Source organism: Microcystis sp. M144S2 (assembly GCF_020246065.1).
GTDB lineage: Bacteria > Cyanobacteriota > Cyanobacteriia > Cyanobacteriales > Microcystaceae > Microcystis > Microcystis ichthyoblabe_A.
This window is the reverse complement of the sequence record NZ_JADBTR010000076.1, coordinates 1-57,671: the sequence shown is the minus strand read 5'-3', so window position 1 is coordinate 57,671 and position 57,671 is coordinate 1. Positions and strand designations below refer to the sequence as shown.

Here is a 57,671-nt window from a genome sequence, read left to right as displayed (position 1 = left end):
GTAAGCACGGAATAGATTTTACCGATGTTCCAGCCGTGTTTGATGGGGATATTGTAACGGTTGAGGACGATCGTTACGGTTATGGAGAGCAGCGTTTTGTCACATTCGGTTTGTTGCAAGGGCGAGTGATTGCCGTTGTCCATACAGAACGTGAGGATTGCACCCGGATTATTTCTGCAAGAAAAGCGACGAAATATGAACAACGAACCTACTTCGAGCAACTCTCAAACTGATTGGCAACGATTGGATGCAATGAGCGATGAAGATATTGATTTATCAGATTGTCCAGAGATTACGCCAGAAATGTTTGCTAAGGCGGTAGTGCGGCGGGGTTTACCTGCTACAAAAGCCAAGGCTCAAGTTATACTCCCCATTGATAGCGATGTATTGTAAAGTTTCAATAGAAATATAGTTAGATATAGTCAGGCATGGCAATATATGGACATGAAACTATCAGACTATTGTTCGTCACGGGATTTGCTTCGTGTAGGCTAGACTGTAAGCAGCTAACTAAATCACCCCTAATTCTTGTGATAGAGATTTCCCCATGCCCCAAGCCTTGAAAGCAATTTATCATAGTGGTACGTTCATCCTTCAAACAGCTTACGATTTACCTGAAGGCACTGAGGTGGAGCTTTTTGTCAAATCACCTCAAATTATTCCCCCAAAGATTACCGATATTGCGGCTAGGCAGAATTTTTTAAGGCTGCTTGTTGAGCGAATGCAACAAAACCCCATTCCCTCTGATGCTCCCCAGTTTACTAGAGATATGTTGCATGAACGCTGTTGACACAAATGTTTTAATTTACGTCAATGATTCGCGTTATCCTAGTAAGCAGGCAATCGCAGCTTCTCTAGTAGCTAATCTGACAGAGGGAGTTTTAATTTGGCAGGTTGCCTGCGAATATTTAGCGGCAAGCCGCAAACTTGAGCCATTTGGGTATTGCCTATCCTTTGCACACCCAACGAACTGATGGGAGATTAAGTCATGTGGACAGATGAAATTGTCGAGGAGATCCACCGAATCCGTGAAGAGTATGCCAAGTCCTTCAACTATGACTTGGATGCAATCTTTGCAGACCTACGCAAAAAGGAAGCAGCAAGCGGCAGAGAAGTCGTAAACTTATTGCGAAAGCCCAGTCTAACAAGTCGTTGGAGCGGCCAGGCTAGAGAGCTTGATGATGGGATCAAGGATGCTAACCGCCGCTCAACTTAGTTGTTCCCCACTTCCCACGAAAAACTTTTTCTCTATGTGGGGAAAGATTCGCCAATAGACTGGACAAGAACCTCTAGATGGGCGAGGCTATGGGTGGCCATGGCAGTAAACCGCAGACGACTGGTGGGAACGGTAGGAGGACGAATGGCGGGGGCAAAAATGCCTTTTTCTAGCAGTTTTTGCGATAATTCTAGGGCTTGACCCGGATTGGCTACCGGTAAACATAAAATCGCCGCTTCCGAAGGCAATATATTAAGATTATTTAATTTACTCTTGACAAAATTAATATTTTGGTGTAAGCGTTGGCGACGTTCCGGTTCCAGACGAATAATCTCTAAAGCCATTCTAGCGGCGGCGGTGTCGGCGGGGGATAAACCGGTAGTATAAATCCAGGTGGCGGCGCGATTGCGGATAAAATCGATAATTTTGGCGTTTCCAGTCACATAACCCCCTAAACTGCCTAAAGCTTTACTCAGGGTCCCCATCTGAATTAATTCCCGTCCTTGACAACCACAATATTCCACGCAACCTGTGCCATTTTCCCCCATAACCCCAGTAGCGTGGGCCTCATCCACCAAAACCATGCAATTATAAATCTCGGCTAGAGCGAGAATTCCCGCCAGGGGACAGATATCCCCATCCATACTAAACACTGTATCAGTGAGCAGTAAACAATGACGATAGTGATGACGGTGGGCTAATAACTGATTTTCTAAATCTTCGAGACTATTGTGCCGGTATTCTTTCACCGTGGCACCGCTTAACTTGGCTCCATTGTTGAGGCTAGAGTGATTGTACTGATCGCCTAAAATCAGGTCTTTCTGCCCCACTAAACAGGTAATTGTCCCCAAATTGGCTAAATATCCCGAACTAAAAACGATCGCGTCTTCGCTATTTTTAAAAGATGCGATCGCTAATTCTAAGTCTCGATGAATATCTCGGTGTCCACTTAATAGACGCGAGCCGGTGCTTCCAGTTCCATAGCGTTGTGTGGCTGCCATGGCTGCCGCGATCATTCTTTCATCGGCTGCTAATCCCAGATAATCATTACTGGCAAAATTAATCAGCGATCGACCCTCTAATTCTATAACGGCTCCGCCCCGGCCTTGAATGGTTTTAACCCTTCGATACCAATTGGCCCGATGGAGGGTTTTTAAGCTATCCTCGATCCAAGAATAAGGATGATTCATAGGCGATTGATCAATATAGCGGTTAGCTAGGGAAAAATAGCCAGATTGTTGGCTAAAAAAGCTCTTTTAAGGGTTAATAGATTCGTAAAAACGACAATCTTGACAGGGACCTGGGGGGTTAATCGCACAGCGTAACAGTTCGGATCTGGCGTTAAAACGACAACTAGCATCCCCCATCACCCAACGTCCTTCAATCAAACTTTTTTCGTTAGGAGTGGGAGCAGTTTGTACATAAAGGGATATTTTGCGTAAACAATAGCCACCAATCTTGTATTGATACTGGTGGTGACGTTCCAAAACCGCATAGGTTTGTCCTTTTAAGGCCAAATAATTACCCGGTTGTGGCATCCAATCCAACTGTATCTCTCCCAAACTTTGCCGCGGATGGGTTAGAATAACCTCCGTTGTTAATGAATCTTGCTCCATGATTATCCCTGTATTCTGGGCTACCTTTGCTCAATGGTAGCCTAGATCTCTGGCTCTCTTATTCTTTGTGTGATAAGTTTAACTTATATAATAGCGATCAATCTTTGTGTCCTTTGTGTCTCTGTGGTTCGTTCCACTCACTCTAGAATTGCCAATTTCCCGATTAGAGTAGAAGATAAACCGCAGGATTTTTCCGAGAATTGACTTTATGGTTTACCCCATCCCGCCTGAAGATAATCTACCGCAAAAATTTCCGAAAATTCCCTTAGATCGTCGGGCCTATGCTTTCCTGATCGACTTTGCCTCGATCTGGTTTTTAAGCTCCTTTGCTAATAGTGCGCCTGTACTGCAATTTTTCCTTTTTCTCCTGATTTGGTGGTGTTTGCGGGTGTTATTGGTGGCGCAGAATCAGGGTCAGAGTTTAGGACGTTGGGCCCTGGATATGAAGATCATCGATCTACGACTTCAGCGTTTACCCGGAATTTTGGAGTTAAGCAAAAGAGAGGCGATCGCTGGTGGCGGGGCAGCTTTAATGATGGTAGGGTTAAATACTTTTTTTGGCAATCCTTTAAGCTTGATTTTATTATCTTCGCCCCTTTTCGCCGATTGTGGTATGGCGATCGGTGATGAGCAATTGAACCGCGCTTTCCACGATCGCATCGGTGGCACGATTGTTATTCCCACCCGTCGGGGTTTTTCTCTCGATCTACGTTTAAGAAGGCTTTGGTATCAAGTTAAGGGCAGAATGAGAAGATAAATAGCAGTTATCAGTTATCAGTGATCAGTTTTAAGTTTTGAGTGATACTAAATCCGGTTATTAAAAACTGGTTATTTATTCCCCCTTTTGCCTTTTGCCGTTCGGCTGTCCTGATATATAGCCTATACTCAACGGATTTAGTATTATTCCGCCATCCGACGGGCATCGGTGGGGGACAAGAAATTAGTCTATTAGGAGTTTACCAAAATGTCAGAAGACAGATTAGAGCGGATCGAGAAAATAGTGGAATCGAACGCTCGCGCTATTCAAGCCCTAGCTGATGCCGTCGCTAGTGACCGCGAAGAACGGAAACAGGAGAAAAAAGGGCTTTACGATTACCTAGCTCGAATAGCAAGCGCACAATCAGATTTTTATGAGACTCAAGCCGATTTTTACCGGCATCTAGAGAGAATGGATGATCGACACGCTCAAATGATTGAAATCATCCGACAGATTAACGAGAACAGAAGCGATCAAGTCTAACCTCTAGAAGTTGCCCGTAGCCGTGCCTACGGGCTTAATTAAGCCCGTAGATATTTTGATAATGAACGCTATAGCAGTTTTCATCAGAATGAGACATGGGCAAGGAGCTTAAGTCCTTTGTTGGCAAAACTTGTCGATACCTCAATAACGTGAAAAGCGCTATAAATAGGGTCTGCTGAAAAAGTTTTTCGTGGGGACAGGGTGTGGGGTGTGGGCTTCGGCCGTGAGCTCAGCCGAACGGGTGTGGGGTTTTAGCGGTTTTGAGGTGGCCAATTACCTAATTTTCAGGGAAAAAGTGCCTCAATTTTCCCCCTCATCACTCCCATGCCTGGTACTTTTTGATTGATAAAAAGTCTAAAAGTCTTACCCAACAAGGTTTTTATAATTATTCAGCCAGCCCTAAATAGCAGTTTCCCAGCATCTTTTCACTGTTTACTGATCACTGATCACTGAAAAAGGCGGGATCGGCCGGGATCGAACCGGCGGCCTAGTGCTTAGGAGGCACTCGCTCTATCCAACTGAGCTACGACCCCAATTTTTTCCCTAACCATGATAAGACATCCACGGCTAAATTGCTGATTGCCATGGATTATTTAGGTTTTTTTTGGGGGGGGGTAATCTCGACTAATCCAGCAGAATAAGACCTCGATACTCACCCCCTTTTTTGTTTTATGGCCGCAACCTTGGCAGTATGTTAATTTTATTTGCCCTTGAGGGCTTTTTGAAAATTCTTGCGATAGGCGGGATTAACAGCCAACAGAAGCGGCCAGAACAGCGTTAGAGCCAAACGATTGGGTAAACTGGAACTAAAATTAGTGCTTCTGTACCCATTCCAGAATTTCCAACCACCGACACCATAAAAAATTATTAAGATAAAAACAACGAGTCTCATGCCATCTCATCCTTGAATTTAGACAATTCACACCTCCCATTTTAAGCTTGGGTTTTGCCGACTTGGGAAAAGAAAATATTGTCCTGAATCCGGGAGACAGTGTTAGAATGCCGGTTAGGAACTAGCTCGATCGAGATAGGAAAACTAAAGCCAGAATTTGAAAAAACTATTTAAAAACGGCGAAAAGATAGCCTTGGGAGGAAGTTATGCGAGCGGTACTAATGGCAGGTGGTTCGGGGACAAGATTACGTCCGCTTACTTGTGATCTTCCCAAACCGATGGTCCCGATTCTCAACCGTCCGATCGCCGAACATATTATCAATTTACTACGAAAGCATGACATTACCGAAATTATCACCACCCTGCACTATCTCCCCGATGTCATGCGCGACTACTTTCAAGACGGCAGCGACTTTGGGGTAAAAATCACCTACGCTGTGGAGGAGGATCAACCCCTAGGCACCGCAGGATGTGTGAAAAATATTGCCGAATGGTTAGATGATACCTTTCTGGTGATTAGTGGCGATAGTATCACCGATTTTGACCTGCAAAAAGCGATCGCATTCCATAAAAGTAAAAACTCGAAAGCAACCCTCGTCCTGACGCGGGTTGCCAATCCGATCGAATTTGGGGTAGTGATTACCGACAAAGAAGGCAGAATTCGCCGTTTTATCGAAAAACCATCCACCAGCGAGATTTTTTCCGATACCGTCAACACCGGAACCTATATTCTCGAACCAGAAGTCCTCGATTATCTCCCCTACAAAGAAGAAGCCGACTTTTCTAAAGATTTGTTTCCGCTGCTGCTGCAAAGGGGCGAACCTATGTATGGTTATGTGGCCGATGGTTATTGGTGCGATGTCGGTCATCTGGAGGCCTACCGAGAAGCGCAATACGACGCTTTATCCGGCAAAGTTAACCTAGAATTTCCCTATCGAGAAAAATCCCCCGGGGTGTGGGTCGGTACTAATACCTATATCGATCCTAGCGCCCACATTGAGGCCCCGGCCATGATCGGCAATCATTGCCGTATTGGTGCAAATGTTCTGATCGAGAGGGGTTCGGTTATCGGCGATAATGTCACCATCGGTGCTGGGTCCGATCTGAAACGTCCCATCCTCTGGAATGGTGTGGTGATCGGGGATGAGGTCAATTTAGCCGCTTGTACGATCGCTAGGGGAACCAGAATCGATCGACGGGCCCAGGTACACGAAGGTGCGGTGATCGGACAATTATCGATCGTCGGGGAAGAAGCGCAGATCAACTCTGGAGTAAGAGTCTGGCCGAGTAAACAGATCGAATCGGGAGCCATCCTCAATATTAACCTGATTTGGGGAAATACTGCCCATAAAAACCTCTTTGGTCAACGAGGAGTATCGGGCCTCGCTAACATCGATATCACGCCCGAATTCGCCGTTAAACTGGGGGCATCCTACGGTTCCATTCTGAAACCGGGGTCAACGGTAATCGTCTCCCGGGATCAACGTAGTGTCTCGCGCATGGTCAGTCGATCGCTGATTGCCGGTTTAATGTCCGTGGGAGTTAATATCCAAAACCTACAAGCGAATGCTTTACCGATTTCCAGGACTTTAGTGGCTAAATTAAACGTAGTCGGTGGCATTCACGTTCGTATTCATCCCGATCGCCCGGATTTTCTCTTAATCGAGTTTTTAGACGAAAAAGGGATTAATGTTTCCAAAGCGAGGGAAAAGAAAATCGAAGGGGCCTATTTCAAAGAAGATCTGCGACGGGTGGGAATGCAGGAAATCGGCAGTATGTCCTATCCGGCTGATATTCTCGATAATTACCGCAAAACCTTTGAAACTCAGCTAAATGTAGAGGCTATTCGCAATAGTGGTTCCAAAATCGTCATTGATTACGCCTACGGAGTCTCAGGGGCAATTTTACCAGAATTACTGGCCAAATTTGGCTGTGATGCCGTGGTTCTCAATGCCAGTTTACGTCAGAATGCCCTTTCCATGCAGGAAAGAGAGTTACTGATCCATCAATTGGGCCATGTGGTGGAGGCCCTGAAAGCGAACTTAGGGGTACAGGTTTCGGCCAACGGGGAACAATTAGTCCTCGTCGATGAGAGTGGTTTATCGATTCGCGGGGAACAATTAACTGCTCTAATGGTGAATACAATTCTGACCGCCCATCCTCGCGGTACAGTGGTAGTGCCGGTTCATGCTTCTAGTGCCGTGGAACAGATCGCACGTCGTCACGATGGCCGGGTGGTGCGGACAAAAGCCAGTCCTAGCGCTTTAATGGAAGGATGTCAAACCAATCCTAATGTGGTTTTAGGAGGCTCTGGGCAAACTGGCTTTATTTTTCCGCAATTACATCCCGGTTTCGATGCCATGTTCAGCGTGGCGAAACTTTTGGAGATGTTAACCATTCAGGAACGTTCTCTAGCTCAGGTGCGGGCCGAGTTACCGCGCATTTATAATAAGAATACGGCGGTGCGCTGTCCTTGGAAAGTCAAGGGATCTCTGATGCGCTATCTGGTGGAAACTCACGCTACCGATAATCTAGAGTTGATCGATGGGGTGAAGGTGATTAATCCCCTTAATGATGACTGGGTATTGATTTTACCCGATGCCGGAGAACCTTTAGTACATATCTATGCTAACAGTGAGCAGCGGGAATGGGTCGATCGGACAATTAAAGAATATCGTCATCGTGTCCAATATTTCGTCGAACATTACCAGGGCGAAATAGTGATGATTTAGGATTTTTCTGCCCTATTAGCCCCGAAACTTGACTATGATGACTTTTTTGGACTAAAAGGTGGCGTAGCCCTGTAGATGCTCATTTTTCCCGCAAAAGGAAGGCGATTCGATCGGCCGCTGCCTCACCGGTGCGGATCGCTCCCTCAAAAAATCCCGGCCAGCGATCAGCCATTTCTGTGCCGGCCCAGTGAATCGGTCCGACGGGAGTAAAAAGAGCCTCGCCGAAACTTGTCCAGACTCCGGGGGGCATAAAAGCGGAATATGCGCCACCAGTCCAGGGATCCCCGGGCCAATCCACCTCATCGTAACTGATCGGGAAAAGTGCCTCTTGACCGAAATAAATAGCTAAATCCGAGAGGACGGCGGCACGACGCGCCGGGCCACTCATGGAGCGCCAACGGTTATAGCGATCGCCAACCACAAAGGTGGCGATTACCCCGATGCCGGTTTCGGGATCGGAACTATCAGCACAGAGTTCCAACCATTGACAATTCCCTTGAGCAAGTCCCGCTAGTCCCTGTTTTCGCCAGAAAGGTTGCTCGTAGGAAATCAGGATTTTAGCGCAGCATCCCATCGGTACTCGTTGGGTTAGTTGTTCTCGCTGGGGTGGTAGCGGGGGATGATAAATAATGCGGCCGGCAAGATGGGGCGGCATGGCAATGATGGCAAATTTGGCGGTAAAAGTGTTCTGGCTGGTTTCTACGGTCACGCCGGCCGAGTCATAATTAAGGCGAAAAACCGGTTCCCCCAGTCGAATTCGCTCTCCTAACTCCGCCGCGATCTTGTCGGGAATTTGTCCGGCTCCGCCATGGATCAGTTCGGCTTCTGGATGTTCAGCTTGAGCGGCGCAATTTTGTCCCCAAAGAACGTGCAGCAGTGAGACTTGGTGGGGTTCGGCCGGTCCGAGAAACCCCACTGCACGGGCCATATAAGCAAAATACCATTGACCAAAATCTGTGGTGGTGTTTTCTTCAATCCACTGGGCAAAAGTTTTACTGTCTAGTTTTTTGGTGTGATCGTTGCTTTGGGGATAACCAGAAGGTAGGGTTTTGGCTAGTTCTTGAAAACGCGCCCATGCTGACATCGCATCTTGCCATTCTGCCGGGCCGATATCGGGTACTTCTCCCTCGTGGAAACCTTGAAAAAAACCATTGAATTCATAGCGTTTGTTGTTGAACACTAGGACAGTTTTTCCCTGATTGGGAGAGGGAAAACGACGTATTTTATACTCGTCGAGGAGGGCTAAAAAACGCTCTTGGGTTGGGCCCACCCACTGACCACCTCGATCGATCCACTGTCCGGAGGGGAGATATTGACCAGACATTCTACCACCGTAACGATTTCGCGCTTCGATCACCAGAACTTGATGACCTTGCCTCTGGAGATTCCGCGCGGCGATTAATCCTGCTAATCCCGCCCCGACAACGATACAATCATAGCTAGTCCACTGGAGATTTGTCATGATTTTAGCCCCACAGAATATTTTATAATTAACAATTATTATTTTCCCCGATTTTTGCCTCAGTTTCTCTATCCATTGGCTCTTTTGATTAAATTATCTGCTGCTATCAATGTTTGATCTTCTTAGCGATCGCTTAAGCCAACACCTAGAACAAATTGTCCGAGAAAGAAACCCTTTTTTCTCTAGTCAAGGACATTTTTATGTGCGAGAATACCTGCGACAAGAGTTAGGCAATTGGGGAAAGGTTGAATCACATTTTTTCTCATTTCAGGGAAAAGTTTACGAAAATTTAATCTTGGATTTGCCTAACAACAGTCAAAAACCTCCGATTTTAATTGGCGATCATTATGACACGGTGCCGGGGTCGCCGGGGGCTGACGATAACGCCACGGGATTAGCGGTATTATTAGAATTAGCGAGGTTTTTTGGGGAAAATCAGGCTAATTATCCAATTCGTTTAATTGCCTTCGATCTAGAAGAATACGGATTACTGGGGAGCATTGCCTACGCAGAAAAATTAAAACAAACTAAGCAGGATTTAAGGTTAATGTTATCCTTAGAAATGCTCGGTTACTGTGATAAAAATCCCCATTCTCAAAAATATCCGGCTTTTCTAGAATATTTTTACCCCAACACTGGGGATTTTATCGCTTTGATTGGCAATCTCAAAACCCGCAAGGATTTAAATTTTCTCAGTCGAGTCCTGCGAGAAAATCAAACTCCCTGCGAATGGTTGCCCGTAATTTTTGGAGGTTATATCGTCCCCGATACTCGACGCAGCGATCATTCTCCTTTTTGGAGTCGCGGTTATTCGGCAATTATGGTGACAGATACGGCTAATATGCGTAATCCCTATTATCATAGTTCTCGGGATACAATCGCTACTTTGGACTTAAATTTCCTAACACGAGTCTGTCAAGGTCTCTGTTTTGGATTGCAATCTTTACCGATGAGATAAAAGCAGACCACGGGGGAACTTGTCACAGTAGTCCAGTAGGGTGAGTTACGCTAACGCTAACGCACCAATCCCAGTTAGAAACCCAACATTATTGACGACATTGGTGTGGTTGGGTTTCGCTCAAGCGTCACTAATATTTGACAGACAAAAGTTATTATTGCTCAACCCAACCTACTGCTTAAGTCACTTGTCTTGGCAAAATTAAAGTCTATCCCGTGTTTTTCGATATCTATGTTGTTCTTTCGATCATCTCACTCAAACTGGATTTTTTGTACTTCACCGCCGAACAATTTTTTAAAATTCCCTTGGTGTAACGATCTCTGTTTTCCCATAGCGTTGCAGTATAAGCAAATCATTGTCACCAGTAATGAGATAGCGTGCTTCCCCACTGGTTGCCAGATTTAGGAATTTATTATCGTCTCGATCTCGGCAAATTTCAGTGTGGTCAGTAGGTCTAATCAGCAGCGAAATTTCCAAAATTCTTACTAGCAGTTGTCGGCGCTGCTCCAGTGTAATGTACCTCTCGAACTTTGGGAGAAGAAGTTTTGTGACCAACTCGCCTATGGTTGCGGGACTTTGCAGAATAATAAAGTTATTAATCGCGTATTCTACAGCCAAAGCTGGTGTTGTCGTACTGCTTAAGGCGAAGCTTATAAAGACGTTCGTATCGATAACTATGGGTTCACGATTCATCTACTAAAAGCTCTTCCAACTTCTCATCAGTCAATCCCTGACTCTTGGCATAAGCACGAATTTCATTCACCACTTCCATCAAGGCTTGGGTGGTTTCGTCCTGTTCGTTTCCCGTCATCTCATGATTCTCGATGGTGAAATCGACACACGCATGAGCAGACAAACCTAACTGCTCGATCGCTGTGGGAATCTCGCTAATTTTAACGTTTCGGATCGTTGCTTTCATCGAAAATTTTGGGTCTGAAACCCCGTCGTAGAACGACGGCTTTACTGTTAAATATGAGCATCGTTTACGAAATATATGCTAAAATGTGAGGCTTAGTGCGGTTGGGTTTCGCTTAAGCGTCGCTAATAGTAGTATCCTAACATCGGCAACAAATAAACCTCCGCAAACCATCTGTAACCATTGCTGGCGAACAGAATTTCGTTGGACGATCAGTAATGTGGTCAAAACAGTTATCGTAGGGCGTTGACATCTTTTTTTCTCCGAATCACCCATAATCTTATTTTAACCGTTCAGGGGGCGGTTATCAAGCCGCCATTAGTTTTGTAATGGGGATTTATGCCCCGCTCCAAAAACTTTTCGTCTTAAGGCGAGGTTTTAGACTAGATTTTTTCGATAAAAGCAGACCACGGGGGAATTTTTCGCCGCACCAAAGCTATGTAAGAATCATCACTTTAAGCGGTGACATTTTCTGTTTCTGCTGGTTGAATTTCCGGCATTTCTACTTTAATTAAACTCACTCTAGCACGATAAAGTAGTTTTTCCCCATGACGATAGCCCCGATAACGCACTAGAACTGGTGTACCGATTGCTGCTTGACCATCGATCAATTGATGGATTTGCGGATCGTAACCGACATGATCACCGACACTGTGAATTGGTTGCACTCCCCAGCGCTCCAGTAACTGCATAATCGGTTTAACTAGGGAGAGGATTTTGACGGCTGCTAGGTCGGGATTTTTGCGGGCAACGGCCTCGGCCGTGGGCCATTGAACTAACCAAGATTCGATCGCTTCGATGCTTTGACGTTGAAATTCTGCGGCTAATTCTTCTTTTTGCTTATCTAATTTTTGCTGTAAATTTTGATACTCTTGTTCGAGAATTTTTAATTCCCCTGAACGATCCTCTGTCCCCATCGTCGGGATTTGAAAATGAGCGAGGAGATCGCTAACTGGCAGCTGCAGCGCATTAGCTAATTTCACCAAAGATTCAGAGGATAATTTGGCGATTAAACCATGGCGAACTCTCTGCAATTGCCAAGAAGATAGACCCGATAACTGACTCAATTCTTCCAGATTTTGACAGCCAATTTCTGCCATTAACTGCTCTAATTTTTGCCGATGATATTTATATAAGGACTCATTCATGGGACTTCTCAGCTTAAGCGATGTGTTTAGCTAAAACAGATTTAGGAGCGCGACGAACTCGACAGAGAATTGTTTCTTTACCGAGACGCTGATGAGCGGCAAAGCGATGGCAACCAGAAAAACCGTAGTAGTTACCATCCACCTCCAAAACATCGATCGGTTCTCGTAATCCCTCCTCAGCGATCGATTGCATCAACTGATTAACTTTTTCGGGATCGGTTTGTCGCGGTAAAGGACGACGAATTTGGGATACAGGAATGTTTTTAATTTCCATAGTGTCTTCACTATAGCACATTTAGGCTAAACTGAAGATAAGTTGACTCGGTTGCTGATGCAGTAGTCCGCCTCGTTGCCGGTAGTTTTCTGACCACAGACAAGATTTTATTCCTAAATCCTCTCCTTTGCTGACTATGACTATTCCTCCTATCAATGAAAAAATTATCCGGAAAAATACCACCAATGCTTCCTATCAGCGCGGTCAATATTATTACGATAAAGGTGCAGTTATTTCTCTTTGGCAACGGGGGCAAAATCTACAAGCTTTAGTGAGTGGTAGTGAGGTTAAACCCTATCGAGTTGCCATAGATTTTAACCAAGAAAACCTTGAAAATGTCTCCTGTTCCTGTCCCTACGATTATGAGGGTTGGTGTAAGCATATTGTGGCGGTTTTATTAACCTGTTCTCGCCAACCAGAATTAATTATCAAAAAAGCCTCTCTAGAGGAGTTATTGACACCGATCGATGAAAGTAAATTAAGAAAATTACTTAATCATTTAGTGGCTAAACACCCAGAAATTATCGAGACAATTGATAAGTTTTTAGTGCCAGCTACCCCAGTTAATAAAGCGCCAGGTAAGATAACTATTAATGTCAAAGCTTATCGTAATACTGTCCTTAATGAACTGCGGCAATCCCTGCGAGCGATCGAAGAAGATTACTGCGAAGAAGATCCAATTTCTGATGAAATTTATGCCCTGGTGGATGAGGCCAAAGATTATTATCAAAAGGGAGAACCGGATAACGCGATCGCTATTTTAGAAGCAATTATTAGCGCCTGTATCGAGGAATGGGATAATTTAGAAGATTACGGTGCTGTTAATGATGATTTAAGTGCTGGAATCGATCGAGTTCTAACTACGGCAATTTTAAGTAAAGAATTTAATCCCCAAGAAAAGCAAGATTTAAGGGAAAAGATCGAGCAATGGCAGCATGAATGGAGTGCCGATTTTGAGATGAGTTTAGCAGCCTTACAACAGGGATGGGATGACCCTGTTTTAGAGAAGATTTTACGAGGAGAATCGGCTAATTTTTCAGAAATGTGGTCAGGGAATATCCCCGATTATGCCCAAACATTGACTTCTATTCGCTTAGAAATTTTTGAGCAACAGGAAAAAGATCAGGAGTATTTGAATCTAGCTTTAGCTTCAGGACAAGTGGTAGAATACCTAACTAAGTTAGTCTATCTTGATCGCATTGACGAAGCGATGGCAGCGGCAAAAAATATGATAACTAAAAACGATGAAGCCTTCTTTTTTGCCAAAGCTTTACGCGATGAATCCGCACCAGAATCCGCTCTCATAATTGCCAGGGGTGGTCTAAATTTCCCAGGGAATTATTATTATCAATTAGCTCTCTGGACAAGTGAACTAGCGCAATCTTTAGGGGATATAGATACAGCTTTGGCTGCTAGAATTAAGGCATTTCAAGACCAACCTTCCTTCTCCCATTACCAAAAAATTGAGTCTTTAGCGGGGCAAGATTGGCCCGATTTAAAATTAGACTTGTTAGATTACTTGCGCGAGTTTAGCGGTGGACGTTCCACAGAGGCTAAAATCGATATATTTCTCCACGAAAATTTAGTTAGAGATGCAATTAAAGTCGTTTCTGATAATTCCTATGTGCAGTCTCACCTAATTTGGCGGATAATGGATGCGGCTGCTACCGTCGATCCTAACTGGGTGATCGATCGCGCGCGTCCTCCTGCGGAAAAGATACTCGACGAAAAAAAGGCTGATCGCTACGAAGAAGCGATTAAATGGCTGAAAAAAGCTCGTAATGCCTTTTATATGTCGGGAAGACGGGAAGAATGGCAAACTTATCGGGAAAGTTTAATTAAGGAACACGGACGCAAATCGAAATTTATGGGGTTATTCAAATATCAGGATTTACAATAATTTAAGCTTGTAGCCGTCAGTTATCGGCTAAAATCAGGCTTTTTTTAGCTTGTAAAGCGGGAATTTGTCCTCAGCTTAAGTCTAGTGATGTTTCGACGCAAATTCTTTTATGCTACAAATTGAAGTGCGGAATGTAGGTTGTAGTAAGTAGTCATGCAAAATAAATTTCCTAGTGAAGACAGGCAAGAGGCAATAGGCAAGAGGCAAAAGCTTTATCGAAATGTGTAATTAATTTTGCTTAGGTACTTATCTTCTCGACTATAGCAGTTTTCATCAGAATGAGGTATGGGCAAGGAGCTTAAACCCTTTGTTGGCAAAACTTGTCGATACCTCAGTAACGTGAAAAGCGCTATCTTTTATCGGGAAATTTCAAATCTGCTTTGGCTATTACAAAAATTCATATTTATGTCTTGTGAACCTGCTACAGCTAAACGCAATGCTTAGTTACTGGTCAGTTGTTTCTGGTACTATCGTCACCTCTACCTCCATCATATTCTCCTTCTGCCCCTTCACGTTAATCTTCTTCACCGTCCCAGAATAAGACGATTGCACCTCACCCAACCCTTTGATACTAAATCCGTTGAGTATAGGATACATATCAGGACAGGCAAAAGGCAGCTGATAACCGCTCACTGATAACTGCTCACTGAAAAGGCTAACGGTTATAAAACGGGGACGGGTAAATAAACCTTTTCTACCGTAGGAGAAAAACCTAGCCATTGACGAGATAAACGGGCAAAAGTATCGGGATCACCGCTAACTGCGAAGTTAGTAGGAAGGGATGTTTCGGGATTTTTTAGTCCTAATAATTCTAGCTCTTTTTCCGCCGCTCGGACAACGGCAGCGGCGGGATCTACCAACCGCACGGAACTAGGTAAAAGACGACGTAAAACCGGGGAAAGATGGCGATAATGGGTACAACCATAGACCAGAGTATCAATATTTTCTGCCAGTAAAGGCTGAAGATATTCCCTGGCCACTTGGGTGGTGTAGGGGTCAAAAATGCGGTTAGCCTCGATCAAAGGGACAAATTCAGGACAGGGAATTTGCCAAACTTGGGCAGTAGGATCGATTTCTTGAATCGCCTGTTTATAGGCATTACTTTTAGCCGTAGCCGGAGTAGAAATCACCCCAATGCGCTTTCCTTGTTTAACGGCAGTTTTGGCCCCGGGCAAAATTACCCCCAAAATTGGTAAATCTTTAAATTCGGCCCGTACTTCTTCTAAAGCCAAGGCGGAACTGGTATTACAGGCCATAATCACCATTTTCACCCGGCGCTCGCCCATCCAAGTGAGAATTTCCCGGACAAATTCGATAATTTCCCCTTTAGAACGGGTTCCGTAGGGAAGTCTAGCGGTATCAGCGAAATAGAGAATCGATTCTTGGGGCAGTTGTCGATACAATTCCCTTAAAACGGTCAGTCCACCCACACCACTATCAAACACACCAATCGGACTAAGTTGTGATTCTCTCATAGATAATATCGAGGAAAACGCTGATCTAAAATAGCTTTATTTGATGATATTAAAACACGGATTTTTTGATTGGTAAACTAATGCTCCAATGATTTAATCATTAACGGAGATTTCGTTGAATATATTCAATAATCCCTCCTGCGATCGCCGCCGCCATTTGTCGTTGAAAGTTGACATTGGCTAATTTAGCAGCATCCTCAGCGCCGGTGACGAAACCCACTTCCACGAGGGTAGAGGGCATTCTGGAGGTTCTCAGCACATAGAAACGGGCCCGACGCACCCCCCGATCGCGCATATCGACACTGCGGACAATATTGCGATGGATGGTGTCCGATAAACGGCGATCACCGAAGTAATACACCTCTATGCCATTGACATCCGGTCGTGCTTTCCCCATAGAGTTAGCGTGGATACTGACAAATAGATCGGCATCGATCCGGTTAGCCATATCCGTGCGCCCTTGCAGGGTGACAAAGAAATCGCTGTCTCTAGTTAGACGCACATCGATGCCCTGTTGTTGCAGGATGCGGGTAACTTCTAGGGAAATGGGCAGAATTACGTTTTTTTCCTGAAGGCCACCAATTCCGATCGCCCCCGGATCCTTACCACCGTGGCCTGGATCGATCACCACCAGAAAGCGGCCATTACGTTGTTGGGGGGGATTAGGAGTGGGGTTAGAGGGGCGCGGAGGTGGGTTAAATTGCCCCGTATCTGGGGGTAAAGGGACAGGTATAGTGGTGGAGTCAGGAACCTGAGAAACGGGGCTAGAATTGCGGGAGGAAAGCAATTCTAGGGCTAGGGTTTGACTGTCCGATTGAGTTAATTGTCCCAGTTGAAACCCTGCTGCGGTCTGTACCAAAATCAGCACCTTATTGGCGCTTTCCTGACGTACCCGCAATTGATAGATAGGACTATAGCGACCGAAGCGCGGACCGCGAAAAGACTCGGCCAACTTAGCATTTTCGATGCGTAGTTCATAGACACCATCCCGGTTAACACTGCCGTTAGCTTTCAGGGGTGAATCCGCACGAATTAAGAGGCGATCGTTATTACCCGTCAGATCGATCGAGGAGATCGTGGCCAAACGATTGCTAGAAGGGGGATTATTGGCAGTTTTCGGGGGGGGATTGTTGGGGCGAGGATTGGGATTAGTGGCTCTAGTGGGGGGAGGAGAGGAGATATTATCCACGGAACCCAGACCCCCCCTAGGCAGTAAAACCAAGCCACCAAAACGACTATAGAGAGCTTGCCAATCGGGGCTATCCTTATTAACGCTCAGGGAAATCTTGGCCCGTTGATTGGCAGTCTGACTGAATTGAATATCGCCGACCCCATAGCGATTGACGGGGATAGTTTGACCGCTGAGACTGCTGGGTAAAGTGGCCCCGGGTAATTCAAATTCGATTTTTTTGCCGTCGCGGCTGCGTTGACTGCGGATCGATCGCTCATCACCATTTTGCTCTAAACGGACAAAAAGACCATTGCGAGTGATCTGAAAATCATCGTTGTTCTCCGTCTGGCTAACTGGAGGTGGGGGAGTGGGACGGGTGGAACCGCGATCGGGGGGAGGTGTGGGGTCAGGGGTGACGGGGGGTTGCGTTTCCTCCCTAATCGGTTGGGGTTCTGGCAATTCCACTGTCCATTGGGTGGGCGAAATTCCGCGAATTCTTACCTGTTGAGGATCGACGGTGTAGCCGGGGGCCAATTCAATCACTAAACGGGTAGTTTCCGCATCAAATTGACCAATACGGACACTTCTGACGATATTGCCAATGGGCCGGTTAATATTGGGTTGCCCTAACTTGATCCCGGGCAGATCGATCACGATCCTGGTGGGGTTAGTGATCATTTGCGCTCGCGGTTGCACTCGATTGTCGGTGGTGAAGACCAGACGATTCTCATTGGTGTCGAATCGCCAAAAGACGAGCTTGCCAGCCCAAGCAGGGGCCGCCACCAGCAACCAAGTTAATGCGCTTAGGAATAACCAATGAAATCTCACGATCGATGCTCCCGTTGCTCGGTTATCAATTACCTTTTTTCGGTAAAAATGGACGATTTTGTCGATTTTTTGCCATCCATAGCTCCCTTAATGCTCTGAGAATGACTATCAATAAAAACAAGCTTATGGGACGTTGGCATGGTCTGCTATGTTTCTTGAGGGCTGGCGGTGGGTTCTTTAAATACTAACCTTAACAGGGGCGGAGCGACAAAGGTGGTCAAGATCACCATCATAATAATGGCTGCATCGGTAGCGGGGGATAAAGCACCACTAGCAGCCCCGACTCCAGCAAAGACTAAACCCACTTCACCCCGGGGAATCATGCCAACTCCGATCGCCAAGCGATTGAGTTTTTCCTTACTGAAAACGGCCAACCCTGTCACCACTTTACCCAAAATCGCGACGACAATTAGGAAAGCGGCCAAGACTAATCCTTCTCGATTGCTGGGAATAGCGGGATTAAGCACACTTAAATCGGTTTTTGCCCCCACACAGACGAAAAATATCGGTACAAATAAATCGGCGATCGGGAACACTTGTTCTGCCAATTCCGATCGCTTTTCCGTTTCCCCTAGGACTAAGCCCGCAGCAAAGGAACCGAGAATCGCTTCTAATTGGATAACTTGGGCAATATAGGCAAGAATAAAAGCGAAAATCAGGGAAACTAAGAGCAATTGTCCCCTAGTTTTCATGCTATTAACTAATTGAACGTAAAAGGGGCTTAAAAAACGACCGATCAGGATCGCCCCCACCACAAAAGCGCTAGAACTAATAACTAGATAAATTACTTTGCTAATTTGCACTTCTCCGGTTTTCACCAAAGAAGCAACGACAGCGAGGACGATAATACCGAGAATATCATCGAGAACCGCTGCCCCGATAATAATTTGACCTTCTTTCGCCGATAACTGCCCTATTTCTGCTAAAACCTTGGCGGTAATGCCGATACTGGTAGCGGTTAGAGCTGCCCCGGCAAAAATAGCGGGAATGGTGGCCAGATGGAAAATATAGATTAAACCCAAAGTACCCACCAAAAAGGGAACCGCAACCCCCACCACTGCGACAGCAGCTGCCTGTGGACCGACGCGAATTAATTCCTGCAAGTCTGACTCTAAACCAATCTCGAACAGCAGGATAATTACCCCCAATTCCGAGAGGACGGAAATCACCTCACTGGCAGCACTAAAAACGGCGGGAGATTGCTCTGGGGTGAGGGATGACGTGGATTCTAGGAAATGAATTAGGAGAGAATCCTCGAATCCCGCCCCTCCTTCTGGAAAAACCAGTAATTTTAGGGCAGAAACCCCGATAATCACGCCACCGACTAATTCTCCTAGCACGGGGGGCAAGTTGAATCGAACGCATATTTCCCCCCCCAGTTTACAGGCGAAATAAATAACGGTCAAACTCAGCAGCACGCAGGCTAAAACTAAGGCACTATCGGCAGTTTCGACCGTAGCTGCCGAGGCTAACAGGGGAATGTTAAAACTCCAAGCGGAAGAAAGGAAAGGCTGTAATATCATCGCTCGCTCAAAATTACTCCCAATACTCTAACAAGCTGGCGGCCTATTCTGTTATTCCCTATTAAACTTTGCCCCTTGTCCAACTTCTACGAGGGTTCGGCCGTGGTCAGGTGAGGGTCATATAAATTGTCAGACTTGTTATTATCGACGATAATAGGGGGCAAAACAGCTAATAGTTGACTCCACATCCTATTTTTGACGACTACCGCCGCAATCATCGCTGTAGCACCGCCCAGCCCTTCTTTCGCCAGTTTGTAAATAATTTTTACAGACCCCTTGACAAGATGCTTATTTTGTGTTTCCTAGATGTCGTACCAAGAGTGATCGTCGTGTCACCATTATCACCGCAAGCGTGCATTGGACGGGGATGTGAAGAAAGATAGGGAGCCTGATTTTCCTTCTCTATGGGGAGAGCATTCATATCAACGGATGTCGAGACGGATGCGACTTTAGTTTAAGGAACTGGGGAGGGGAAAGGAGGAAATCATCAGTCTAGGGACAGTTTAGGAAAATTTTAGGAGAATATAGCTTTCAGTTTCAGGAATTTACTGGTTTTCATGGCGGTAATTTCTTGCTTGGTTTCCTCTAGAGCTTGTTCTGTACGAGCGAGTTCCTCCTGAAGTTGTTGCCGTTGAGACTGCTGAAAATCTTGAACTTGTCTACAGGCCTCTTCCAAATTAACTGTTTTTTGTGCCAATTCCCCACGGGTTTGCTCTAATTGCCCTTGGGATTGTGCCAATTCCCCACGGGTTTGCTCTAATTGTGCCTGGGATTGTGCCAATTCCCCACGGGTTTGCTCTAATTGTGCCTGGGATTGTGCCAATTCCCCACGGGTTTGCTCTAATTGCCCTTGGGATTGTGCCAATTCCCCACGGGTTTGCTCTAATTGTGCCTGGGATTGTGCCAATTCGGAACGGGATTGCTCTAATTGTGCCTGGGATTGTGCCAATTCGGAACGGGATTGCTCTAATTGTGCCTGGGATTGTGCCAATTCGGAACGGGATTGCTCTAATTGTGCCTGGGATTGTGCCAATTCGGAGCGGGTTTGCTCTAATTGCACTTGGGATTGTGCCAATTCGGAGCGGGTTTGCTCTAATTGCACTTGGGATTGGTTTATGCTCTCCACACTATTATCTAGTTGGGATTGTAACCAAGAATTTTTTTGACTGTATTGCTCAATTACTCGCAGTCGCTCTTGACGATCTTGTTCCGATTCTTGATATTTTTGCGTCAGTTGGTTTAAAGTTTTCGACTGGTCTAATAAAGAGAGAATTAGACGACCAGAAGGCCTTTTTAAAAGATTATGGCTAATTTGTTCCTCAGTATTGCGGGCAATAGGATGACGACTAGCGACAAAAAACATATCATACTTGAAGAACTGCGGCTCGAAAACCAAAAAATCAAACCCCAAATTTCTCAAAAAATCAGTGATCGATCGATGGCTAAAGAGGAAAGTATGTTCTTGTGGTTTCAACTGATCTAAAAAACTATCATTGTCAGCTAACATTTCCGAATAGGAATACCCTTCTACATAATTCGGTGTCTGAATAATCAATATTCCTTCTTCTTTTAAGAGAGACACTACATGACTCATGGTGGCGACGGGATCGGGTAAATGTTCGATAACATCGAACATAACAACCGCATCTAAAGAACCAGTTTCTAGCTTTTGATCTTCTACAGGTCCCAACAACATGGGAATATCAAAGGTTTGGTGAGCGAAATCCACCACCCAAGGACTTAACTCTAGTCCTAACGCATCAAATCCGGCCCATTTCATCAAAGCGACCGAACCACCGTGAGCGCAACCCAACTCCAAAACTTTGCCCGGGGGTAGGGTATAAGCCATGAGAGTATGTAACCAGTAAAGACATCTTTCGGGTAAATCCTGTCGTGAACGTTGACGGATATCGGGATAACCGTGTTTGTCAGTTTGATAGGATAACCAGTATTTTTTACTATAAAATTCATCTCGATCATTTTTAACCCGAATTTCATCAAGGGTTAAATCCTGATTTAGTACCAATGTTCCACACTGAGAACAGAGACTGTAATCAGAGGAAAATTCCTGCAAATTTTGATTTCCGCACCAACAGACTTTAGAGTTCATAGAAATTGTTGTAGGTAAAAGTAATTGTAGATCAAACCTGAAAAAGGAAGTTTATTAACGAATAATCAGTCTTTGACCGATCTTGCCTAGACTGAAAATCAATATAGCAATTCTTATATTTTGACATTTCGACACTGTGGGGATTCAGAAATCAGTTCCTGACTCCTCCGATATCAGTAAATTCAGTCGATTCCCAGTTACCTGATTGTCTAAGGAATTTTAGTGAACTTGTTGCTAAAATCCAAGAATCGTAAAAGTTAACCAATTTATCTATTTTATCGAGAGATAAAGCATTTCTACAGATAATATAATTTTGCTCTAGAAAAATTTTCTGAGGATCAGAAACTTGACCGAGATGACCAAAGTATTCTAGTTTATTTGGCTTGAAGAATTTGCTAAAAAGTCCCAACATATCTAATCTGAATCTCCTTGATGTAATTATTAACTCAACTTGGCTGTTCTGAGAAGCCGTTTGGAAAACTCTCTGAAACCTCCTAGAGATAAAAGTGATAAAAATTTTCGGTCGCTAAAAGCTAACCAGATTATACTAAGAGGATCGCATCAGAATTTCATAATAGGTTCTCAAGAAATTAAATGGAAAGCAATCGCTAATAAACCTCCCAAAATTAACGCAATTCTTAAAACCCTTAAAATATTGGCACTAATAAAACCTAAATAGCCAACAATGCCAAAAATAAGAGCGAGTGATACTAGATTACCTCCGAGAACAAAAAAGAAGTTATTATTAACTTCATAGTACCAAGAGGTTATGGTTGCCACTAAAGGATAAGTGTACCTTGAATTAACCAGAAAAACAAGAGTTAAGCCAGAAAGTAATCCGAGGATTGGGAAAAACAGATACTTAAGCTTAAACCAAGCCGTTCTCAGCCTCCAAATCGGACTAGATTGCATCGTATAAAGTGTAGTTTTAGCTTCTTGAAGTTCCTGTTGTTTTTGCTTTAATTTTTCGTTGAGCAGATACAATGGTTCTTCAAAAAATTCCCCGTTGAGGTTGACATCGTATTTTAAGGGAGCGACATCTTGAGTTTGGTTAGTTTGCTCATCAATTGGATGATCTTGAATGGGAGACGGTACATCCTCTCCAGAAGATAAGTCCTGGCATTGTACCTGCTTAAGTTCTTGATTTAATAATAACTGCTGAGATAGAGCCTGCATTTCCCGGAGTTCTTGCCAGAGTGGATGTGCTGTAGATTTTTGCTCATTCTTGAGGCGTTCGGCAGTCACTATCAGGGTATCCTTGATCGTATCGGCCATTGTTTGCCAAGAAAATTTCTGACTTTGCTCTAAACCCTGCTCAATTAATAGTTTACGAACTTCAGGAATCTGAACCTTACCCAGTGCCTCCACCATTTCTTCAACTTTATACTCATCAACATAGATCGCTGCTTCCCCAGCAACTTCTGGGATCGAGGAATTTCTACAGGTTATCACTGGACAACCACAGGCCATCGCCTCCGCAATCGGTAAACCAAATCCTTCGTAAAGGGAAGGATAAACAAGAGCAATTGCACCCGAGTAAGCTACTGAGAGTTCAGGGTCTTCAAGTCTTAATAAATGAACAGAATTGTTATCGATTAATTCAGATAATTCTGGTTCTAAATCGGGTTGTCCACCGACACAAACGATAGAAAATTTCTCCAGTTCTGGTAAATTCTGAAAGGCTTTGAAAAACAAGATGGCATTTTTATATCCATCTAAACTCATACGAGAACCCACGAATATAAAGTAAGGATTTTGAAGAGAGTATCTAACTCTAAAGTTAATAATTTCTTCAGTACTTGATGGAAAGAAAAAGTCTCGATCAATACCGCAATGGGCAACATTTACTGATTCTGACAATATTTCTGGGAAAAACCTGATTAAATCATCAGCCGTATTCTGCGAGATTGCTAAATATTGACAGGCATGACGAATGCCTAAGTGCTTCTCTCTCCACATCGGCTCTTTTAGATTAGCTTCTATCACTTCAGGCACCATATCATAGGCCAGTAAGACCGAAGGCGTGGTTATAGGAGTAGTGTAGTAGGTGGAGATAAACAAATCTGCCTTGGCTTCATCACAAACAAACTGTAACATCTGTGAGTCCAGACCGCTATCTTCATAGTTATAAGCTTTCAGGTTACGATATCTAATATTTTCAAATTTTGGTGCCGTATTATCTCGGTCTAAAACCACAATATTGTGGGCAAAGTCCGATCTATTCCATTGTTCTAAGACAGCAGACCACATCCTGGCAATTCCAGTGTTATTCAACTGGAAAAATACCCCATCAAGTACAATTTTAGGAAAAATATGTCTGTACTTTTCTTGGAACAACAATATTTCTTTTTTTTCTTTTTGGTTTAATAAAACACCTTGATACTGTAGATCATCAAATTGGCGCTCTACACTGGAAGTTTTGGCAATATATACTCTGGGAATATTATACTCATCACAGATCAAATTACATTCCTGTCCCGCTCTGTCAGGCGCCCCATGCTCTAATCCTTTGGGATTGAAATAGTAGAGTCCCAAGATTTCTGGGATCAGCCGCATCTGTTCCCCTTGACTGCCAATCCTTAACCAAAATTCATAATCACCGGCGCATTTAAATTCCTCTCGAAAATAGCCATATTTTTCATGTAACGATTTTCTCCACATTGGTTGTGAACCGACACAGCATCCTAGGGTCATTTGTTCGTAAGAGTAATCAGGCCAATTCCATTTTCTATCTGCCTGAGTTGTAGCAAATCTGTCATTAGCGGCCATTGTGATTAGTTGGTCTGTGTACACCAAGCTAATATCGCTATTACAATCTAAATAATTGGCCATAATTTCCAACGCATCACAACGGTGTCGATCATCAGTGTTGGTATTAGTTATATATTTGCCTCTAGCCATTTTAATCGCTCGATTCCAAGCTGTATAAAGCGGCTCACGCTCTGACGTTCGTTCGTAAATAATATTCGGATATAAAGATTGAAACTTCTCTACAATTTCTCGTTCATTTTCCTGAGATGCACTATCTATTACTATGATTTCTAAATCATCTTGCTGATAAAGTGTTTGCTCTACTAAGTTTTGTAAGCATCCCTGAATAAAAAATTCAGAGTTATAGGTTGACACTATTGCTGAAACCTTAAATATTTTATCTTTTGATACTAAATCTCTATCTCCATATAGCGATTGATCATAAGCTAACTCCACTGACTTTAAAGATACTTTCTCTGGTTGATCATCACGGCTTATATCTAACACAAATTTATTATTTATCCATTTTAGGATAGTGTCGATCCTGTTCTCTATTAAATGTTCTCTATGACAAATTTTGTATCCTTCATCAGCAATGAATTTGGCAAGCTCTATGTTATCTCTCAAATATTCTAGTTTTCCAATTAAATCCTCAGAATTTTCTGGATCGTAGTACACTAGGTGCTGGAAATTCTTAAATAACTTATTAGACTGTTCTCCGACAATTTTATTTTGCAAAAGAACTCCCCCACATCCCATGATCTCGAAGGGTCTAGAGGTTAAAGTATAGGATAGTGATGGCAGATTGAGCAAAAATTTATGCTCCCTCAACTCCTGAGTATAAAATTCTACAGCTTTCTGTGGAGTAGAAAATTGATTGTAATCAAAGGAACAGATTTTAACGTTATCTTTTTGAGCTAATTTTTTAATAAAATCTTGCCTTTGATCATATGCTTGGCATCCAAAATACTTAGTCGCATTGCCTCGAAAGAAAGCGAAATCTGATCTAGCAATATAAGATTTATTATTGTTGAAATAAAAAGAATCGATGGCAAATGGAATAAAAATTGTTGGCTTAGTTATTTGATGTTGTGTCCTCAAAAAACCTAAGTCTGGCTCGTGATTACAGATGAGAGCATCTAAGCAATTGGAAGCACTAGCAATAGCCGATGAAAATAAATTTTTCCACGCTAAAGTACGATTCACGATAGGGGCTGAACAATGTTCTTGTAATATACCTAACTTTAATATAGGGGAATTCGACCAACGTTCTTGCCAACGCCCAGTTTGATGAAGTGGTTGCGAGTGCCAATCAAACCCTAGCATTAAAATTAAATCAGATTCTGGATTACCCAAATATTCAAAGAGTCCATCGTCATCTTTCGGCTCTAAATCTCCCCAATTTGCTTTTGGAGAAAATACCCTATTTAACAATCCATGTCTTCTCAGACTGTTGATCCATCCTTGAGAAGCATTCCATCCGTGAAACCCAGTGGTTTGTAAAACCACGTCAATACGAGGCCTATCTTGGGAAAAATGAGAAGCAAAATTATTTTCTCTGCTTATTTCCAATTGTGACATGAGTTATATCGTCTCCAGCTTTCTCAATAGCTATCTTATGCAGGGTAAGCGCATTTTAACAATCCTTGACAAAATGAACCTTATGTGGGTTGCCTACCCAGAGGGAGATTCAGCTATATTTGAGTAGAACTTGTCATCTCAATCGTTAAGCAACAATCGACCAAATAGGTCAAGTTCGTAACTATTCTGATTGACTGGTATCATTTCAAATGCCTACACAGTGAGCAACCCACAAAATTAGCCAATTGTCAACAGCGTTTGAGATGCGCTTACCCTGTATTTTATCTCACTTTCTTCTAAGTTTTTTAGAGAGTAGGCTTAAAACATTTAAAATAAATTATCATAGTTTAAAAAATAATTAAATTATATTATAGATCATTTTTTTGAGGAACTAAATTTCCGAAATTCAGTCACTGCCCCTAGAAGGTCTATACTTCGATTTCTATACCCGTTTCCGTTTAGCCAGTCGCTGGTTAAAGCCTCTCACAATTGACACAATGGAGTATTGATTCCAATAATCTGCATTGAGGCTAGGACGAATTTACCTGTGGAATATTCAGGAGCTATTGGCCAGTAAACAGCGTAGAATCAAGTTACACTTCATTTATAGGAGAAAGGCTGTAAATTATGGAATAGACAAAGACTCTTGTTTTGGGTTGCGGTTATCTTTAAGCTCAGTTATTGCAAAAGGTGTCGTTTTCCGCTTAAATAGACTTGGTATGACAATACGGATGATTGTCCATAACTGGAAAAACCATAGAAGTGAAAAAGACTAAGGACTTAACCATATATGAAAAAATTGAAGTTAGCTGTATTTGATTTAAGTGTAGGCTTGGCCCTCACCCTTCTGGTCACGGCCTGTTCTGGTTCTGAAGTTTCTCAAACAACTTCTTCCCCCGTTACTAATAGTCCATCACCTACTGTTGAGACTGCCCCCACCGAAAAATCCGCTGCTTCCTCACCTTACGGTGTTGATTTTTCCAAAGACACAGCCAATGTTTCGTTAGAGGGGTTTAGCTTTCCAGAAGATTGGGGTCGCTGGACTGATGGTTCCCCTGCCTCGATTAAGTTTGTTCAAAACCTACCCAGTTCTTTTGAGCTTATTTTCAAGGCCGCAGCTTTTGGTCCCAATGTTAACAAGGATATCATTATCAGCGTCGGCTCTCAGCAGCAAAAAATCCAATTAACGGATAAAGCAGCGGAAATTAAAGTCAAATTTACCGGAGTACCCGCTAATGAACGAACGATAACTTTCACGATTCCCGAACCTACCAGTCCCAAGCAACTTGGAGAAAAAGATGAAAGGAAATTAGGAATTGCTTTCAACACTTTGAACATTGTGGAAACAAAATAACTTTTATCTCTCTTTCGTCGGAAAGTCTTGCTATTTAATTAAGTTATCAATCTCTTGTCTAGACTAAAATAGTAAGATTCTCCTCGGAAAATTAATAACACTTCAAGAGGCTAGTTTTTTGATTCTAGGGATTTTTCCTTTTCTCCTGATTCCCAGTAATTGAGCAGAATCGCATTAACTGTATTACCGATCACATTTAATACGGTTTTAAAGCCATCGGTCAAGCGATCGACCCCTGCCACTAAAGCCACCCCCTCTAATGGTAAACCCGCCGCCGATAATACGGTAGTCATGGTAATTAATGCGCTGCCGGGGACCCCCGGGGTACTAAAAGAAACCAATAAACCACTCAATGCGATCGCTAATAACAAAGAGGGACTTAAAGGAACTCCGTAAACCTGAGCGATAAAAAGAGCATTAAATCCCTGTAAAATTGCCGAACCATCGCGTTTTAGTACCGTTCCCAAGGGAATAGCGAAACTGGCGATATCTTCGGGTAAACCGTATTCTTGAATTTCCCGCAAAACCACGGGTAAAGCAGCGTTAGAACTAGCAGTACCGAAAGATAAGGATAAAGACTCCGATAAAGAGCTAAAAAAGCGTCGAGGCTCTCCTTTGAGGGCAAAAAGGAGCAAAACATACACCCCAATCATCAAGGCGCTGGCCAAAAACAGACCAAAAACATAGAAAAAAAGTCTCGCCACTAATTCTAACCCCTGAGTGGCGATAACCGAAGCAATCAGAGCAAATACCCCCACAGGTGCTAGATAAAGAATCACCGATAGGATTCTCTCGCTGATTAGATAAAGACTGTCTATCAAGAGAATAAAAGGCTTTGCCCCCTCTTTGGCCAGTCCGATGCCGATACTAAATAAAACTCCCGTCACGATTACCTGTAAAAGATTGCCCCCGGTAAGAGCTTCTAGGGGATTAACCGGAATTAAGCTAATCAGCCAATCTCTCAAGGATACTGGTGTATTGGTGGTCATGGCGGCATTAGTGGCAAATCCCTCTAAACCTATCCCCGGTTTTAATAGCAACGCCGTCGCCATGCCGATTAACAGAGCAAGTGTACTGGTTAGCAGATAGCCAGTCATCAATCTGAGTAAATATCTACCGATCCGCGCAGCATTCTGTACCCGGGTTAATCCTAAAATAAGGGAAGAAAAAACGATCGGAACCACCACAAATTGAATTAAGCGCAGAAAAACCTCTCCCACCGGCGCGAGAATATAGTCATCTAAAGGTAGGATTAGCGCGGGAAAAAAACCATTGAGCAGCGCACCGAAAACAATTCCCGCACCCAGGGCGACTAAGATCAGAGTAGATAAATTCATGAGGTTAAGTTGAGAATTCCGAGACTAATTTGGGGCAGTATAGCACTAGGCTAATCTCATCGAACCATTCTGTCATTTTTTGCCACAAAAGGGAGAGATGAGCCAATAAAAGCCCATCTCTTGCTAATTTATCCCTATACTTTAGTGACAGCCAAGAAGACTTTACTTGTTACCATTACCCTGCATGGCTAAAACCGCATCGCGCAGTTTATCCGGCACTTCTTGCAGGTGATCCTCATCCCACTGGAAGAAACCGACACCCATAGTCAAAGAACGCAATTCAACGATAAAATCGTGCATTTCCGCTTGGGGTAGATAGGCCGTCACCTGATCCCAACCTTTCCACTCCTCAGAAGCTTCAAAACCCTGAATTTGACCGCGTTTACCACTAATTAACTGTAAAACCTTGGCGGTGTATTCTGAGGGAGCGAGAACCGTCACCGATAGAATGGGTTCTAATAAGACCGGATGACATTTAGGCAGTCCCTCCGTCATCGCTAGACGGGCCGCTTGTTTAAAAGCTTGTTCGGAACTATCGACACTGTGATAGGAACCATCGGTGAGGGTGACATCAATATCCACCACGGGGAAACCCAACGGACCATGACCGAGATATTCCCGCACTCCCGTTTCCACCCCGGGGATATACTGTTTGGGGACGACACCACCGACAATGCTTTCATGGAAGTGGAAACCTTCCCCCCGGGCCAAGGGTTTAATATCGAGATACACATCACCAAAAGCACCGTGGCCGCCGGTTTGGTGTTTATAACGTCCGTGGGATTTGGTACTGGTTTTGATCGTTTCCTTGTAGGGAACTTGGGGTAAATGGGTGGTCATCGGTAGATTATACTTGCGTGCTAGGCGATCGAGGGCTACTTGCAGATGAATTTCTCCCTGTCCCCAGAGAATCACTTCTTTAGTGTCGCCGTGTTGTTCCCAGTAGAGGGAAGGATCTTCTTCGATCAGTTTCGTCAAAGCTGAACTTAATTTAACTTCATCCTTGCGATTGACGGCGGCAATAGCGAGAGCAAAGACGGGTTTAAGCTGTAATCCTTTGGGAAGATCGGGTTTTTGACTGCCGCTGCTAACCACTTCTCCGGTGGCGATTCCCTCCAAACGACCGAGAGCGACAATTTCCCCCGCTTGGGCCTGCTGTAGGGGTTGCTGTTGTTGTCCCATGAGACGATAGATACCACCAATCCGCACACCGTTTAAGGCCATGCCATCGTTAAGGGTTCCCTGCCAGATTCGCCCTAGGGAGAGGCGACCGCCCTGGGGAGTAAAATAGGTTTTGAGGATTTGTACCACTGCATCTCCATCCGCACTGGGATCGAGACCGCGACGATTGGCGGTAATTGTCGGGGCCGGTGCTTCTTCTACTAAAGCGGTGAGGAGATGACGCACACCATAGTCCCGTTCCGCCATACCGAAGAACACGGGTACTATCTGATCGGCTCCCAGTTCTTGTTTTAAGTCTTGGAGAATTTCTTCCCGGGAGGGGTTAATATCTTCGAGGAGTTCTTCTAAAAGATGATCATCAAATTCGGCGATCGTTTCCAGCATTTCTTGTCGAGCGCTCTGTTCTTCTTCCTTGAGGTGGTCGGGTAAAGGTACAGGATCGGCGGGACTGTTAGGATGGTAATGATAAGCCTGTTCGTTGATTAAATCGATAAATCCGATAGTTTCGTTGTTCTGACGGATGGGATATTGTTGGGGAACGAGGGGACGACTAGAAACGGATTTGAGAGCTTGTAGGACTTCGTTAAAGTGACTATTACAGCGATCCATCTTGTTGATGAAGATTAGATGCGGAATTTCCCAATCATCGAGGAATTTTAGCAAGGGAGCCAGGGTGAGAACTCGATCGACCACCGGTTCACAAACGATAATAGCAGCACCGGCCCCGACGAGGGCATTATAGGTTTCACTGGCAAATTCGATCGAACCGGGGCAATCGAGAAAGGTAAAATTTAGGTCTTGGTATTGACTATGGGCAACGGAAACTTCTACACTCATCTGTCGATCCCGCGCTTGCGTGGAACTATCAGCGACGGTATTGCGATCGCTGATTTTGCCTTTTCTGGTGATCGCTCCTGTGACGAAAAGTAAACTTTCCAGTAAGGAGGTTTTTCCACTGGAGTAGGGGCCGACAAGGGCCACATTACGGGTGTTTGCTCCGATACTTTGATTCATACAGATACCCCCAACAATGATTTAGTGATTAGTTGTGGCGATTGGACGATATTTACACTCGATCGCCCTTGGGAAATATACTGTCATAGCACTGAAAATTACTCTCAGGACGTATTTAGAAGTGAAAGGCCTGTCTTGCCATAATTTTGCCCAGTGCTACAGGTGTATTCTTTCCTACTCTTCACCCTAACTCAGTCTCAAGCATTACATCCCATTCTCGCAATCTCTTGTAAAATCTCGCCTACTTTTAGTTAAGGAACTTGAATAAATGTTAACTAGGGTTTGCTAAATAAGTTTTTCGTGGGTGTGGGGTGTGGGCTTCGGCCGTGAGCTCAGCCGAACGGGTGTGGGGTGTGGGGTGTGGGGAAATGGGGAAATGGGGAAATGGGGAAATGGGGAGAATAAATAAAAATAATCTCCTGTCTCCTGAATCGGAGTCTCCTGAATCGGAGTCTCCTACCTCCAGGAAAAATTTTTTCAGCAAATGTTAACTAAGCTGTTGACTATCGAGAGTCTTTCTCATCAACCGGATTTACAAAAACGAGAGGCAGCCTGATATAGTGAGAGGTCGGGATGATGTTTATCAAGCAATTTTTATGTTAAAAGCTGGAATCGTGGGACTGCCAAATGTGGGTAAATCGACCCTATTTAACGCTCTGGTGGCTAATGCCAAGGCCGAGGCCGCTAATTTCCCCTTTTGTACCATTGAACCGAATGTGGGTGTGGTATCCGTCCCCGATGAACGTCTGGAGGTTTTGGCTAAAATCTCTAATTCTGAGAAAATCGTGCCGACGCGGATTGAATTTGTCGATATCGCCGGATTAGTCAAGGGTGCCAGTCGCGGGGAAGGATTGGGTAATCAATTTTTGGCTAATATCCGGGAAGTGGACGCGATCGTTCATGTGGTGCGCTGTTTTGATAATGATGATATTATTCATGTTTCCGGTTCCGTGGATCCGGCCCGGGATATCGAGGTGATTAATCTAGAGTTAGCTCTAGCGGATTTGGGACAGGTGGAGAAGCGGGTGGAACGTTTACGCAAACAGGCGAAAAATAGCAAGGAAGCCGCCGAAGAATTGGCTATCCTTGAAAAAATCCTAATTTGTCTTAATGACGGTATTTCGGCGCGAAAAGTGGATTTAAGCAAAGAGGAAGAAGAATTAATTAAAAATCTCGGTTTATTGAGTCGGAAACCGATTATTTATGCCGCTAATGTGAGCGAAGATGATCTGGCCACGGGTAACGATTGGGTAGAAAGTGTCCGTCAAATTGCCCAAGAGGAACAGGCCAAAGTTGTGATCGTTTCTGCTCAAGTAGAATCGGAATTAGTGGAATTGTCGGAGGAAGAAAGAAAAGATTTTCTCGGTTCTTTAGGAGTAGAAGAAGGGGGATTAAAATCTTTAATTAAAGCTACCTACGAGTTATTAGGACTGCGTACCTATCTCACCACTGGCCCCCAAGAAACCCGCGCATGGACGATTATTTCTGGGATGAAAGCACCCCAAGCAGCCGGAGTTATTCACTCGGATTTTGAACGGGGTTTTATTCGTGCGGAAACTGTGTCTTATCAGGATTTAGTTAATAGTGGCACGATGAGCGCGGCCAAAGAAAAAGGTTTAGTCAGAAGTGAAGGCAAGGAATACATTGTTCAAGAGGGTGATGTTTTACTATTCCGTTTTAATGTATAGCTAAAAATAAGTCAGGTGAGTGTCACCCACCTGATCAAAAGGCTGAATAATTAGCCTTGTCAAATTGAAAGATGCTCCGAATTTCTGCCCTAAACAATCTCTCAGCTTTTTTCACTCACTTTGGTTAACATTAAACTTAATTTTTTATCTCTTGACATACTCTAATTTAGATTCTATAATTAGGTATAGGGGCAAGTTCTTGTTTAATCAAGATGGCGATTATCTCTGTCCACTAAAAGACTGGTTTGCTAGGAGTCAAGGCTAAAAATATTCTATCTATTCAACTCTGGGAAGGTTTTTCTCAACAATACAAGACGAAAATATGACCATTTTTGAACGATTGACTAATTTTGTTCACCGAGTATTTAAGACTAATTTAGAAATTTTTCTTGAAGCATTGAAGCACAGCCCTAATGCACAGGGATATGTCAGTGGTTCAATCACGGAGTTGTTACTAAAAAAGAAACTTGAAGAAGAATATGGATTTGAAGTTCAACGAATTCGTGAAAAATGGGAAGGTAGGAAGCACCCAAATCACCATGGAGATTTTTATTTTCGCAAACCAGAATCTAATCTTTGGTATGTTGTGGAATCTAAAGGTGTAAAGTCAAATTCTGAAAAGTGGCATAAATTGTACAACTTCGAGAAATTAAAAATTTTTCTCATTGAACATTCTGGAAAAATTGATTGGATTGACCAGAATGGCAACATCGAAGAACAAGTTATCGAATGGATACATCGAGAATTGCCAAAGTTTCAAGATGAATTTTCAACAACCATTTATGAATATGAAGAAATTCAAAACTACAACCCACAACGAGAAACGGCCAAATCACGCGCAGTAAAGGCATTGAAGCATCTTTCAAGAGAAGAAGTAAATGCGTTATTTGACAGCCGCCTCAATTATGTTATGTCAAAGATTCGGGTCTTGGAAACTCACTTTGTTTCTGGCAAATCTGCTTCAAGCAACAGAACTCAAGCAACGCCTCGAAAAGATGAATTTAACGTTATTTCGATTGACATTTTTCTTCGGTATTCAGAGCATAAATTTCTTTTTGCCAACCCCCAACACCTAGAATCATCTGGTGACGATGAAAATCACTTACAGCAAAATTACATCATGGGATTTGTGTTTACTGATGAATCTGGCAACGCAAGATTAAGTATCACTGATGACTGGTATGAAAATCTAAATGATGTTTACCAGACATTGAAGGAGAAAAATAGTGTCAAAGAAGACGAAATGCAGGTTGATAATAGATATTTAATTACAGAAGAAGCAAATGGAGAGTTGTAACAAATGGACAGAAGACAGCAGCAAACTCGAAAAATGAAAGAGCAAGGATTGTTATTTTCCGAAGATAGCCTGTTACCTGAAAAACTCCCGCAAATTCAGGAATTACGACCTTCTAACAATCTTTCCGCAGTTTTTGAAGAGTGCCATAATTATATTTACGCCAACGAAGGAATGCTCAAAGACAAGATTTTTCACGAGATGGTTAAACTAATCATCATCAAACTTCATGATGAAAAATCTGCCAAGCAATCTGTAAATTTTGGCGTTACAGCAAATGAATATAAAGCCATCGTAGCAAATAAGTCCGATGAATTTATGTCGCGTCTCAGTCAATTATTTACCTCCATCAAGAATCATTATCGGGGATTTTTCACCGATGACACATTCAAGTTAAAACCTTTGACTCTTGCTTATATTGTAGGCAGGTTACAGTACATTAATTTAACTAAAACATCTGGCGATATAAAAGGGGAAGCCTTTCAGACTTTTGTAAATAGACACCAGCGTGGAGATAGGGGAGAATTTTTTACCCCTCACCCAATTGTCCGTCTTGCGGTTGAAATGATAGACCCCAAACCAAACGAAAAAATTATAGATCCTGCTTGCGGAAGTGGTGGTTTTTTAATTCAAGCAATCAACCATGTTCGACAAAATAACCCAGAGTTCGATATAGCAAGTTTTGTGCAAGAAAGTATTACAGGAATTGAATTTAATCCCGATGTCGCTCTTTCGGGAATGATTCGTTTAGTTTTTGAAGGTGGCACAGGTTCAGAAATTATCTGCACTAATGCGCTTATCGAAGATGAAAAATTAAATAATTCCTTTGATGTTATCTTGACCAATCCTCCTTTCGGAAATAAAGGCAAAGTAGAAGACCAGAAAATTCTTCAATCATATCTTCTCGCCCGAAAATGGCATAAATCAGCGTCCAATGGTTGGGAAGTTTCCCAAGCCGTTTTAGCGGGTCAGTCGCCCGATATTTTATTTATTGAGAAATCTATAAAATTATTGCGCGCAGGTGGGCGCATGGCGATTATTCTGCCCGATGGTTTATTACAAAATATCTCTAATGGACCGATTCGCCATTGGTTGCGCTCCCAAACAAAAATATTAGGTGTTGTTTCCATACCGCCGGAAGCCTTTGTACCCTACGGTACAGGAATCAAGACATCACTTTTAGTAGTTCAAAAATTACCAGCAGACAATGATTCTTGTTTTATGGCACAAATCAAAAAAATAGGCTATGACGTTAAAGGACAAACAATATATAAGCGCGACGAGTCGGGAGTTATAGCCCGAAAAAAATCAGGTTTGCCAATAGTTGACGATGATATAGATGATATTTCTCGCTCTTTTAGGTCATTTATCAATGGGGAATTTGCACAAAACAGCGATTGTATTTATACAGTTAAGAATACCCTGCTCAATTCGAGACTGGATGCCGAACATTATTTACCCAATGACCAAAAATTATTAGAACATCTAAAATCTATTGGGGCGAAACCTTTAGGTGAAATTGCCGATATTTTGAGAGAGGCGGCTGATTTTCGTTTAGCTAGGGATAGTGAAATTAGATATATAGCTATTTCCGATGTTGATTATCGTACAATGCAAGTTGTTTCTCAACAAATAATTAAGGCACACGAGGCCCCATCTCGCGCAACTTATAGATTGTACAAAGGCGATATTATTACAGCAATTTCAGGAGCAAGTACAGGAACACCACGCCAAGCAACAGCCCTAATCACGGAAGATGAAGACGGAGCAATTTGCTCAAATGGATTTTCAGTATTAAGAAATATTCAGGGAGTCGAGCCTTTGTTTTTATTAGTATATATGCGAACAGACTTTTTTTTGCGTCAGATTAAAAGGTACATGACAGGTCATGCTATTCCTACTATTTTAGTAGATGATTTGTCTAAAGTTTTAGTGCCTATTCCACCCGAATCTGAACAGCAGAGAATAGCAAAAAGTATGGCTGAAATTCAAGCAATTAGAAAAGAAGCGTTAAAAGCAAGTGAGAATGTTGTTAACCAAATGAGTCTTTTACTTGGCCAATTTGAGTAAAGCAAAAAGCAGGTTAAGCTTAGAAAAGGTCTTAAGGTGGTTGATTTATCCCAACCTTAAGACAGGACTAGAATAGCTAGGATAAATCAACAGGGATTCTCAATTCGCCCGGGAAATGTGCGTCACCAGGGCCGCCGATTGTAGGATAGGGGTAGTGGTGACGGAATCCGTCGCTAGGGTAAAGAGAGGATTGGAAAGGATACCGGCCAGGGAAGTGGCCACTAGGGAGAGGACAATGCCCACCTGTAGGGGACGCATCCCGGCAAGGGTCCAATTGATAACGGGGTAATTTTTCACCGCATCGGACATCTCTTGGGGTTCCTTGACCACCATCATTTTGACCACACGGATATAGTAGTAAATCGAGGCCACACTGGTGACTAAACCAACGAGGACGAGGGCATAAAGTCCCGCTTGCCAACCGGCCCAGAATAGATAAATCTTACCAAAGAAGCCCGCTAGAGGTGGAATTCCCCCCAAAGAGAGCAGACAGATGCTTAAACAGAGGGTTAGGAGCGGATCTTTCTGGTAGAGTCCCGAATACTCAGCAATCTGATCGGTTCCAGTTCTCAGAGCAAAGAGAATCACACAGGCAAAAGCCCCTAGGTTCATGAACAGGTAAATTAACAGATAGAAAATCATGCTAGAGTAACCCGCGTCAGTACCGGCGGTTAAACCAATCATGACAAAACCCGCCTGACCGATCGAGGAATAGGCTAACATCCGTTTCATGCTAGTTTGGGCCAAGGCGACCACGTTGCCGAGGATCATGCTCAAAATTGCTAGGGCGATAAAGATAAACCGCCATTGTTCGCTGACTAGACCGAAAACCGTCACTAATAGGCGAATTGCTAGGGCAAAACCGGCCGCTTTGGAACCCACCGAGAGGAAAGCCACCACGGGAGTGGGTGAACCTTCGTACACATCAGGAGTCCATTGGTGAAAGGGAACCGCCGAAATTTTGAAGGCGATACCGGCAATCACAAAAACTAATGCGATCGCTAAGGCCAGGGACTGACCACCGTTAACATCGGTTAATTTTTGGGCAATGGCACTTAAACTGGTTTCACCTCCGGATAAACCGTAGAGAAGGGAAACACCATAGAGGAAAATCGCCGAGCTAGAAGCTCCAATTAACAGGTATTTTAAAGCGGCCTCGTTCGATCGAGGATCCCGTTTCATGTAACCGGTCATTAGATAGGAGGAAATACTGAGCATTTCTAGGGAGATGAAGATCATCACCAATTCACTAGCGCCAGATAGGAACATTCCCCCGAGGGTTGCGGTGAGCATAATGGCCAAGAATTCCGCTAGGGAGGTTCCCGCTTGTTCCACATAACGGATAGACATCAGCACTGTGGAGGCGGTAGAAAGAGCAATAATCGCCCTAAAGACGATACTGAGATTATCCCCCTCAAAAGCCCCTAAAAAGGCCACTGGTTTCGGATTGTCCCAGGTAAAGTAGAGAGCAACCACAGCAGCGAGCAGACCAGCGATCGCAACGTAGGGCAGCCAACTTCTGGCACTCCGTCCCACGATTAAATCGCCGATTAAAATCACCATCAGGGTAATAATCAGGATTCCTTCGGGCCAGATAACGCCGGCGTTTAGCTGACTGGCAACAAGACTAGAAAAATCCATATTGATTGAGGTTAAAGGAATTTGAAGTTAAAAAAGGCTTAATACAAGCTTAGGGCATTTGATCAGCGATTCAGTGATCAGTTATCAGTGATCACTGATCAGATGTGATTTTTCAGTTTACTGATCGCCGCTATCGGGTTAAAATATCTAAAAACCCAGATAAATTTGACATAATCTTAGCTTTTATGGGTAGTGTAGTTGTCTCGTGTCTTTTTTATCCTCCTGTCTCTGATTCTCCTCTGCAAAGGGAAAATCTTTGATTTTTGCAGCAGAGCTAATTTCTGATGGTGACAAGTTGTCACCGAAATGTATCCACGTTAACAGGGAAAAAGTGAAAACTCAGGAAATCATGACATAGACTGGCATCGTTAGTTGTCATTGAAGGATTCTGGTAAAATCAGGCTAGGGAAACCCCCGAAAAATCACTTGTTTTCGAGCCATCCGCTTGATTTTGTTGTTGAAAAACCTTCTAGTTCGCTCCATCCTTTTCCTTTAGCGATCGCTTGAATGAGTAACGAAACCTATCTCAATCATCCTACTTTCGGTCTATTATACAGAGTGTGTCTATTAGAAGAACATCAGGAATTATTCACCACTCTTTATGCCCAACGTCTTTTTTTTCTGGTGACGGTGGGACCCAAAAAAGTCTCGTTCGATCCGATTAGTCGTTCCGATGCTCGTCTTTTGGTGGAAAACCGGCTGCGGAATTTGCGACGGCGCAGTAATGTGCAAGAATTTAACAGTCTCAACCAAACTTATCAACAAACCTTTTCAGTCTAGTTCATGACGATCGCTAGTCGTATCGAGTCAATCCGTCTTACCCTACCCCCCTCCACGCGCCTGATTGCTGTCAGTAAACAGGTATCGAGCGATTATATCCGTCAAGCTTACCAAGCAGGAGTGAGAGATTTTGCTGAAAGTAAGCTACAGGAAGCAATCTCGAAGCAGCAAGAACTAAAAGACCTGCCAGATATTTCTTGGCACTTTATCGGGCATCTACAGGCAAATAAAGCCCGCAAAGTCCTAGAATCTTTTGATTTAATCCATTCCCTCGATAGTTTAAAATTAGCCCAAAGACTCGATCGCCTAGCGGCGGAATTAGAGATTAATCCCCAAGTTTTGCTACAGGTGAAAGTTGTCCCCGATCCCGATAAGTTCGGTTGGGACAAGGCCGAATTGTTAGCAGATATTCCCGCTTTAGTCAACTGTGAACAGCTAAAAATTCAGGGTTTGATGACAATTCTGCCCCAGGGATTATCCACTGGGGAAAAGTTAGCCGCCTTTGAAAAAACCAGCGATTTAGCCCGAATAATCGAGAATAGCTCTAGTTTATGCCTGCCTCATCTATCCATGGGGATGTCTAACGATTATCCCCTCGCCCTCAAGGCTGGAGCCACTTTGATCCGGGTGGGAACTGGCATCTTTGGCGAACGCATTTACTGAACCATCTCCGTAAATTTACAGAAAAAACCCCTAGAAAATTTAATAATTGGTGACAATATATCTTAAAATTACAGCGTCTAGTCTAGAAAATGGTGGTTAGAAATGAGGAATTGACTTTTTCCCAATCCCTGAAAACTATCCCCTGATAACTGATAACTGAAAAGAGGGAACTAACCGCTGCCTCCAGACGACTAAAATGACTAACCCTTAACAAAACAGTTCCCCTGTACCAAATGAGAGCAACAATTGTTAAAGGCCAATAAATAACCCCGACTCTAGACAAGACCACCCAAAAAAAATCTTTTGAAGGACCTTAGACTGTGAACAACATTTTTACCAAGCTCAAAGATTTTGTCGGCATCTCCGAACAACCAGAAGACGAAGACGAAACCGACTACGAAGAAATGAACTGGGAAAAGTCTTCCCCGCAAGATAGGGATCAAAACGAAGAAGAAGAACCCCTTAATCGTCGTCAACGCGAACCTTTAAATCTCAATACAGCCACATCTATGGGACTCAACAGAAGCAACGTGATCGGTATGCCAGGTATTAACAACAATAATGCAGAAGTGGTCGTGATCGAGCCCCATTCCTTCGAGGAAATGCCCCAAGTTATCCAAACCCTGAGAGAACGCAAATCGGTGGTTTTAAACCTCAACGTCATGGATCCCGAAGAAGCACAAAGAGCCGTGGATTTTGTCGCCGGTGGCACTTATGCAATTGATGGTCATCAAGAACGCATCGGTGAGAGTATTTTCCTATTTACCCCCAGCTGCGTTAAAGTTAGCACCCTTTCCGGAACCATTCACGATATCACCGACAACCCGAAAATGGCTCGTCCCGTTTCCCCCGCACCTGTTTGGGGCGCCGAAAGCAGTCGATTAGCTCAATGAATTCTCCCAGAGTCCTCTCGTCAAGTTTGTCGAAGCTAGAAATCGATCGATTCTCGAGAGGATGTGTTTTTTCTGGGTAAGACCTCTAAATCTGCCTTTTTTTCTTTTTACTTTTTACTTTAAAAAATACTGTGTCTATTCGCTTAGGAATTATTGGCGGTGGAGTGATGGCCGAGGCCATTCTCAGCCGTTTATTAAAAAAAAATATTTATAGTCCCGAAACGGTGTTAGTCAGTGAACCCCAATCCCAACGGCGTAACTTTTGGGTTAATACCTACGGAGTGCAAGTCAGTGAGGATAACCGGGAAGCCGCCAGAGCAACTGAGGTATTAATCTTAGCGGTAAAACCGCAAATTTTAGAGCAAGTAGTGAATAGTTTGCTGGGAATACCCGAAAAACCCCTAATTATCTCGATTTTAGCGGGAGTTACCCTCAATCGCTTAGAAATGGGCTTTCCCGATCGCCCCGTCATCCGGACGATGCCCAATACCCCCGCCACGGTGGGACAAGGGGTTACAGCGATCGCAGCCGGTCGTCATGCGGAACCAGAACATCTGGCCGTAGCTAGAGATATTTTTGCTGCGGTCGGTTCGGTGGTGGAAGTTCCCGAGGCTTTGATGGACGCGGTAACGGGATTATCGGGATCGGGCCCGGCATTTGTGGCCCTAATGGTGGAAGCTTTAAGCGATGGTGGTGTGGCGGCTGGATTACCGCGAGCGATCGCGTCTCAATTGGCCATAGAAACAGTTTTAGGGACGGCAACCCTATTAAAAGAATCGGCCATACATCCGGGTGAATTAAAGGATCGCGTCACTAGCCCCGGGGGAACGACGATTGCCGGGGTGAGACAATTAGAAAAAGGCTCTTTTCGATCGACTATTATCGAGGCAGTGGTGGCGGCCTATCATAGATCTAAAGATTTAGGGCGTAGTTCCGAAAAGTAATCTTGGTATCTTTTTTAACCCATAACTGATGTGTCGATCTGTGATCAAATACGCAGCAATTCTTGTCCAGAAAAAGTTATCGTTTTTTCTTTTTTACCGGTTTTTGAGCCACTTTTCGAGAACGTTTATAGGCCGATCCGATCCAATCACTACAACTATGACTCATTGCCCCTAATTCTAAACCTAGGAAAATAGCGATCGCTACCCGGGGATACTGTTGCCATAATGCGATCGCTTGCTGCGGCCACAGTCGCCAATCCCAGTCTATACCCCAGAAACTTTGCAGGATGGGAATGATGATGATCGCCGCTAGTAAAAGAAAACTACCAAGATAAAATAACCGAAAAATTGTGCCGATCAATAAACCGTGGGATAACCAACCCCGATGACGGATCATGGAACGATAGGGTAGCCACAACCAGCGCAGATAACCCCAACGTTTGTATTGTACCGAGTGGATGTCAAGATCCGGCCCAAACAGGAATCCGCTAAACAAATAACTGGCCAAGAGTAACAGGGTTAATTTACCACTGCCACTGACCAAAAAACTCGCCCCCGCAATCGGTAGCAGCAAAATTAGGGTAATGCGATCGTGAGTTCGACCAGAGGGCATCGGAAAAAAATTAACTCGCTCAAAAAAATAATATACTTTTTTGAAAATATATGTTATGCTGAGAAAGTGCGAAATTGATTCGGGCGTTTAGCTCAGTGGTAGAGCGCCTGCCTTACAAGCAGGATGCCGTAAGTTCGACCCTTACAACGCCCATTTTATTCGATCCTTGCCTAGTCAAGCTCTCACTCCCGATCGCAGGTTGAGATTGAAACTATTGAGGGGAATTGTTGCTGGAAGGCAAAATTAGGACTAATTGCTGGTAAGCTAGTCAGTAGGTGCTAGGATTAATTTATCGCAGCACAGCGGTTATATGGCCAATTGGAAATGTATTAAAAATTGTGGAGCTTGTTGTCAACTAAATCCCGATGAGCGTCCTGACTTAGAAGAATATCTGACTCCCGCACAATTAAGTCAATATCTCAGCATGGTGGGGGAAGAAGGTTGGTGTATAAACTTTGATCGCCAAACCCGTCTCTGTACCATTTATGACCAGAGACCAGAATTTTGTCGTGTTCAACCCGATATTTTTGCCAAAATGTATCAAATTGAACCGGGAGAATTCGATCAATTTGCGATCGATTGTTGTCATGAACACATTGAGGATCTTTATGGGGAAAATAGCCTAGAAATGAATAGCTATCGTCAGCAAGTAGGCTAAGATTTATCCCTATCCCAGAAATAACTCGGACTGGAAAGAAAATAAGTGGTCTGGTTATTTTTCCTACCTTCTCGAGGGCTAAACCAGTAAAATTACGGAATTGATTGTTTCCCTGTTGAGGAGAAGTCTATAGGAAACTCAAAACCTCTAGTAGAGGTGCAGAGTTTGAGTTCAGGACAGGGAAAAACTATCATGGAAAAACCAGAAAAACAGCGCCGCAGACGCGGGGTTATCCTTACCACCACGGGACTAGAAAAATTACTTACTGCTAAACAAGAAGCGGAATATCGGGATAATCGCGGTTATCGCTTCACCCTAGAAGTCCTCAGCGAGAAAACTCTTTTAGGGGTAGATACTTTGATGAAGGTATTTGCTTGTGAATCGGGAGTGGATAAACAAACCCTGAAACATTGTTTTCAAGCTTTTAATTTAACTTTAGAAAATAGCGATTATTATCGTCCTAACTTACCAGAAACTAATACTATTAATCCTCAACTATTGCCTGAATTACCAGAGGGACAAGTCCCCCTCGATTCCCCCTTTTATATTAACAGAAATAATCTAGAACAGACTTGTTATCAAGAGATATTACGCCGCGGTAGTCTTATCCGGATTAACGCACCCAGAAAAATGGGAAAAACCTCCCTGATGGCCAGAATTATTAATTATGCTCAACAACAGCAATACCATACACTTTATTTCAGTTTTCGGTTAGCAGAAAGCTCAATTTTTCAAGATTTAAATCACTGGCTGCGTTGGCTTTGCGTTAGTATTAGTCGCCAGTTAGATTTAGATAATCATCTCCCAGAGGATTGGGATGAATTCTTAGGGGGTAAAATTAACTGTAAAATCTATCTAGAAAAGCATATTCTCCCCCATCTCGATCGCCCTTTAGTGCTTGCCTTTGATGATCTTGAATATCTTTTACCCTATCCACAGCTAAGGGAAGAATTTTTTAGTATTCTGCACCTCTGGCACGAGGAAGGCAAAAACAAACCTCTCTGGCAAAAATTACGTTTAATTGTTGCCTATTCCCCTGCACAGGAGCTTGATAAAACCTCAGATACCTATCAATCTCCTTTCAGTCTTGGTTTACCGATCGAATTGCCTAATTTTACCAGCGCACAAGTACGAGAATTAAGTCAAAGACAGGGATTAGATCAGAATTTTGACTCCGAAAAATTACGGATATTTCTAGGGGGTAATCCCTATTTAATTCGTCTTGCTTGCTATCATCTTGATCGGGGTAATTGTACCCTAGAAACCATTTTGGCTACTTCTATCGGCGAGGAAAATAATATTTTTGCAGGCCATCTTAAACGTTTACTTTGGCATCTGCAATACTTAAAGGGCAATTTAGCGGCTATCTTTGCTAAGGTGGTGATGGCAGAAAAAGACATAGAAATTGATTTAATTGCCGCTTTTCACCTAGAAAGTCTCGGACTAATTCACCGACAAGGTAAGTTTTGCCGAGTCAGTTGTCCTCTCTACCGTCAATATTTTAGCGAATATTTCCGGCAACGTTCTGTTTTTTTGCCTCGAAAAACTTCTATCTTCGCCAAAAAAATTACGCTTGCTCACTTTGATACTTCCGAAAAAAGTCGCTATGCCATCTAGTTTATCGAATGTCATTATGAGGGAGTGATACTAAATCCTGTTTAAAAAGTATAGGAGAGTGGCAAGGGGGTTTTTAAAGTTCGAGTGGGATAGGCTTGTAGTTCCTGTGTTTTACGAATAAAACTTTTCGTACTCATCATGATCGCCAATCCAAAACCAGGTCACTGTATCCCCTGACAGCACCCCCAAAGCTCGATGACTCTTCGTTACACGCACTGACCAAATATCTTCGTCGCTGTCAATACACTTAAAATGTAACGACGGATGAAACGGATTCTCTACCCATAACCGATATGCTTTCTTGGCTCCGGCTTTGACTGCTGGCTTCAAGTCGCGATACTTCTGCCAAAATGAAGGCAATGTTGCGGAATTCATAGCTGCTCATAATCCATCGGCGCGGACAATCCTGCTGCAATCTCTTCTTTGGCTTTTCGGGCTGCTGCGACTAGATTATTCTTCGTCTGTTTAAACGACTGATCCCATCGTTTTTCTTCTTCAATTTCTGCAATATAAGCTCGAACATAATCTACTAACTGCTCTTGAAGCTCATCAGGCAGAGACTCAACCATCTTGATGATCGTGGTAATAGCAGGAGAGGGCATGGTATCTATCAGCGTAGTAGGTTTTCTCTATTCTACAACGTCCACCGCAAACCAAAAATGATATAATCGGTGCGTGGATTGTTAATTTTAGTTTTTTGACCGGATTTGTAACCGCAAACACGCACCCTACACTTTATTATCCTCGCAAAAAAAATTACGCTTGCTCACTGTAATACTTCCGAAAAAAGTCGCTATGCCATCTAGTTTATGATGCGTTACGCACTCGACTAACATAGCCTACATTCTATGTTTTAGATGCTAGGGTTGGGAGATGGAAGAATTAAGAATTGTCAATTGAACACCGTTATCTCTTTCATAAACTATCACGACGGGAAAGGTTAATTTAGCTTCTTTTTTTGGTAACGCTGGGAAAATATAGGAATAACCATTGCCTTTGAGCAACAGTCGCCAAATTCTCGGTTTATCAGGGTTACTAATATCATTAAGTTCGTTATCTAATAAACGTTTGTAGGATTGAAGATCGCCGATAATCCTAAAATTAGGTAGGTTAGTTTTTGTGGAACGACTTTCTAAGGGATTATTAAATTTTCGTCCTAAACTGGCATCTTGAGGCATAACAATCGTGACAATCGGTAAAGAAGAAGTTTCATTAACAGCATCTTTCCAAGCATCATCTTTTGCTTGCCAGGTTGCCAGCCAAAAAAGAGCCATCAGTACAAAAATAACGATAATAAATTCATTCAATAGGGATGATAAAAAATTAACGATCTTAGCTTGAGATTTACTCAAAGCAATCGGTAATCTTTTCAGATATTTTATTAGCCATCTTTGCCCAGCAAAGGTGATGACAGTAGCACCTATAATCACCAATAAAAATAGGATTTTTCTAGGAATTGCCCAAAGGTCTCCAAAAAATGTTTGAAAAGCGGCAAAATAAAAGGATTCGTTAGGAAGACTCAGAGTCGTAACTTCGAGGTAAAAAAAGCTAAAGTATGCCCAGCGATAAATCCAGCCAGTAAAGTAAAGAGCGGCGGCTAATAAAACCAATACACTAATTAGTTTACCGAGAGGATTAAATTCTGAGGAATTGTCGGGATCAGTCATGACAAACTGCTTGGGATGGTTGAAGTGAAAAAGGAGATGTTAAAATTCTATCATCTCTTATTTATTTCGATATTGAGGGGTTAAGTCGGATGATGAAAGCTATTTTGCGGGGGAGTATTTTCTCTTTGCTGTTGCTGGGAGTAGCAAGCGATAGGCGGTTAGAATGGCTTCAGGGTTCTGTCCGCAGTCAGGAAACGGCGTTAGAGGTGGCTGTACCAGATAAGGCGACGGTGGTACTCAAGCGGGGAAATCCTCTGACGGGACGGTTAACAGCTTTTAATCAGGCAAGTTTGAGACTGTCGGCGGGGGGTTATTCAGAAACAGTTCCTCTGAATCAAGTTAAATCGATAGAATTTCAAGGAGATGTCTGGATTGAGGGTGAACCTCTTCCTTCTCGTATCCGAGGTTATGTTAAAACTTGGCCTGGAGTTCCTGTCACAGCTTTCAGGTTACAAAATCCTCCCCAGTCGGCTAAAGTCAACTTAAATAGGGTATTAACACCTGAAGAATTGCGGAAGCTACTTAATATCAAAGACAAGGTTCATGTACTATCTAAAATTAGTTTTGACTCACCTCAAAAAATGACTTTAGAAGCCTTCAATATGCCCAAAAAATAACTTATGTTTATTCCCCGTCTTAAGATTTTTGGTAAATTAGCAATCTCTGTGATCATCTTAATGATGGTTTCATCTTGTTCCACTGAGCCAAAAAACCGTAGTCAAATAACTCCCGTTCCTCAAAATTCGCCTAATCTTCAACAGCAGCAAAGAATTGCGTTAGTGATTGGCAATGAAAATTACCAAGTTGGTAAGCTCGATACGCCGCTTAATGATGCCACAGATATGGCTAATGCTTTGAAGGAATTAGGTTTTGAGGTAATTTTGCTTAAGGATTCTTCTAAACGACAAATGGATGATGCTCTCGATCAGTTTTTCACTCGGATTAATCAAGGTTATGTCGGTTTATTTTATTATGCAGGTCATGGAATGGAGGTAGAAGGAGAAAATTATCTCATTCCTGTTAATGCTCAGATTAAAGCTGAAAAAGATGTTGAGTATGAGTCAATGCCTTTGGGCAAAATACTCGGCAGAATGGAAGATGCAGGTAATCGAATTAATATTGTGATTTTAGATGCTTGTCGCGATAATCCTTTTCGTAAATTTTGGCGGTCGTCTAGCAGGGGATTAACAGCACCATTACAAGCAGCATCAGGAACTTTAATTGCTTTTGCTACTGCGCCGGGAAAAGTCGCTAGTGATGGTACTGGACGGAATGGATTATTTACTTCCTACTTATTGAAATATATTAAAACTCCCAATATGGAAGTGGATTTAATGCTGCGAAAAGTACGCTCTGATGTTGCTAAAGATACTAATGATTATCAAGTTCCTTGGACTTCATCTTCTTTAATAGGAGAATTTGCTTTTAATCAAAAAACTGAAACAACCTCTCCTATTGTGACTAGCCCACCTGTTCCTAACCCTAGCCCATCTATTGCTGCTGTACCAACGCCAAAACCGACTCCTTCACCTATTCTCAACCAGCCAGGAACTACCCTCATCTCTAGGTCAACAGGAGTGAATTATACTAACCTGCGAGACCTACTAGCAGCAGGGAAATGGAAAGAAGCAGATAAGGAAACAAATAGGGCGATGCTTCAAGCTGCTAAGAGGGAAAAGGAAGGGTGGTTCAGAGATGTAGATATTGACAACCTTTCTTGTGAAGATTTACGCATGATTGACCAGCTTTGGTTGTCAGCTAGTAAAGGTAAATTCGGCTTCAGCGTTCAGAAAGAAATCTATGAGAGTCTCGGTGGCACGAGAGAGTATAATGGGGAAGTGTGGAACCAGTTCGGCGATCGCGTCGGCTGGAGAAATTGGAGAAAAGTAGGATGGTTGTACTACTCAGACCTAACCTTCGGACGAGAAGCCCCCAAAGCGCACCTCCCGGTGTTTCTTCTGGGCGATCCAGATCGGGTAGATGGATCTTATAATAGATGGAAGATTCTTCTCTCGTGCAAAAGCTTGTAACCTGTAGAATATAACGATCTCAGGTTTTTTGTCAAGTCTAATTTTAGGAGTTTTGCTCACGGAAACATCTGCTTTTCACAGAACTCGATACTTAACGATGTTGATGTCTATTATCGCGGAATTTCTAAGTTTAATTTAGGGGATAAACAAGGGGCGATCGCATAATTCTTTTCAACGAGGTTATGAGCTATCCAGCAATTCGATACCCATAACCATCACCTGATTGCATTTATTGATTTTTCATCGCATACTATTTAAAAAGAAACGTGCCAAAGACAAAAATCATCTTTTATCAAGAAGTAGAAGGCATCTCGCCCGTTGTTGAGTGGATTCAGAAATTACTCAAAACTGATAAAAAGGATTTGCCAAATGTATAACCAAAATCGAACAACTTGCCGCACAAGGTCATGAACTGCGCCGCCCTGCTGCCGATTATCTCAGAAATGATATCTGGGAGCTTAGAGCCAAACAGGGAACCATACAATATCGAATCCTCTATTTTTATCATGGTCAAAATATAGCAATTATTGGTCATGCTCTTATCAAAAAAACTTCCGCCGTTCCCTCACAAGACATCGAGAGAATTATCCAAAGAAAAGCACAATTTAAACAAAATCCAGAACTTCATACTTATCAAGGAGAAATAAACAATGCCTAAAACCACAGATGCCGTAAAAATCATTCACCAAATGATTGCAGACGATCCCACAATCAAAGAACAAATTGCCCTAGAATCCCTCAACTCAGAAATCGCACAATTGATTTATGACGCTCGTATGAATGCTGGATTAACTCAACAACAACTAGCCGACCTAATCCATGTTGAGCAATCCGTTATTGAAGATCTAGAAGACGCTGACTATCAAGACAATCCCCTAATAATGCTACAAAAAATTGCCACTGCCCTTAATCAACGAGTCAAAATGAGCCTTGTTAGTAGCTTGTAGGGTGCGTGTTTGCGCGTATTTAAAGGAGATTTGTTAATAATTAAATTATGATTGCGCCGTAACGCACCATCTTAAGAAAATTGCTGCGTTACGCTATCACTAACGCACCCGACAAGAGCCGCTACTGTGTCCTCTGTGGTTTTTATTATGATTATTTAACTGCTACCGAATATCCCCCCCGCAGTAATCTCTCCCTAGTAACAGGTTTCTAGTTCTTGTTTGATATTCAGGCAGAATGAATGATATAATTGGTGCGTGGGGCGTGGCTCTCTCGTGCAAAAGCTTGTTACCTGTAGAATATAACGATCTCAGGTCTTTTGTCAAGTCTAATTTTAGGGGTTTTGCTCACGGAAACATCAGCTTTTGGGGAACTCGATACTTGACACTATTTAATTTATCATTTGTTAGAAAACTCACATATATAAAAGCTTTAATATGCCAAAAATACAACTTATTTTTTACCAAGATGAAAGAGGTAATATACCAATTATAGAATGGCTTGATAGTCTTCCTGGCAAAGCTCAAAACAAATGCTTTATCAAATTACAAAGACTGGCAGAACTAGGATATGAATTACGCAGACCAGAAGCAGACTTTTTGCGGGACAAAATTTATGAATTGAGAGTTAATTTTAAAGGAATAAATTATAGAATTCTTTATTTCTTTTATAAAAACAAAGCTGTGGTCATTTCTCATGGTATAATTAAAGAAAAAGAAGTTCTACCACTGGAAATCGAGCAAGCAATTAAAAACAAAGCTAAATTTGAAAAAAATCCCGAATTACACACCTATTTTCAGGAGTTGATATGAATACACACCAAACGACAGCCGATGGCTTACAAATTCTTTACCAACGTTATTATGCTAATAATCCAGAACGTCAATTAGAATTAGAAAAGGCTCGTATTGATGACGAAGTAGCCAGAAAAATATTTAAGATTAAGGAAACACATCATCTTTCAACAAAAGCTTTAGCAGAATTAATTAATACTGATGAATCTATTATTGAAGCCTTAGAAAATGCTGACTATGAAGGAAACTCTTTTTTGTTGCTAAATCTCATCGCTACAGCCCTAAAAATAAAGGTTAAATTTGAATTAGTTTCAGCCTAATTGTTTCAGTAATTTGCTACAATGAGAATAAGATGTCGCGCATTTAAACAATGACAATGATAAACCTAGAAACGATTCAAGAAGATATTGAGTCCCTTCCCCCCGACGCACAACAGACTATTCTTGAACTTGTAGATATTCTCAAAAAACGATATTCTCCCAACCCACAGGAAATGAAAGAGCAGCGAACAGAAGATTGGTCTGACTTTATCGGTTGTATAGAGGCTGAACCGGACTTTTCTTTTGAATTATGAATTATCAAAAAAAATAGAAAAAACAAATAGATATTCGGGAACGTTGTTTTGAGTATGCACTGCGAGCAATTAAACTTTATCAATCAACAATAATTTGAGAAAATGAACCAAAAAACCTACCAACTAACCTTAAACTTTGACCAGATTTTAGATTTGGTTAAACAACTCCCAGAAAGTGACAAAATAAAACTCAGTAAAGAACTCGAAAAAGAAACTTTAAATCAAAAATTAACCCAACTTCTAGAAACTTTTAAAACTGATGAGCTTTCCTTAGAGACAATTACCGAAGAAGTGGAGGAAGTTAGGGCTGAAATTTATGGACAACAAGCCACCAATTAAAGTTATTATTGATACTAACCTTTGGATTAGCTTTCTTATTGGTAAACAGTTAGCCAAAACTCTTCTGCCGATTTTTTCTCCACAGCTACTTAATGAGATTAACCTTGTTACCAAAAGACCAAAATTACAAAAGCATTTTTCCCAAAGAAAAGTTCAAGAGTTACTTGAGCTTTTAAGCATAATTGGGTTATGTATTGAGACTAAATCAAAAATTAATATCTGTAGAAACGCTAAAGATAACTACCTTTTAGCCTTAGCCAAAGATAGTCAAGCTGACTTTTTAATTACAGGCGATCAAGATTTATTAATTTTGCAACAATTTGGAATAACTAAATAAGACTTCTAGACTTTTTGTCAATCAAAAAGTACCAAATATGGGAGTGATCGGGTGGAAAATTCAGGGACTTTTTCCCTGAAAATTAGGTAATTGACCCCCTCAAAATCGGTAAAACCCTACACCCCACACCCCACACCCTACCCCCACGAAAAACTTTTTCAGCAAGCCCTAATTAAATTATGATCGCGCCGTGACGCACCATCTTAATTTGTAGGGTGCGTTAATGTTCTCGGTTCTTCTCTTTTTCTCACCTAACGGCTGGTCGATTTTTTTGAGAAAATTGAGTTAATAATCTCTAGGTTGAGTTAAGGTTTGTAGTTACGCTTTAGTGCCAACTTCTGGGGAAAATCGGGCTAGAGCATCGACATTGCTTGTATTCCCAAGACTTGCCTGACTTGCCTTTACTGTTCTTTGTGGCGAGAAAAAGCCAGATCAGCAGTCTCGATTACCTTTAATAGCTGTTCGATGCGGTTTTCCGTTGGGGGGGCTAAACAGGGAAAAACGACTAAACCGGGGATTTGATTGGCTACCTCGGTGACAGCCACATCAAGGGTGACTAGGGGTAAATTAGCTAGGGTTTGCGACTCGCTCAAGGTTTGCAGATAAGAGTATAAATCCTCTGTGATCGAACTATCGATTAAGATAGCGTCCACCTCCCAGACAGTAGCTAAAAGTTCCGCCTGTTCGCAACTATCGGCCTCGATAAAACGATAATTCTCCCGGACTAATTGATTATTCCAAATCCAGCTAAAGGAAGATAAATCGGAGAAATTGGGGGCATAATGGCCGTGTAAACGCAGCAGAGTCGGAGCAGTGCGCCGTTTGCGGCTAGGAACAGGGGAAACGGTCAGATTCAGGCAAGCTTGCAGCGCAGCCGATGTGATCGGCGGAACCAGAAAACTATCGGCCCCTTGCTGTTGACTGCGGTTGCGATCGGAATCGGCGGCGGTGACAATAACTTTTATATCTTTGGTTTGGGGATGGGATTTGAGCAGCGTTAACACATCCCAACCGGACAAGAGGGGTAGATTGGGATTGAGAAAAACACAACGGGGTTTTAACTGCCGGGCTTTTTCGATCGCCTCAGTGCCGCTACGAGCGATAATGGCTTTTAATCCCAATTCACCTAAGCGATCGACAAACTGTTCGATCACTTGGGGATTAGCTTCCACCAGCAACACCAGACGCTGGGGAGTGGCTGACTCCTGATCTACACCTTGGGGATGAAGTGGCAGTAGTAAAGTAAATTGACTGCCTTCCCGAGCTTTGGAGACAAAAGATAGATCGCCACCGTGACAGCGTGCTAATTTTTGGCTGAGGACTAAACCTAAACCGGCGCCCTCAAATTGACGGGTGAAAGGACTTTCTAGCTGTTGGAATTTCTGAAAAATCAGATGCTGGGATTCTTCCGGAATACCGATTCCTGTATCCCAGACGGTAAAAGCCAGCCAATTTTCCCAACGATTAACTTTAATACCCAAATTACCGCCATCAATGGTGAATTTTACCGCATTATCTAACAAATGCACTAACATCTGTTGTAAACGGGCTTCATCGGCCAGAACATAGTCTAACCCCGATTCGATGTCAAGATGATAGCTGCTGGGGAGATCGAGACGTTGGGGATATTTATCGACGATGATATCGTAAACCCGTTGACAGAGGCGATCGATTTTGACTCTAGATAAAGTTAATTGTAGTTGTCCTGTCTCTAGGCGGGTTAAATCGAGGAGATCATTGACCAAAGCCATCAACTGGCGACCGCTGCGATAGATTAAATCGGCATATTTGGACTGTCGGGGGTTAAGTTCACCGATTTTTTGTTCGCGGAGCAGACTGGAGAGACCGATAACGGCGGTGAGGGGCGATTTAAACTCATGGCTAACACAGGCGAGAAATTCATCCTTAAGACGATTTAAATGGACTAAATCGGCATTTTTAACCGCTAATTCCTGACAATATTGCTGTTGTTCGGTGATATCGGTGGCCAACAGTAACCATAGTCCCGAAGCTTTCTCGATCAAAGGATAATTATCCGCCAAATTTAACGGCACGGACAACAGTCGCCAAGTCTTGGCTAAACCCGATGTCACCGTTTCTAGACGCTGGGGAAACAGGGGGGGGGGTGGGGGATGGGAGGGTTAAGGGGTCATTAACTAAAGCCAAGGCAGAGTTATCGATATTAGCGGGGAAAGCCGCCCCGATTTGTTGACACCAAGCCTGATTTTGGTATAAAATCCCTGCTTCTGGACTGTAGAGCAGCAGCGGCAGCGGTAATTGTTCCAGAAATTCCAGAGGACGATCGCTGCGGGGGGGGGTAATGCGATCGCTGATGCGGAGCTGCGGGGGAGGATCATCGAGAATCGAGCGCCCGAGACAAAATTGCAGAAGTTTGCCCGTGTCTAAGCGTCCTAACAGTTTGCCCTGAGCATCCACTAAAATAGGGGCTTTTGCGAGCGCTTCCCCCGTCAGGGTAGCCAGAAACTCACTCACGGCCATGCGCGAGTTAAGAGGGATAATTGGACGCAGCCAACCGCTTAGATCGAGACGGTTGCAGGAGGGGTTTCTGGTTTCGTGGTGCTGTTGTTGATAGAGGAGGTAAGCAATCAGGGCTTGACTCTCAATCAGTCCTAGGGGACAATACCGCTCATCCACCACCACGATCGCTTCTGGATTGCCCCTGTTAATTAAATCGCAAAGACTGGCCCTGTCGATAATTAATTCACAGGTAGTGACAGATTGATTAAAGTGATGGAGACTGAGGGTAACGCTAGGCATGGGGATAATTGGGGAGGGCGGTGGCGGTAACTTTAGGGCATAATTAACAAACTGATGGCCAAACTATTAGTCGTCCTAGAACTTGAATTTATCTTGATTATGACGCTCGCTCATCTAGAGAACCGCTCCATTGATTACAATTAACTACGATACCCACTGCCAAAAAGCCAAGTTAACTTTAACTTCCTTTAGCTGATGGCGGGGGGGGTTGTCTTCTCAACAGAGAAAGCCTAACCTATTGTTTGTCAATTTCTATCTACCTTGCGGGTGAGAAAACGTTGCCTCTGAGACTGACTATTTATGCTTTTGTCCCAACGGACCCACCCTTGACGGGAGTGAGTTCACCCCCGGGGCTGGTTAATTCTTTGACGGCTTTATTGGCTAATGAACGCTATAATCTAACCCTGGGGTCTTCTTCTAGCGAATTACTGGCTAATATCGAGGCAGAGAAGGAAAAAATTGATTGTTTGCTGGTGGTCTCTCATCCTTCCCTACAGCCGACTTTTAATCAACTCTACGAAGGGGGGATTTTACTGCCAGTAGTGATCATTGTCGCTGACAAAAACATCGCTCCTGAGATGAATGACTCTCCCACCTGTCTCTATCATAGTGCCGAATTACAAATCACCGTCAAGGAATTAGACAGCATCACCTCGGTCATCGACCAAGCGATCGCTAGATTTCTCCATTTAGCTCCTAATTGCTCTTTTTCCGAGCGTACTACGATTGTTAACCAACCGAATCCCGTGGCCAATAATCACAGTTTTCTCCTCCTACAACAGCGCCGTTTAGCGGAAAAATTAAAAGAAAGACTCGGCTATTTAGGTGTTTACTACAAACGCAACCCGCAGCTGTTTTATCGCAATCTTGCCCCGGAGGAAAAAAACGAATTACTGCGGGAAGTAAGAAGAGATTATCGGGAGATTATTTTAAATTACTTCCTACAGGATTATCCGATTAATCAAGCGATCGATGAATTGGTTAATAATGTCTTTTTTACCGATCTCTCAGTGTCGCAAATTCTGGAAATTCACATGGAGTTAATGGATGAATTTTCCCAACAGTTAAAATTAGAAGGCAGAAGTGAGGAAATTCTCCTAGATTATCGTCTCGCTCTCATTGATATCCTTGCTCACCTAGGAGAAATGTACCGTCGTTCCATACCTCGCGAGGATATCCCTTATGATTTATTATTGGGAATAGACTAAAATATCCCAGACAAATAGCGATGAACTCATATCCCCAGCCCCTTTGATCCTAACCTATGAGCGTCTTTAAAAAAACCTATGTTTTAAAACTGTACGTCGCCGGGAACACCCCCAACTCCGTGCGAGCCTTAAAAACCCTGAAAAATATCCTAGAAGAGGAATTTCAGGGAGTTTATGCGCTCAAGGTGATTGACGTGCTGAAAAACCCGCAACTAGCGGAGGAAGACAAGATTCTCGCTACTCCTACCCTTGCGAAAGTCCTCCCTCCCCCAGTGCGGAAAATTATCGGTGATTTGTCCGATCGAGAGAAGGTTCTGATCGGTTTAGACTTACTATACGAGGAAATTCGTGAACGAGAAAATGATAGCTAGGTCTTTGTCCATAGTTGATTAGACGGGTTATATTGATTGAAGAAGAAATGATCGGGGCTTAATCTAGTACCTCTATGGGAAAGTCAAGAGTCAATGGAAATCGAGATAGTGTAAAGTGTTTAGTCAGGCTTGATATGTTTCTGTGGAAAAATTAGATAAAAATCCTACTCTTTAAATACTCGCTGGATAAATAATGACTCAATCTAACTCTAATAGCCAATCGAATCCACCGATTAAACCGAAAGGTGTTCGCAAAATTAGAACCCTAATTGAAGGTTTTGATGAGATCACTCACGGTGGTTTACCCATGGGGCGAACTACCTTAGTGAGTGGCACTTCTGGCACGGGAAAAACCCTGCTTGCCGTTCAATTTCTCTACCACGGGATCAAGTATTTTGACTATCCAGGCCTGTTTGTTACTTTTGAAGAATCTCCCACCGATATTATCCAAAATGCCTATAGTTTTGGTTGGGATTTAGAAGAATTAATTGACCAGGGTAAGTTATTTATTCTCGATGCTTCTCCGGATCCGGAAGGTCAAGAGGTGGTGGGTAGTTTTGATCTTTCGGCCTTGATCGAGCGCATTCAATACGCAATTACCAAATATAAAGCAAAACTGGTATCAATTGACTCTGTAACTGCTGTTTTTCAGCAGTACGAAGCGGTGTCAGTGGTGCGGCGGGAAATTTTTCGGCTCGTCGCCAGGTTAAAATTATTAGGAGTGACTTCAATTATGACCACGGAACGTATCGAAGAATACGGAGCGGTGGCCCGTTTTGGTGTAGAAGAATTTGTCTCTGATAATGTGGTAATTATGCGGAACGTGCTAGAGGGAGAAAGACGACGTAGAACCGCAGAAATCCTCAAATTACGGGGAACAACCCACATGAAGGGCGAATATCCCTTTACTATCACCAATGATGGCATTAATATCTTCCCCCTCGGTGCGATGCGTTTAACTCAGCGCTCCTCTAATGTCCGCATTTCTTCGGGAGTAAAAACCCTCGATGATATGTGTGGGGGCGGTTTTTTCAAGGATTCGATTATTTTGGCTACAGGAGCAACAGGTACGGGTAAAACTCTCTTAGTCAGTAAATTTCTGGAAGAAGGCTGTCGGCGCGGTGAGCGGGCGATTTTGTTCGCTTATGAAGAATCTCGCGCCCAATTGTCCCGAAATGCTTCTTCTTGGGGGATCGATTTTGAGGAGATGGAACGCAAGGGATTATTAAAATTATTGTGTTCTTACCCGGAATCGGCGGGATTAGAAGACCATTTACAGATGATTAAGTCGGAAATCTCGGAATTTAAACCCTCCCGCATTGCCATCGATTCTCTATCGGCGCTCGCGCGGGGGGTGACAAATAATGCTTTTCGGCAATTTGTGATCGGGGTGACAGGATACGCCAAACAGGAGGAAATTACGGGATTTTTCACCAATACCACCGACCAATTTATGGGAGCGCACTCGATCACCGAATCCCATATTTCTACGATTACGGACACAATTTTAATGCTGCAGTATGTGGAAATTCGCGGCGAAATGTCGCGAGCGATTAACGTCTTTAAGATGCGCGGTTCTTGGCACGATAAAGGGATTCGTGAATATACTATCAGTCAGGACGGGGCGGATATCAAGGATTCTTTCCGCAATTACGAGCGGATTATTAGTGGTTCCCCAACTAAAATTAGCGTCGATGAAAAGACTGAATTATCGCGGATTGTTCGCAATGTACGCGAAAAATTACAGGATGAATAATCGGGAGTTGACTGATGGAGATTATTTTGAAGAGCGATCGGGTAAAGTCGGTCTTAAGGAAAATAACCACCAGATCAACAAACCTAATATAATCCAGAGAATATCTTTAACCCGGCGAATTAGAGAAATCGCTAAACCTAATTCTAGACTACCAGTTAAGGAAGCACCCAGCAGCACTAAAGAACCTTCTAAAGTACCGATATTAGCGGGAATAAAAAAGGTCCCAGCGCGCACCAATTGGGCAACGGAATCAAATAACCAAGCATCGGCAAAACTGATCGGATGTTGGAGAAACTGCATTAAAACATAGATTTCTAAAACTCCTAGGGGCCAATTTAGAAAACCGACGATCAAGCCATTTCTAAATAGGGGCAGATTCCGGTAAAATTCTCCTAAACGATCATCGACACTGCGAAGATTTTCTAAAGGTTTAGCTAGGCGATCACCTAAAAAAGAATGACCTAATCGATTAACTATTCGGGAGGATAAACGGAATCGCTGAATCAAGAAAAATATCAGGATACAACTGGAGAATATAGCAAGACTTAATCCAGTAAAAGTTTTAAAAGAATTGGAGAATTTTGGAGAAGCTAGGAGCAGAAAAAAACCGATAATTGCAAAGAAGACAAGGGAAGCAGTATTTAACGTTTTTGTCAGAATAATCGAGGCACTGGTTTCTTTGTAGCTAATCTGATAGTGAGTTTTTAACATCACTGCTTTAAAACCTTCTCCTCCCAAGGAAGCGAAGGGAGTCACGCGATTAAAGGCTGCCCCTACCATGTAAATTAATAATAGGCGAATTGTCCATCGAGGTTGGATAGGAATACTTTTAAAAGTTAGTTGCCAAGTAAAAACATCGGTGAGAAATTCTAGGAAATAAAAAATAATTACTAATGTCATTCCCCACCAACCGACTAGGGTGATTTGTTGCCAAACTTCTTGCAGATTTGTTTTGCGTAAAATTACCCCTAGTAAAACAAAACCTAAACCCAGAAAGATAAATTTAAGATATTTCATAAGTAGTCGTGTAAAATTAATTTCTTGGTTAAGATATAGGCAAAAGGCAAGAAGTAGTTATACTAAATCCTGTTTAAAAGATATAAAAGAGCGGGAATTATGACTTAAGTAGCTGGTTATAATTAAATTAAAAATGGATTTTAGGTTCGATCCCCCCTGCCCCTCTTGATAAGGTAACCTGAGTTCGGGTTAAGCAGATTGAGGTAAAACCCAGTCCATTTGGAGGGAGGGCTTCTTGGGTTGGTGACAGTAAGCAATTAAGCCACACAAGACGTTGACACAAAAATTGACCGGGCTTCGGTGACGAGAATGTT

Annotated in this window: 52 protein-coding genes, 2 tRNA genes and 2 pseudogenes (1 of these 56 running past the window's edge); 32 read left to right on the top strand and 24 right to left on the bottom strand. The window is 43.0% G+C overall.

Annotated elements, in window-relative coordinates; all coding sequences use genetic code 11:
• The 4 genes from IM462_RS10085 to IM462_RS10070 all read left to right on the top strand — a co-directional run.
• A protein-coding gene (locus IM462_RS10085) for a BrnT family toxin (protein WP_002795802.1) crosses the window boundary here: on the top strand, positions 1-233 show its 3' portion. 43 nt of this gene lie to the left of the window's left edge; 233 of the gene's 276 nt are visible here — the last part of the coding sequence; its start codon lies off the left edge, out of view; it ends in the stop codon at positions 231-233.
• 19 nt (positions 234-252) lie between these two features.
• A complete protein-coding gene (locus IM462_RS10080; protein ID WP_223210631.1) occupies positions 253-393 on the top strand; it encodes a hypothetical protein in 141 nt (46 codons plus the stop codon).
• A gap of 154 nt (positions 394-547) precedes the next feature.
• A complete protein-coding gene (locus IM462_RS10075) occupies positions 548-790 on the top strand; it encodes an antitoxin family protein (protein WP_287699803.1) in 243 nt (80 codons plus the stop codon).
• 198 nt (positions 791-988) lie between these two features.
• Complete coding sequence (locus tag IM462_RS10070; RefSeq protein ID WP_016516502.1) at positions 989-1,216, top strand: hypothetical protein; 228 nt, start codon at positions 989-991, stop codon at positions 1,214-1,216.
• Positions 1,217-1,248: 32 nt separating this feature from the next.
• Here IM462_RS10070 and bioF read toward each other — a convergent pair whose 3' ends face one another.
• Positions 1,249-2,406, bottom strand: a complete 1,158-nt coding sequence (gene bioF, locus IM462_RS10065; RefSeq protein WP_287699802.1) for an 8-amino-7-oxononanoate synthase — start codon at positions 2,404-2,406, stop codon at positions 1,249-1,251.
• Positions 2,407-2,472: 66 nt separating this feature from the next.
• On the bottom strand, positions 2,473-2,832 hold the full coding sequence (locus IM462_RS10060; protein ID WP_287699801.1) for a DUF6464 family protein: 360 nt from the start codon (positions 2,830-2,832) through the stop codon (positions 2,473-2,475).
• A 208-nt stretch (positions 2,833-3,040) separates the two neighbouring features.
• On the opposite strand from IM462_RS10060, the gene IM462_RS10055 reads away from it, so the two are divergent.
• Positions 3,041-3,589: an RDD family protein gene (locus tag IM462_RS10055; protein ID WP_159294702.1), complete on the top strand. Its 549-nt coding sequence runs from the start codon at positions 3,041-3,043 to the stop codon at positions 3,587-3,589.
• 207 nt (positions 3,590-3,796) lie between these two features.
• Positions 3,797-4,072 carry a hypothetical protein gene (locus IM462_RS10050; protein ID WP_287699800.1) on the top strand — a complete coding sequence of 92 codons (276 nt, stop codon included), beginning with the start codon at positions 3,797-3,799 and terminating at the stop codon, positions 4,070-4,072.
• A gap of 459 nt (positions 4,073-4,531) precedes the next feature.
• Here IM462_RS10050 and IM462_RS10045 read toward each other — a convergent pair.
• Positions 4,532-4,605 (bottom strand) — tRNA-Arg (locus tag IM462_RS10045).
• 167 nt (positions 4,606-4,772) lie between these two features.
• Positions 4,773-4,964: a hypothetical protein gene (locus IM462_RS10040; RefSeq protein WP_104396538.1), complete on the bottom strand. Its 192-nt coding sequence runs from the start codon at positions 4,962-4,964 to the stop codon at positions 4,773-4,775.
• A 206-nt stretch (positions 4,965-5,170) separates the two neighbouring features.
• Between IM462_RS10040 and IM462_RS10035 the strand changes: the two genes are divergently transcribed.
• On the top strand, positions 5,171-7,696 hold the full coding sequence (locus IM462_RS10035; RefSeq protein ID WP_287699799.1) for a mannose-1-phosphate guanyltransferase: 2,526 nt from the start codon (positions 5,171-5,173) through the stop codon (positions 7,694-7,696).
• Between the two features lie 79 nt (positions 7,697-7,775).
• Here the strand turns inward: IM462_RS10035 and IM462_RS10030 are convergent, their stop codons facing one another.
• Entirely contained in the window at positions 7,776-9,158 is a 1,383-nt protein-coding gene (locus IM462_RS10030) for a flavin monoamine oxidase family protein (RefSeq protein ID WP_287699798.1), read from the bottom strand.
• 109 nt (positions 9,159-9,267) lie between these two features.
• Between IM462_RS10030 and IM462_RS10025 the strand changes: the two genes are divergently transcribed.
• On the top strand, positions 9,268-10,116 hold the full coding sequence (locus tag IM462_RS10025; RefSeq protein ID WP_287699797.1) for a M28 family metallopeptidase: 849 nt from the start codon (positions 9,268-9,270) through the stop codon (positions 10,114-10,116).
• Positions 10,117-10,410: 294 nt separating this feature from the next.
• Here the strand turns inward: IM462_RS10025 and IM462_RS10020 are convergent, their stop codons facing one another.
• The 4 genes from IM462_RS10020 to IM462_RS10005 form a co-directional block, all read right to left on the bottom strand.
• Complete coding sequence (locus IM462_RS10020) at positions 10,411-10,809, bottom strand: putative toxin-antitoxin system toxin component, PIN family (RefSeq protein WP_287699796.1); 399 nt, start codon at positions 10,807-10,809, stop codon at positions 10,411-10,413.
• The gene (locus tag IM462_RS10015; RefSeq protein WP_002763414.1) at positions 10,799-11,035 is read right to left on the bottom strand and encodes a hypothetical protein; all 237 of its coding nucleotides are present in this window, start codon (positions 11,033-11,035) and stop codon (positions 10,799-10,801) included. Before IM462_RS10015 ends, IM462_RS10020 begins: the two co-directional genes overlap by 11 nt.
• Before the next feature lie 452 nt (positions 11,036-11,487).
• Positions 11,488-12,180 (bottom strand): helix-turn-helix domain-containing protein, encoded by a 693-nt coding sequence (locus IM462_RS10010; RefSeq protein ID WP_287699795.1) that lies wholly within the window; start codon positions 12,178-12,180, stop codon positions 11,488-11,490.
• Positions 12,181-12,193: 13 nt separating this feature from the next.
• The gene (locus IM462_RS10005) at positions 12,194-12,475 is read right to left on the bottom strand and encodes a ParB N-terminal domain-containing protein (RefSeq protein WP_287699794.1); all 282 of its coding nucleotides are present in this window, start codon (positions 12,473-12,475) and stop codon (positions 12,194-12,196) included.
• Between the two features lie 115 nt (positions 12,476-12,590).
• Here IM462_RS10005 and IM462_RS10000 point away from each other — a divergent pair, with 115 nt between their 5' ends.
• A complete protein-coding gene (locus IM462_RS10000; RefSeq protein ID WP_287699793.1) occupies positions 12,591-14,354 on the top strand; it encodes an SWIM zinc finger family protein in 1,764 nt (587 codons plus the stop codon).
• A gap of 662 nt (positions 14,355-15,016) precedes the next feature.
• On the opposite strand, the gene murI is transcribed toward IM462_RS10000, so the two are convergent.
• The 5 genes from murI to IM462_RS09975 form a co-directional block, all read right to left on the bottom strand.
• Positions 15,017-15,829 (bottom strand): glutamate racemase, encoded by an 813-nt coding sequence (gene murI, locus IM462_RS09995; protein WP_287699792.1) that lies wholly within the window; start codon positions 15,827-15,829, stop codon positions 15,017-15,019.
• A 100-nt stretch (positions 15,830-15,929) separates the two neighbouring features.
• A complete protein-coding gene (locus IM462_RS09990; RefSeq protein ID WP_287699791.1) occupies positions 15,930-17,828 on the bottom strand; it encodes an N-acetylmuramoyl-L-alanine amidase in 1,899 nt (632 codons plus the stop codon).
• A 146-nt stretch (positions 17,829-17,974) separates the two neighbouring features.
• Positions 17,975-19,351 carry a cation:proton antiporter gene (locus IM462_RS09985; protein ID WP_287699790.1) on the bottom strand — a complete coding sequence of 459 codons (1,377 nt, stop codon included), beginning with the start codon at positions 19,349-19,351 and terminating at the stop codon, positions 17,975-17,977.
• 514 nt (positions 19,352-19,865) lie between these two features.
• Positions 19,866-21,461: a methyltransferase domain-containing protein gene (locus IM462_RS09980; RefSeq protein ID WP_287715138.1), complete on the bottom strand. Its 1,596-nt coding sequence runs from the start codon at positions 21,459-21,461 to the stop codon at positions 19,866-19,868.
• 582 nt (positions 21,462-22,043) lie between these two features.
• Entirely contained in the window at positions 22,044-25,793 is a 3,750-nt protein-coding gene (locus IM462_RS09975) for a glycosyltransferase (protein WP_287699788.1), read from the bottom strand.
• A gap of 790 nt (positions 25,794-26,583) precedes the next feature.
• Between IM462_RS09975 and IM462_RS09970 the strand changes: the two genes are divergently transcribed.
• Positions 26,584-27,147, top strand: coding sequence for a DUF7024 domain-containing protein (locus IM462_RS09970; RefSeq protein WP_287699787.1), 564 nt, complete (start codon positions 26,584-26,586; stop codon positions 27,145-27,147).
• A 110-nt stretch (positions 27,148-27,257) separates the two neighbouring features.
• Here IM462_RS09970 and IM462_RS09965 read toward each other — a convergent pair whose 3' ends face one another.
• On the bottom strand, positions 27,258-28,484 hold the full coding sequence (locus IM462_RS09965; RefSeq protein WP_287699786.1) for a dicarboxylate/amino acid:cation symporter: 1,227 nt from the start codon (positions 28,482-28,484) through the stop codon (positions 27,258-27,260).
• A gap of 162 nt (positions 28,485-28,646) precedes the next feature.
• Positions 28,647-30,680 (bottom strand): elongation factor G, encoded by a 2,034-nt coding sequence (locus tag IM462_RS09960; protein ID WP_287699785.1) that lies wholly within the window; start codon positions 30,678-30,680, stop codon positions 28,647-28,649.
• 596 nt (positions 30,681-31,276) lie between these two features.
• Between IM462_RS09960 and ychF the strand changes: the two genes are divergently transcribed.
• The 3 genes from ychF (at position 31,277) to IM462_RS09945 (ending at position 35,732) form a co-directional block, all read left to right on the top strand.
• The gene (ychF, locus tag IM462_RS09955; RefSeq protein WP_002732084.1) at positions 31,277-32,368 is read left to right on the top strand and encodes a redox-regulated ATPase YchF; all 1,092 of its coding nucleotides are present in this window, start codon (positions 31,277-31,279) and stop codon (positions 32,366-32,368) included.
• A 322-nt stretch (positions 32,369-32,690) separates the two neighbouring features.
• Entirely contained in the window at positions 32,691-33,665 is a 975-nt protein-coding gene (locus IM462_RS09950; RefSeq protein WP_287699784.1) for a hypothetical protein, read from the top strand.
• A 33-nt stretch (positions 33,666-33,698) separates the two neighbouring features.
• Positions 33,699-35,732, top strand: coding sequence for an N-6 DNA methylase (locus tag IM462_RS09945; RefSeq protein ID WP_287699811.1), 2,034 nt, complete (start codon positions 33,699-33,701; stop codon positions 35,730-35,732).
• Positions 35,733-35,831: 99 nt separating this feature from the next.
• Here the strand turns inward: IM462_RS09945 and IM462_RS09940 are convergent, their stop codons facing one another.
• Positions 35,832-37,373, bottom strand: a complete 1,542-nt coding sequence (locus IM462_RS09940; protein ID WP_287699783.1) for an NAD(P)H-quinone oxidoreductase subunit N — start codon at positions 37,371-37,373, stop codon at positions 35,832-35,834.
• A gap of 507 nt (positions 37,374-37,880) precedes the next feature.
• On the opposite strand from IM462_RS09940, the gene pipX reads away from it, so the two are divergent.
• From pipX to proC, 4 genes are all read left to right on the top strand, one after another.
• A complete protein-coding gene (gene pipX, locus IM462_RS09935; RefSeq protein WP_002800387.1) occupies positions 37,881-38,153 on the top strand; it encodes a transcriptional coactivator PipX in 273 nt (90 codons plus the stop codon).
• 3 nt (positions 38,154-38,156) lie between these two features.
• Positions 38,157-38,816: a YggS family pyridoxal phosphate-dependent enzyme gene (locus IM462_RS09930; protein ID WP_287699782.1), complete on the top strand. Its 660-nt coding sequence runs from the start codon at positions 38,157-38,159 to the stop codon at positions 38,814-38,816.
• A gap of 320 nt (positions 38,817-39,136) precedes the next feature.
• Positions 39,137-39,709: a cell division protein SepF gene (locus tag IM462_RS09925; protein WP_287699781.1), complete on the top strand. Its 573-nt coding sequence runs from the start codon at positions 39,137-39,139 to the stop codon at positions 39,707-39,709.
• 131 nt (positions 39,710-39,840) lie between these two features.
• Positions 39,841-40,653, top strand: a complete 813-nt coding sequence (gene proC / locus IM462_RS09920) for a pyrroline-5-carboxylate reductase (protein WP_287699780.1) — start codon at positions 39,841-39,843, stop codon at positions 40,651-40,653.
• Positions 40,654-40,729: 76 nt separating this feature from the next.
• On the opposite strand, the gene IM462_RS09915 is transcribed toward proC, so the two are convergent.
• The gene (locus IM462_RS09915; protein WP_287699779.1) at positions 40,730-41,266 is read right to left on the bottom strand and encodes a metal-binding protein; all 537 of its coding nucleotides are present in this window, start codon (positions 41,264-41,266) and stop codon (positions 40,730-40,732) included.
• 81 nt (positions 41,267-41,347) lie between these two features.
• Here IM462_RS09915 and IM462_RS09910 point away from each other — a divergent pair.
• From IM462_RS09910 to IM462_RS09900, 3 genes are all read left to right on the top strand, one after another.
• Positions 41,348-41,419, top strand: a tRNA-Val gene (locus IM462_RS09910).
• Between the two features lie 157 nt (positions 41,420-41,576).
• Positions 41,577-41,924 carry a YkgJ family cysteine cluster protein gene (locus tag IM462_RS09905; protein WP_287699778.1) on the top strand — a complete coding sequence of 116 codons (348 nt, stop codon included), beginning with the start codon at positions 41,577-41,579 and terminating at the stop codon, positions 41,922-41,924.
• Between the two features lie 192 nt (positions 41,925-42,116).
• The gene (locus IM462_RS09900; protein WP_287699777.1) at positions 42,117-43,541 is read left to right on the top strand and encodes an AAA-like domain-containing protein; all 1,425 of its coding nucleotides are present in this window, start codon (positions 42,117-42,119) and stop codon (positions 43,539-43,541) included.
• A 111-nt stretch (positions 43,542-43,652) separates the two neighbouring features.
• Here the strand turns inward: IM462_RS09900 and IM462_RS09895 are convergent, their stop codons facing one another.
• From IM462_RS09895 to IM462_RS09885, 3 genes are all read right to left on the bottom strand, one after another.
• Entirely contained in the window at positions 43,653-43,916 is a 264-nt protein-coding gene (locus tag IM462_RS09895) for a ParE family toxin-like protein (RefSeq protein ID WP_002734998.1), read from the bottom strand.
• Positions 43,913-44,143, bottom strand: coding sequence for a hypothetical protein (locus IM462_RS09890; protein WP_002793567.1), 231 nt, complete (start codon positions 44,141-44,143; stop codon positions 43,913-43,915). The genes IM462_RS09895 and IM462_RS09890 overlap by 4 nt, the downstream gene beginning before the upstream one ends.
• 258 nt (positions 44,144-44,401) lie before the next feature.
• Complete coding sequence (locus IM462_RS09885; RefSeq protein ID WP_287699776.1) at positions 44,402-45,208, bottom strand: hypothetical protein; 807 nt, start codon at positions 45,206-45,208, stop codon at positions 44,402-44,404.
• Between the two features lie 89 nt (positions 45,209-45,297).
• On the opposite strand from IM462_RS09885, the gene IM462_RS09880 reads away from it, so the two are divergent.
• The 9 genes from IM462_RS09880 (at position 45,298) to IM462_RS09840 (ending at position 50,227) form a co-directional block, all read left to right on the top strand.
• A complete protein-coding gene (locus IM462_RS09880; protein ID WP_287699775.1) occupies positions 45,298-45,825 on the top strand; it encodes a hypothetical protein in 528 nt (175 codons plus the stop codon).
• Between the two features lie 3 nt (positions 45,826-45,828).
• The gene (locus tag IM462_RS09875; RefSeq protein WP_287699774.1) at positions 45,829-47,238 is read left to right on the top strand and encodes a caspase family protein; all 1,410 of its coding nucleotides are present in this window, start codon (positions 45,829-45,831) and stop codon (positions 47,236-47,238) included.
• Positions 47,239-47,611: 373 nt separating this feature from the next.
• Positions 47,612-47,896 (top strand): type II toxin-antitoxin system RelE/ParE family toxin, encoded by a 285-nt coding sequence (locus IM462_RS21000; RefSeq protein ID WP_502845510.1) that lies wholly within the window; start codon positions 47,612-47,614, stop codon positions 47,894-47,896.
• Entirely contained in the window at positions 47,889-48,185 is a 297-nt protein-coding gene (locus IM462_RS09865) for a helix-turn-helix domain-containing protein (protein ID WP_002731911.1), read from the top strand. The genes IM462_RS21000 and IM462_RS09865 overlap by 8 nt, the downstream gene beginning before the upstream one ends.
• Before the next feature lie 435 nt (positions 48,186-48,620).
• A complete protein-coding gene (locus tag IM462_RS09860) occupies positions 48,621-48,995 on the top strand; it encodes a type II toxin-antitoxin system RelE/ParE family toxin (RefSeq protein ID WP_002734817.1) in 375 nt (124 codons plus the stop codon).
• Positions 48,992-49,297: a helix-turn-helix domain-containing protein gene (locus IM462_RS09855; protein ID WP_002732780.1), complete on the top strand. Its 306-nt coding sequence runs from the start codon at positions 48,992-48,994 to the stop codon at positions 49,295-49,297. The genes IM462_RS09860 and IM462_RS09855 overlap by 4 nt, the downstream gene beginning before the upstream one ends.
• A gap of 50 nt (positions 49,298-49,347) precedes the next feature.
• The gene (locus tag IM462_RS09850) at positions 49,348-49,551 is read left to right on the top strand and encodes a hypothetical protein (RefSeq protein ID WP_287699773.1); all 204 of its coding nucleotides are present in this window, start codon (positions 49,348-49,350) and stop codon (positions 49,549-49,551) included.
• Positions 49,552-49,653: 102 nt separating this feature from the next.
• Entirely contained in the window at positions 49,654-49,890 is a 237-nt protein-coding gene (gene vap15 / locus IM462_RS09845) for a type II toxin-antitoxin system VapB15 family antitoxin (protein WP_069473938.1), read from the top strand.
• Positions 49,868-50,227 (top strand): putative toxin-antitoxin system toxin component, PIN family, encoded by a 360-nt coding sequence (locus IM462_RS09840; protein ID WP_287699772.1) that lies wholly within the window; start codon positions 49,868-49,870, stop codon positions 50,225-50,227. Before vap15 ends, IM462_RS09840 begins: the two co-directional genes overlap by 23 nt.
• Before the next feature lie 401 nt (positions 50,228-50,628).
• Here the strand turns inward: IM462_RS09840 and IM462_RS09835 are convergent.
• Positions 50,629-53,005 (bottom strand): annotated as a pseudogene (locus IM462_RS09835) (ATP-binding response regulator).
• Positions 53,006-53,283: 278 nt separating this feature from the next.
• Between IM462_RS09835 and IM462_RS09830 the strand changes: the two are divergent.
• From IM462_RS09830 to kaiC, 3 genes are all read left to right on the top strand, one after another.
• Entirely contained in the window at positions 53,284-54,213 is a 930-nt protein-coding gene (locus IM462_RS09830; protein WP_287699770.1) for a circadian clock protein KaiA, read from the top strand.
• Positions 54,214-54,269: 56 nt separating this feature from the next.
• Entirely contained in the window at positions 54,270-54,584 is a 315-nt protein-coding gene (kaiB, locus tag IM462_RS09825) for a circadian clock protein KaiB (RefSeq protein WP_002733742.1), read from the top strand.
• Between the two features lie 193 nt (positions 54,585-54,777).
• On the top strand, positions 54,778-56,340 hold the full coding sequence (kaiC, locus tag IM462_RS09820; RefSeq protein WP_194015761.1) for a circadian clock protein KaiC: 1,563 nt from the start codon (positions 54,778-54,780) through the stop codon (positions 56,338-56,340).
• Between the two features lie 21 nt (positions 56,341-56,361).
• Here kaiC and IM462_RS09815 read toward each other — a convergent pair whose 3' ends face one another.
• Both IM462_RS09815 and IM462_RS09810 read right to left on the bottom strand, forming a co-directional pair.
• On the bottom strand, positions 56,362-57,357 hold the full coding sequence (locus IM462_RS09815; protein ID WP_287699769.1) for a lysylphosphatidylglycerol synthase transmembrane domain-containing protein: 996 nt from the start codon (positions 57,355-57,357) through the stop codon (positions 56,362-56,364).
• Between the two features lie 189 nt (positions 57,358-57,546).
• Positions 57,547-57,671 (bottom strand): annotated as a pseudogene (locus tag IM462_RS09810) (IS982 family transposase); the annotation flags it as partial.

Bases quoted from the DNA above. Each gene is read 5' to 3' on its own strand.
- IM462_RS10080 (WP_223210631.1), top strand. From the start codon at position 253: ATGAGCGATGAAGATATTGATTTATCAGATTGTCCAGAGATTACGCCA.
- IM462_RS10075 (WP_287699803.1), top strand. From the start codon at position 548: ATGCCCCAAGCCTTGAAAGCAATTTATCATAGTGGTACGTTCATCCTT.
- IM462_RS10070 (WP_016516502.1), top strand. From the start codon at position 989: ATGTGGACAGATGAAATTGTCGAGGAGATCCACCGAATCCGTGAAGAG.
- bioF (WP_287699802.1), bottom strand. From the start codon at position 2,406: ATGAATCATCCTTATTCTTGGATCGAGGATAGCTTAAAAACCCTCCAT.
- IM462_RS10060 (WP_287699801.1), bottom strand. From the start codon at position 2,832: ATGGAGCAAGATTCATTAACAACGGAGGTTATTCTAACCCATCCGCGG.
- IM462_RS10055 (WP_159294702.1), top strand. From the start codon at position 3,041: ATGGTTTACCCCATCCCGCCTGAAGATAATCTACCGCAAAAATTTCCG.
- IM462_RS10050 (WP_287699800.1), top strand. From the start codon at position 3,797: ATGTCAGAAGACAGATTAGAGCGGATCGAGAAAATAGTGGAATCGAAC.
- IM462_RS10040 (WP_104396538.1), bottom strand. From the start codon at position 4,964: ATGAGACTCGTTGTTTTTATCTTAATAATTTTTTATGGTGTCGGTGGT.
- IM462_RS10035 (WP_287699799.1), top strand. From the start codon at position 5,171: ATGCGAGCGGTACTAATGGCAGGTGGTTCGGGGACAAGATTACGTCCG.
- IM462_RS10030 (WP_287699798.1), bottom strand. From the start codon at position 9,158: ATGACAAATCTCCAGTGGACTAGCTATGATTGTATCGTTGTCGGGGCG.
- IM462_RS10025 (WP_287699797.1), top strand. From the start codon at position 9,268: ATGTTTGATCTTCTTAGCGATCGCTTAAGCCAACACCTAGAACAAATT.
- IM462_RS10020 (WP_287699796.1), bottom strand. From the start codon at position 10,809: ATGAATCGTGAACCCATAGTTATCGATACGAACGTCTTTATAAGCTTC.
- IM462_RS10015 (WP_002763414.1), bottom strand. From the start codon at position 11,035: ATGAAAGCAACGATCCGAAACGTTAAAATTAGCGAGATTCCCACAGCG.
- IM462_RS10010 (WP_287699795.1), bottom strand. From the start codon at position 12,180: ATGAATGAGTCCTTATATAAATATCATCGGCAAAAATTAGAGCAGTTA.
- IM462_RS10005 (WP_287699794.1), bottom strand. From the start codon at position 12,475: ATGTGCTATAGTGAAGACACTATGGAAATTAAAAACATTCCTGTATCC.
- IM462_RS10000 (WP_287699793.1), top strand. From the start codon at position 12,591: ATGACTATTCCTCCTATCAATGAAAAAATTATCCGGAAAAATACCACC.
- murI (WP_287699792.1), bottom strand. From the start codon at position 15,829: ATGAGAGAATCACAACTTAGTCCGATTGGTGTGTTTGATAGTGGTGTG.
- IM462_RS09985 (WP_287699790.1), bottom strand. From the start codon at position 19,351: ATGATATTACAGCCTTTCCTTTCTTCCGCTTGGAGTTTTAACATTCCC.
- IM462_RS09980 (WP_287715138.1), bottom strand. From the start codon at position 21,461: ATGAACTCTAAAGTCTGTTGGTGCGGAAATCAAAATTTGCAGGAATTT.
- IM462_RS09975 (WP_287699788.1), bottom strand. From the start codon at position 25,793: ATGTCACAATTGGAAATAAGCAGAGAAAATAATTTTGCTTCTCATTTT.
- IM462_RS09970 (WP_287699787.1), top strand. From the start codon at position 26,584: ATGAAAAAATTGAAGTTAGCTGTATTTGATTTAAGTGTAGGCTTGGCC.
- IM462_RS09965 (WP_287699786.1), bottom strand. From the start codon at position 28,484: ATGAATTTATCTACTCTGATCTTAGTCGCCCTGGGTGCGGGAATTGTT.
- IM462_RS09960 (WP_287699785.1), bottom strand. From the start codon at position 30,680: ATGAATCAAAGTATCGGAGCAAACACCCGTAATGTGGCCCTTGTCGGC.
- ychF (WP_002732084.1), top strand. From the start codon at position 31,277: ATGTTAAAAGCTGGAATCGTGGGACTGCCAAATGTGGGTAAATCGACC.
- IM462_RS09950 (WP_287699784.1), top strand. From the start codon at position 32,691: ATGACCATTTTTGAACGATTGACTAATTTTGTTCACCGAGTATTTAAG.
- IM462_RS09945 (WP_287699811.1), top strand. From the start codon at position 33,699: ATGAAAGAGCAAGGATTGTTATTTTCCGAAGATAGCCTGTTACCTGAA.
- IM462_RS09940 (WP_287699783.1), bottom strand. From the start codon at position 37,373: ATGGATTTTTCTAGTCTTGTTGCCAGTCAGCTAAACGCCGGCGTTATC.
- pipX (WP_002800387.1), top strand. From the start codon at position 37,881: ATGAGTAACGAAACCTATCTCAATCATCCTACTTTCGGTCTATTATAC.
- IM462_RS09930 (WP_287699782.1), top strand. From the start codon at position 38,157: ATGACGATCGCTAGTCGTATCGAGTCAATCCGTCTTACCCTACCCCCC.
- IM462_RS09915 (WP_287699779.1), bottom strand. From the start codon at position 41,266: ATGCCCTCTGGTCGAACTCACGATCGCATTACCCTAATTTTGCTGCTA.
- IM462_RS09905 (WP_287699778.1), top strand. From the start codon at position 41,577: ATGGCCAATTGGAAATGTATTAAAAATTGTGGAGCTTGTTGTCAACTA.
- IM462_RS09900 (WP_287699777.1), top strand. From the start codon at position 42,117: ATGGAAAAACCAGAAAAACAGCGCCGCAGACGCGGGGTTATCCTTACC.
- IM462_RS09895 (WP_002734998.1), bottom strand. From the start codon at position 43,916: ATGAATTCCGCAACATTGCCTTCATTTTGGCAGAAGTATCGCGACTTG.
- IM462_RS09890 (WP_002793567.1), bottom strand. From the start codon at position 44,143: ATGCCCTCTCCTGCTATTACCACGATCATCAAGATGGTTGAGTCTCTG.
- IM462_RS09885 (WP_287699776.1), bottom strand. From the start codon at position 45,208: ATGACTGATCCCGACAATTCCTCAGAATTTAATCCTCTCGGTAAACTA.
- IM462_RS09880 (WP_287699775.1), top strand. From the start codon at position 45,298: ATGATGAAAGCTATTTTGCGGGGGAGTATTTTCTCTTTGCTGTTGCTG.
- IM462_RS09875 (WP_287699774.1), top strand. From the start codon at position 45,829: ATGTTTATTCCCCGTCTTAAGATTTTTGGTAAATTAGCAATCTCTGTG.
- IM462_RS09865 (WP_002731911.1), top strand. From the start codon at position 47,889: ATGCCTAAAACCACAGATGCCGTAAAAATCATTCACCAAATGATTGCA.
- IM462_RS09860 (WP_002734817.1), top strand. From the start codon at position 48,621: ATGCCAAAAATACAACTTATTTTTTACCAAGATGAAAGAGGTAATATA.
- IM462_RS09855 (WP_002732780.1), top strand. From the start codon at position 48,992: ATGAATACACACCAAACGACAGCCGATGGCTTACAAATTCTTTACCAA.
- IM462_RS09850 (WP_287699773.1), top strand. From the start codon at position 49,348: ATGACAATGATAAACCTAGAAACGATTCAAGAAGATATTGAGTCCCTT.
- vap15 (WP_069473938.1), top strand. From the start codon at position 49,654: ATGAACCAAAAAACCTACCAACTAACCTTAAACTTTGACCAGATTTTA.
- IM462_RS09840 (WP_287699772.1), top strand. From the start codon at position 49,868: ATGGACAACAAGCCACCAATTAAAGTTATTATTGATACTAACCTTTGG.
- kaiB (WP_002733742.1), top strand. From the start codon at position 54,270: ATGAGCGTCTTTAAAAAAACCTATGTTTTAAAACTGTACGTCGCCGGG.
- kaiC (WP_194015761.1), top strand. From the start codon at position 54,778: ATGACTCAATCTAACTCTAATAGCCAATCGAATCCACCGATTAAACCG.
- IM462_RS09815 (WP_287699769.1), bottom strand. From the start codon at position 57,357: ATGAAATATCTTAAATTTATCTTTCTGGGTTTAGGTTTTGTTTTACTA.